This window comes from Haloimpatiens massiliensis (assembly GCF_900184255.1).
Classification (GTDB): domain Bacteria; phylum Bacillota; class Clostridia; order Clostridiales; family Clostridiaceae; genus Haloimpatiens; species Haloimpatiens massiliensis.
Genome location: NZ_LT854636.1, coordinates 372,421 through 430,091 on the forward strand (window position 1 = coordinate 372,421; position 57,671 = coordinate 430,091).

Annotated in this window: 71 protein-coding genes, 2 tRNA genes and 1 other annotated feature (1 of these 74 running past the window's edge); of the genes, 1 reads left to right on the top strand and 72 read right to left on the bottom strand. The window is 32.8% G+C overall.

Annotation, left to right across the window (positions count from 1 at the left end; genetic code table 11):
* Positions 1-61: 61 nt before the first annotated feature.
* From rplQ to C1715_RS03045, 58 genes are all read right to left on the bottom strand, one after another.
* On the bottom strand, positions 62-403 hold the full coding sequence (gene rplQ / locus C1715_RS02760; RefSeq protein ID WP_102399144.1) for a 50S ribosomal protein L17: 342 nt from the start codon (positions 401-403) through the stop codon (positions 62-64).
* A 12-nt stretch (positions 404-415) separates the two neighbouring features.
* Positions 416-1,363 (bottom strand): DNA-directed RNA polymerase subunit alpha, encoded by a 948-nt coding sequence (locus tag C1715_RS02765; RefSeq protein ID WP_102399145.1) that lies wholly within the window; start codon positions 1,361-1,363, stop codon positions 416-418.
* A gap of 75 nt (positions 1,364-1,438) precedes the next feature.
* Complete coding sequence (gene rpsD / locus C1715_RS02770; RefSeq protein ID WP_102399146.1) at positions 1,439-2,059, bottom strand: 30S ribosomal protein S4; 621 nt, start codon at positions 2,057-2,059, stop codon at positions 1,439-1,441.
* A 29-nt stretch (positions 2,060-2,088) separates the two neighbouring features.
* Complete coding sequence (rpsK, locus tag C1715_RS02775; protein WP_035292493.1) at positions 2,089-2,484, bottom strand: 30S ribosomal protein S11; 396 nt, start codon at positions 2,482-2,484, stop codon at positions 2,089-2,091.
* Between the two features lie 22 nt (positions 2,485-2,506).
* Complete coding sequence (gene rpsM / locus C1715_RS02780) at positions 2,507-2,875, bottom strand: 30S ribosomal protein S13 (protein WP_102399147.1); 369 nt, start codon at positions 2,873-2,875, stop codon at positions 2,507-2,509.
* A 77-nt stretch (positions 2,876-2,952) separates the two neighbouring features.
* Complete coding sequence (gene rpmJ, locus C1715_RS02785; protein WP_003373491.1) at positions 2,953-3,066, bottom strand: 50S ribosomal protein L36; 114 nt, start codon at positions 3,064-3,066, stop codon at positions 2,953-2,955.
* A 16-nt stretch (positions 3,067-3,082) separates the two neighbouring features.
* The gene (infA, locus tag C1715_RS02790) at positions 3,083-3,301 is read right to left on the bottom strand and encodes a translation initiation factor IF-1 (protein ID WP_035292496.1); all 219 of its coding nucleotides are present in this window, start codon (positions 3,299-3,301) and stop codon (positions 3,083-3,085) included.
* Positions 3,302-3,308: 7 nt separating this feature from the next.
* The gene (locus C1715_RS02795; protein WP_102399148.1) at positions 3,309-3,590 is read right to left on the bottom strand and encodes a KOW domain-containing RNA-binding protein; all 282 of its coding nucleotides are present in this window, start codon (positions 3,588-3,590) and stop codon (positions 3,309-3,311) included.
* Positions 3,591-3,604: 14 nt separating this feature from the next.
* Entirely contained in the window at positions 3,605-4,351 is a 747-nt protein-coding gene (map, locus tag C1715_RS02800) for a type I methionyl aminopeptidase (protein ID WP_102399149.1), read from the bottom strand.
* 4 nt (positions 4,352-4,355) lie between these two features.
* The gene (locus C1715_RS02805; RefSeq protein ID WP_102399150.1) at positions 4,356-5,003 is read right to left on the bottom strand and encodes an adenylate kinase; all 648 of its coding nucleotides are present in this window, start codon (positions 5,001-5,003) and stop codon (positions 4,356-4,358) included.
* A 30-nt stretch (positions 5,004-5,033) separates the two neighbouring features.
* Positions 5,034-6,308 (bottom strand): preprotein translocase subunit SecY, encoded by a 1,275-nt coding sequence (gene secY / locus C1715_RS02810; RefSeq protein ID WP_102399151.1) that lies wholly within the window; start codon positions 6,306-6,308, stop codon positions 5,034-5,036.
* Positions 6,309-6,749 carry a 50S ribosomal protein L15 gene (gene rplO, locus C1715_RS02815; RefSeq protein WP_102399152.1) on the bottom strand — a complete coding sequence of 147 codons (441 nt, stop codon included), beginning with the start codon at positions 6,747-6,749 and terminating at the stop codon, positions 6,309-6,311.
* Between the two features lie 17 nt (positions 6,750-6,766).
* On the bottom strand, positions 6,767-6,946 hold the full coding sequence (gene rpmD / locus C1715_RS02820) for a 50S ribosomal protein L30 (RefSeq protein ID WP_035292507.1): 180 nt from the start codon (positions 6,944-6,946) through the stop codon (positions 6,767-6,769).
* A gap of 11 nt (positions 6,947-6,957) precedes the next feature.
* On the bottom strand, positions 6,958-7,455 hold the full coding sequence (gene rpsE, locus C1715_RS02825; RefSeq protein WP_102399153.1) for a 30S ribosomal protein S5: 498 nt from the start codon (positions 7,453-7,455) through the stop codon (positions 6,958-6,960).
* Positions 7,456-7,472: 17 nt separating this feature from the next.
* Entirely contained in the window at positions 7,473-7,835 is a 363-nt protein-coding gene (gene rplR, locus C1715_RS02830) for a 50S ribosomal protein L18 (protein WP_102399154.1), read from the bottom strand.
* A gap of 29 nt (positions 7,836-7,864) precedes the next feature.
* A complete protein-coding gene (gene rplF / locus C1715_RS02835) occupies positions 7,865-8,404 on the bottom strand; it encodes a 50S ribosomal protein L6 (RefSeq protein WP_102399155.1) in 540 nt (179 codons plus the stop codon).
* Positions 8,405-8,427: 23 nt separating this feature from the next.
* Positions 8,428-8,826 carry a 30S ribosomal protein S8 gene (gene rpsH, locus C1715_RS02840; protein ID WP_102399156.1) on the bottom strand — a complete coding sequence of 133 codons (399 nt, stop codon included), beginning with the start codon at positions 8,824-8,826 and terminating at the stop codon, positions 8,428-8,430.
* 32 nt (positions 8,827-8,858) lie between these two features.
* Positions 8,859-9,044 carry a type Z 30S ribosomal protein S14 gene (locus tag C1715_RS02845; protein ID WP_035292517.1) on the bottom strand — a complete coding sequence of 62 codons (186 nt, stop codon included), beginning with the start codon at positions 9,042-9,044 and terminating at the stop codon, positions 8,859-8,861.
* A gap of 14 nt (positions 9,045-9,058) precedes the next feature.
* A complete protein-coding gene (rplE, locus tag C1715_RS02850) occupies positions 9,059-9,601 on the bottom strand; it encodes a 50S ribosomal protein L5 (RefSeq protein ID WP_102399157.1) in 543 nt (180 codons plus the stop codon).
* Positions 9,602-9,623: 22 nt separating this feature from the next.
* Positions 9,624-9,938 (bottom strand): 50S ribosomal protein L24, encoded by a 315-nt coding sequence (gene rplX / locus C1715_RS02855; RefSeq protein WP_102399158.1) that lies wholly within the window; start codon positions 9,936-9,938, stop codon positions 9,624-9,626.
* Between the two features lie 18 nt (positions 9,939-9,956).
* Positions 9,957-10,325, bottom strand: coding sequence for a 50S ribosomal protein L14 (gene rplN / locus C1715_RS02860; protein ID WP_102399159.1), 369 nt, complete (start codon positions 10,323-10,325; stop codon positions 9,957-9,959).
* Positions 10,326-10,351: 26 nt separating this feature from the next.
* Positions 10,352-10,606 carry a 30S ribosomal protein S17 gene (rpsQ, locus tag C1715_RS02865; protein WP_035292523.1) on the bottom strand — a complete coding sequence of 85 codons (255 nt, stop codon included), beginning with the start codon at positions 10,604-10,606 and terminating at the stop codon, positions 10,352-10,354.
* 24 nt (positions 10,607-10,630) lie between these two features.
* On the bottom strand, positions 10,631-10,843 hold the full coding sequence (rpmC, locus tag C1715_RS02870) for a 50S ribosomal protein L29 (RefSeq protein ID WP_102399160.1): 213 nt from the start codon (positions 10,841-10,843) through the stop codon (positions 10,631-10,633).
* Positions 10,833-11,276: a 50S ribosomal protein L16 gene (gene rplP / locus C1715_RS02875; protein ID WP_035292528.1), complete on the bottom strand. Its 444-nt coding sequence runs from the start codon at positions 11,274-11,276 to the stop codon at positions 10,833-10,835. Before rplP ends, rpmC begins: the two co-directional genes overlap by 11 nt.
* Before the next feature lie 33 nt (positions 11,277-11,309).
* Positions 11,310-11,975, bottom strand: a complete 666-nt coding sequence (gene rpsC, locus C1715_RS02880; RefSeq protein WP_102399161.1) for a 30S ribosomal protein S3 — start codon at positions 11,973-11,975, stop codon at positions 11,310-11,312.
* A 13-nt stretch (positions 11,976-11,988) separates the two neighbouring features.
* Positions 11,989-12,324 (bottom strand): 50S ribosomal protein L22, encoded by a 336-nt coding sequence (rplV, locus tag C1715_RS02885; protein WP_102399162.1) that lies wholly within the window; start codon positions 12,322-12,324, stop codon positions 11,989-11,991.
* 24 nt (positions 12,325-12,348) lie between these two features.
* Entirely contained in the window at positions 12,349-12,630 is a 282-nt protein-coding gene (gene rpsS / locus C1715_RS02890; protein WP_102399163.1) for a 30S ribosomal protein S19, read from the bottom strand.
* 64 nt (positions 12,631-12,694) lie between these two features.
* A complete protein-coding gene (gene rplB, locus C1715_RS02895) occupies positions 12,695-13,525 on the bottom strand; it encodes a 50S ribosomal protein L2 (protein WP_102399164.1) in 831 nt (276 codons plus the stop codon).
* Between the two features lie 65 nt (positions 13,526-13,590).
* Positions 13,591-13,884 (bottom strand): 50S ribosomal protein L23, encoded by a 294-nt coding sequence (rplW, locus tag C1715_RS02900; protein ID WP_102399165.1) that lies wholly within the window; start codon positions 13,882-13,884, stop codon positions 13,591-13,593.
* On the bottom strand, positions 13,884-14,504 hold the full coding sequence (gene rplD, locus C1715_RS02905; protein WP_102399166.1) for a 50S ribosomal protein L4: 621 nt from the start codon (positions 14,502-14,504) through the stop codon (positions 13,884-13,886). Before rplD ends, rplW begins: the two co-directional genes overlap by 1 nt.
* 28 nt (positions 14,505-14,532) lie before the next feature.
* Positions 14,533-15,165 (bottom strand): 50S ribosomal protein L3, encoded by a 633-nt coding sequence (gene rplC, locus C1715_RS02910; protein WP_102399167.1) that lies wholly within the window; start codon positions 15,163-15,165, stop codon positions 14,533-14,535.
* A 75-nt stretch (positions 15,166-15,240) separates the two neighbouring features.
* Entirely contained in the window at positions 15,241-15,549 is a 309-nt protein-coding gene (gene rpsJ / locus C1715_RS02915; protein WP_102399168.1) for a 30S ribosomal protein S10, read from the bottom strand.
* A 339-nt stretch (positions 15,550-15,888) separates the two neighbouring features.
* Complete coding sequence (tuf, locus tag C1715_RS02920) at positions 15,889-17,082, bottom strand: elongation factor Tu (protein ID WP_102399169.1); 1,194 nt, start codon at positions 17,080-17,082, stop codon at positions 15,889-15,891.
* Between the two features lie 65 nt (positions 17,083-17,147).
* Positions 17,148-19,214 (bottom strand): elongation factor G, encoded by a 2,067-nt coding sequence (gene fusA / locus C1715_RS02925; protein ID WP_102399170.1) that lies wholly within the window; start codon positions 19,212-19,214, stop codon positions 17,148-17,150.
* Positions 19,215-19,289: 75 nt separating this feature from the next.
* On the bottom strand, positions 19,290-19,760 hold the full coding sequence (rpsG, locus tag C1715_RS02930) for a 30S ribosomal protein S7 (protein ID WP_102399171.1): 471 nt from the start codon (positions 19,758-19,760) through the stop codon (positions 19,290-19,292).
* Positions 19,761-19,896: 136 nt separating this feature from the next.
* Positions 19,897-20,274 carry a 30S ribosomal protein S12 gene (gene rpsL / locus C1715_RS02935; protein WP_102399172.1) on the bottom strand — a complete coding sequence of 126 codons (378 nt, stop codon included), beginning with the start codon at positions 20,272-20,274 and terminating at the stop codon, positions 19,897-19,899.
* Positions 20,275-20,318: 44 nt separating this feature from the next.
* Positions 20,319-20,567, bottom strand: a complete 249-nt coding sequence (locus C1715_RS02940) for a ribosomal L7Ae/L30e/S12e/Gadd45 family protein (RefSeq protein WP_102399173.1) — start codon at positions 20,565-20,567, stop codon at positions 20,319-20,321.
* A gap of 117 nt (positions 20,568-20,684) precedes the next feature.
* A complete protein-coding gene (gene rpoC, locus C1715_RS02945; protein WP_102399174.1) occupies positions 20,685-24,221 on the bottom strand; it encodes a DNA-directed RNA polymerase subunit beta' in 3,537 nt (1,178 codons plus the stop codon).
* A gap of 35 nt (positions 24,222-24,256) precedes the next feature.
* Complete coding sequence (gene rpoB, locus C1715_RS02950) at positions 24,257-27,988, bottom strand: DNA-directed RNA polymerase subunit beta (RefSeq protein WP_102399175.1); 3,732 nt, start codon at positions 27,986-27,988, stop codon at positions 24,257-24,259.
* Between the two features lie 260 nt (positions 27,989-28,248).
* Positions 28,249-28,617, bottom strand: a complete 369-nt coding sequence (gene rplL, locus C1715_RS02955) for a 50S ribosomal protein L7/L12 (RefSeq protein ID WP_102399176.1) — start codon at positions 28,615-28,617, stop codon at positions 28,249-28,251.
* Between the two features lie 31 nt (positions 28,618-28,648).
* Positions 28,649-29,149, bottom strand: coding sequence for a 50S ribosomal protein L10 (gene rplJ / locus C1715_RS02960; protein ID WP_102399177.1), 501 nt, complete (start codon positions 29,147-29,149; stop codon positions 28,649-28,651).
* 29 nt (positions 29,150-29,178) lie between these two features.
* Positions 29,179-29,307, bottom strand: a sequence feature (ribosomal protein L10 leader region).
* Between the two features lie 46 nt (positions 29,308-29,353).
* Positions 29,354-30,052, bottom strand: a complete 699-nt coding sequence (gene rplA, locus C1715_RS02965; protein ID WP_102399178.1) for a 50S ribosomal protein L1 — start codon at positions 30,050-30,052, stop codon at positions 29,354-29,356.
* A 63-nt stretch (positions 30,053-30,115) separates the two neighbouring features.
* The gene (rplK, locus tag C1715_RS02970; protein WP_035292579.1) at positions 30,116-30,541 is read right to left on the bottom strand and encodes a 50S ribosomal protein L11; all 426 of its coding nucleotides are present in this window, start codon (positions 30,539-30,541) and stop codon (positions 30,116-30,118) included.
* A gap of 70 nt (positions 30,542-30,611) precedes the next feature.
* Positions 30,612-31,133 carry a transcription termination/antitermination protein NusG gene (gene nusG / locus C1715_RS02975; protein WP_102399179.1) on the bottom strand — a complete coding sequence of 174 codons (522 nt, stop codon included), beginning with the start codon at positions 31,131-31,133 and terminating at the stop codon, positions 30,612-30,614.
* Positions 31,134-31,175: 42 nt separating this feature from the next.
* Positions 31,176-31,406: a preprotein translocase subunit SecE gene (gene secE / locus C1715_RS02980; RefSeq protein ID WP_102399180.1), complete on the bottom strand. Its 231-nt coding sequence runs from the start codon at positions 31,404-31,406 to the stop codon at positions 31,176-31,178.
* A 26-nt stretch (positions 31,407-31,432) separates the two neighbouring features.
* A complete protein-coding gene (rpmG, locus tag C1715_RS02985; RefSeq protein WP_035292587.1) occupies positions 31,433-31,582 on the bottom strand; it encodes a 50S ribosomal protein L33 in 150 nt (49 codons plus the stop codon).
* 360 nt (positions 31,583-31,942) lie between these two features.
* Positions 31,943-33,136: an elongation factor Tu gene (gene tuf / locus C1715_RS02990; RefSeq protein WP_102399181.1), complete on the bottom strand. Its 1,194-nt coding sequence runs from the start codon at positions 33,134-33,136 to the stop codon at positions 31,943-31,945.
* A 60-nt stretch (positions 33,137-33,196) separates the two neighbouring features.
* Positions 33,197-33,272 (bottom strand) — tRNA-Thr (locus tag C1715_RS02995).
* Positions 33,273-33,285: 13 nt separating this feature from the next.
* A tRNA-Gly gene (locus C1715_RS03000) sits at positions 33,286-33,358 on the bottom strand.
* Between the two features lie 71 nt (positions 33,359-33,429).
* Positions 33,430-34,062, bottom strand: a complete 633-nt coding sequence (sigH, locus tag C1715_RS03005) for an RNA polymerase sporulation sigma factor SigH (protein WP_102399222.1) — start codon at positions 34,060-34,062, stop codon at positions 33,430-33,432.
* 83 nt (positions 34,063-34,145) lie between these two features.
* Entirely contained in the window at positions 34,146-34,655 is a 510-nt protein-coding gene (locus tag C1715_RS03010) for an NYN domain-containing protein (RefSeq protein WP_102399182.1), read from the bottom strand.
* Entirely contained in the window at positions 34,652-35,413 is a 762-nt protein-coding gene (rlmB, locus tag C1715_RS03015; protein WP_102399183.1) for a 23S rRNA (guanosine(2251)-2'-O)-methyltransferase RlmB, read from the bottom strand. The genes C1715_RS03010 and rlmB overlap by 4 nt, the downstream gene beginning before the upstream one ends.
* A gap of 36 nt (positions 35,414-35,449) precedes the next feature.
* Positions 35,450-36,202: an FAD-dependent thymidylate synthase gene (thyX, locus tag C1715_RS03020; protein ID WP_102399184.1), complete on the bottom strand. Its 753-nt coding sequence runs from the start codon at positions 36,200-36,202 to the stop codon at positions 35,450-35,452.
* 41 nt (positions 36,203-36,243) lie between these two features.
* Positions 36,244-36,657, bottom strand: coding sequence for a Mini-ribonuclease 3 (locus C1715_RS03025; RefSeq protein ID WP_102399185.1), 414 nt, complete (start codon positions 36,655-36,657; stop codon positions 36,244-36,246).
* A 109-nt stretch (positions 36,658-36,766) separates the two neighbouring features.
* Positions 36,767-38,164 (bottom strand): cysteine--tRNA ligase, encoded by a 1,398-nt coding sequence (gene cysS, locus C1715_RS03030; protein ID WP_102399186.1) that lies wholly within the window; start codon positions 38,162-38,164, stop codon positions 36,767-36,769.
* Positions 38,165-38,276: 112 nt separating this feature from the next.
* Positions 38,277-39,974 (bottom strand): proline--tRNA ligase, encoded by a 1,698-nt coding sequence (locus tag C1715_RS03035; protein ID WP_102399187.1) that lies wholly within the window; start codon positions 39,972-39,974, stop codon positions 38,277-38,279.
* Positions 39,975-40,272: 298 nt separating this feature from the next.
* A complete protein-coding gene (ispD, locus tag C1715_RS03040; protein ID WP_102399188.1) occupies positions 40,273-40,953 on the bottom strand; it encodes a 2-C-methyl-D-erythritol 4-phosphate cytidylyltransferase in 681 nt (226 codons plus the stop codon).
* Between the two features lie 29 nt (positions 40,954-40,982).
* Positions 40,983-42,074 (bottom strand): PIN/TRAM domain-containing protein, encoded by a 1,092-nt coding sequence (locus tag C1715_RS03045; RefSeq protein WP_102399189.1) that lies wholly within the window; start codon positions 42,072-42,074, stop codon positions 40,983-40,985.
* A 288-nt stretch (positions 42,075-42,362) separates the two neighbouring features.
* Between C1715_RS03045 and C1715_RS03050 the strand changes: the two genes are divergently transcribed.
* On the top strand, positions 42,363-42,761 hold the full coding sequence (locus C1715_RS03050) for a nucleoside triphosphate pyrophosphohydrolase family protein (RefSeq protein WP_102399190.1): 399 nt from the start codon (positions 42,363-42,365) through the stop codon (positions 42,759-42,761).
* A gap of 31 nt (positions 42,762-42,792) precedes the next feature.
* On the opposite strand, the gene disA is transcribed toward C1715_RS03050, so the two are convergent.
* The 14 genes from disA to C1715_RS03115 all read right to left on the bottom strand — a co-directional run.
* A complete protein-coding gene (gene disA, locus C1715_RS03055) occupies positions 42,793-43,857 on the bottom strand; it encodes a DNA integrity scanning diadenylate cyclase DisA (protein ID WP_102399191.1) in 1,065 nt (354 codons plus the stop codon).
* A 15-nt stretch (positions 43,858-43,872) separates the two neighbouring features.
* Positions 43,873-45,231 carry a DNA repair protein RadA gene (gene radA, locus C1715_RS03060; RefSeq protein ID WP_102399192.1) on the bottom strand — a complete coding sequence of 453 codons (1,359 nt, stop codon included), beginning with the start codon at positions 45,229-45,231 and terminating at the stop codon, positions 43,873-43,875.
* Positions 45,232-45,855: 624 nt separating this feature from the next.
* Positions 45,856-48,288, bottom strand: coding sequence for an ATP-dependent Clp protease ATP-binding subunit (locus C1715_RS03065; RefSeq protein ID WP_102399193.1), 2,433 nt, complete (start codon positions 48,286-48,288; stop codon positions 45,856-45,858).
* An 18-nt stretch (positions 48,289-48,306) separates the two neighbouring features.
* Positions 48,307-49,323, bottom strand: a complete 1,017-nt coding sequence (locus C1715_RS03070; protein WP_102399194.1) for a protein arginine kinase — start codon at positions 49,321-49,323, stop codon at positions 48,307-48,309.
* Positions 49,324-49,340: 17 nt separating this feature from the next.
* Positions 49,341-49,868 carry a UvrB/UvrC motif-containing protein gene (locus C1715_RS03075; protein ID WP_102399195.1) on the bottom strand — a complete coding sequence of 176 codons (528 nt, stop codon included), beginning with the start codon at positions 49,866-49,868 and terminating at the stop codon, positions 49,341-49,343.
* Positions 49,869-49,955: 87 nt separating this feature from the next.
* Positions 49,956-50,414 (bottom strand): CtsR family transcriptional regulator, encoded by a 459-nt coding sequence (locus tag C1715_RS03080; protein ID WP_102399196.1) that lies wholly within the window; start codon positions 50,412-50,414, stop codon positions 49,956-49,958.
* 223 nt (positions 50,415-50,637) lie between these two features.
* Positions 50,638-50,814, bottom strand: a complete 177-nt coding sequence (locus tag C1715_RS19250) for a hypothetical protein (RefSeq protein WP_180963972.1) — start codon at positions 50,812-50,814, stop codon at positions 50,638-50,640.
* Between the two features lie 13 nt (positions 50,815-50,827).
* The gene (locus C1715_RS03085) at positions 50,828-51,802 is read right to left on the bottom strand and encodes an ABC transporter ATP-binding protein (RefSeq protein ID WP_102399197.1); all 975 of its coding nucleotides are present in this window, start codon (positions 51,800-51,802) and stop codon (positions 50,828-50,830) included.
* Complete coding sequence (locus C1715_RS03090; protein ID WP_102399198.1) at positions 51,803-52,786, bottom strand: ABC transporter ATP-binding protein; 984 nt, start codon at positions 52,784-52,786, stop codon at positions 51,803-51,805.
* Positions 52,787-52,797: 11 nt separating this feature from the next.
* Entirely contained in the window at positions 52,798-53,682 is an 885-nt protein-coding gene (opp4C, locus tag C1715_RS03095; RefSeq protein ID WP_278320079.1) for an oligopeptide ABC transporter permease, read from the bottom strand.
* A gap of 12 nt (positions 53,683-53,694) precedes the next feature.
* Positions 53,695-54,657, bottom strand: a complete 963-nt coding sequence (locus tag C1715_RS03100) for an ABC transporter permease (protein ID WP_102399199.1) — start codon at positions 54,655-54,657, stop codon at positions 53,695-53,697.
* A 67-nt stretch (positions 54,658-54,724) separates the two neighbouring features.
* Positions 54,725-56,452, bottom strand: a complete 1,728-nt coding sequence (locus tag C1715_RS03105) for an ABC transporter substrate-binding protein (protein ID WP_102399200.1) — start codon at positions 56,450-56,452, stop codon at positions 54,725-54,727.
* Between the two features lie 161 nt (positions 56,453-56,613).
* Positions 56,614-57,102: a hypothetical protein gene (locus C1715_RS03110; RefSeq protein ID WP_102399201.1), complete on the bottom strand. Its 489-nt coding sequence runs from the start codon at positions 57,100-57,102 to the stop codon at positions 56,614-56,616.
* Between the two features lie 158 nt (positions 57,103-57,260).
* Positions 57,261-57,671, bottom strand: partial view of an ABC transporter ATP-binding protein gene (locus C1715_RS03115; RefSeq protein ID WP_102399202.1) — the 3' portion only. It continues 1,323 nt past the right edge of the window; only the last 411 of its 1,734 coding nucleotides appear in the window; its start codon lies off the right edge, out of view; its stop codon occupies positions 57,261-57,263.

A 57,671-nucleotide genomic window follows, 5' to 3' on the forward strand; every position in this document is an offset into this window, starting at 1 on the left:
TTATTCCTTTATATAGCAAAAGAGGGACTAAGCATTAAGAAACTTAATCCCTTATTTTATATTAAACTAGCTCTAGAATTACTACTTCTGCAGCGTCTCCTCTTCTTGGTCCTACTTTGTATATTCTTGTGTATCCACCATTTCTTTCAGTATACTTTGGTGCAATATCACTGAATAACTTTTCAACTACTTCTTTTTCTTGTACGAAAGCAGCTACTTGTCTTCTAGCATGTAGATCTCCTCTTTTAGCTAGAGTTATCATTTTTTCTGCTAGTTTTTTAGTTTCTTTAGCTCTTGTTTCAGTTGTTTCTATTTTTTCATTCTTTAAAAAGCTAGTAACTAAGTTTCTTAGCATTGCTCTTCTATGATCAGTTGGACGTCCCAACTTACGATATCCTGCCATGTCTTTACCTCCTTACTCTTCGCTCTGTTTTAACTTCAAGCCTAAATCGTCTAATTTCTTCTGAACTTCTTCTAATGACTTCTTACCTAGATTTCTAACTTTCATCATATCATCCATGGTTCTTTCAGTTAGCTCTTGCACTGTATTTATACCAGCTCTCTTCAAGCAGTTATAACTTCTTACAGATAAATCAAGCTCTTCTATAGTCATTTCAAGAACTTTTTCTTTTTTATCTTCTTCTTTTTCAACCATTATCTCCATGTCATCAGCATGATCTGTTAATGACATAAATAATTTAAAATGTTCTATAAGTATTTTGGCTGAAAGACTTATTGCTTCTTCTGGTCTTATAGTACCATTAGTCCACAATTCTATAGTCAACTTATCATAGTCAGTGATTTGGCCTACTCTTGTATTTTCTACAGTGTAATTAACTCTCTTTACAGGAGTGTATATTGAATCAACAGGAATAGTTGCTATAGGCAAATCTAATGATTTGTTTTTATTTTGAGACACATAGCCTCTTCCCCTATCAACATTAATCTCCATATGCAATCTTCCATTTTCATCTAAAGTTGCAATATATAGATCCTTATTAACTACTTCTACTGAACCATCAGTAATAATATCATCACCAGTAACCACACCTGGTCCTTTAGCATCAATATAAACTGTTTTTGGTCCATCTCCTGTCATCTTGAAAGCTAATCCTTTTATATTTAAGATTAGCTCTGTAACATCTTCCTTTACTCCTTTTACTGTTGAAAACTCATGTAGAACCTCATCGATTTTAACTGAGGTAGCAGCAACTCCTGGTAAGGAAGATAAAAGTATTCTCCTAAAGGAATTGCCAAGTGTAATACCATAACCTCTTTCTAATGGCTCTACAACAAATTTACCATAGACATTATCTTCAGAAATTTCCACGCACTCTATTTTTGGCTTTTCTATCTCTAACACTAGATAAACCCTCCTTTTTCTTTTAATAACGACCTTATATTGAGGGCAACTGATTTTACACGCATTTACAACCTATTATTTGCTGTATAACTCAACGATTAATGTTTCATTTACTGGTACATCAATATCTTCTCTTGATGGAATAGCAACAACTTTTCCTTCTAGTTTTTCAGCATTAGCTTCTAACCATTTTGGTAAAGTTTTTGGGTTTTCAGCAAAAGTTTTGAATTTCTCAGTTCCTTTGCTCTTCTCACGTACAGATATAACATCATTTGCTGATACTATGTATGATGGAATATCTACTTTCTTACCATTAACTAAGAAATGTCCATGAGTAACTAAAAGTCTAGCTTCTTTTCTTGAGCCAGCAAAACCTAATCTAAATACTACGTTGTCTAATCTGCTTTCAAGGATTACTAGTAAGTTTTCACCAGTGATTCCTCTCATTTTTTCAGCCTTTTCATATGTAATTCTGAATTGGCTTTCTAAAACACCATAGATTCTCTTTGCCTTTTGTTTCTCTCTTAATTGAACTCCATAGTTAGATAATTTCTTTCTACTTTGTCCATGCTGTCCTGGCGCATAGCTTCTTTTAGTGAATGGACACTTATCTGTATAACATTTATCTGATTTTAAGAATAACTTCATTCCTTCTCTTCTGCAAAGTTTGCAAGAAGCTCCAGTATATCTTGCCATTTAAATTACACCTCCTATTACTGCTATAATTACACTCTTCTTCTTTTTGGTGGTCTACATCCGTTATGTGGTATTGGAGTAACATCTTTTATTAAAGATATCTCTAAACCAGCTGCTTGAAGTGATCTTATTGCAGCTTCTCTTCCTGAACCTGGTCCTTTTACGTATACTTCAATACTCTTTAATCCGTGTTCCATTGCTACTTTAGCTGCAGTTTCTGCTGCCATTTGAGCTGCAAATGGTGTACTCTTTCTTGATCCTCTAAATCCTAATCCACCTGCACTTGACCATGAAAGTGCATTTCCAACTGCATCTGTTATTGTAACAATTGAGTTGTTGAAAGTTGATTTTATATGTGCACAACCGTGCTCAATGTTTTTTCTTTCTTTTTTTCTTCTACTTCTTTTAACTTTTTGAGCTGCCATCCGTTTTGTCCCTCCTTACTTATTATTTTCTCTTACTACCTGCTCCCTTTTTTGGGCCTTTTCTTGTTCTAGCATTTGTCTTAGTTTTTTGTCCTCTTACTGGAAGACCTTTTCTATGTCTTATTCCTCTGTAACTTCCGATTTCCATTAATCTCTTAATGTTTAAAGCTACCTCTCTTCTTAAGTCACCTTCAACAATTATATTCTTATTTATATAATCTCTTAAAGCATTTACTTCTTCTTCACTTAAATCCTTAACTCTTGTGTCAGAATTTACACCTGTTGATGCAAGTATTTTTTGTGAAGTTGAAAGACCTATTCCGTAAATGTATGTTAGACCTATTTCAACTCTTTTATCTCTTGGTAGGTCAATTCCTGCTATTCTTGCCATCTAATTTTACACCTCCTAAGATTAATGACTTTATATTACTTGTTAATACCTATTATATATTTATTGTAAAGTTATTACTAACCTTGTTTTTGCTTATGTTTTGGATTTTCACAAATAACCATTACTCTACCTTTTCTCTTTATAACCTTGCATTTTTCACAAATTGGTTTAACAGATGGTCTTACTTTCATTACTAACCCTCCTTACTTACTTTGCCCTCCAAGTAATTCTCCCACGAGTTAAATCGTATGGAGAAAGCTCCACTGTAACTTTATCACCTGGCAATATTCTTATAAAATTCATTCTTAGTTTACCTGATATATGAGCCAATATTTTGTGACCACTTTCAAGTTCAACTTCAAACATAGCATTAGGTAAAGCTTCTAAAACTGTACCTTGCATTTCTATAACATCTTGTTTTGACATAAGGTAATCAAACCTCCTCATTATCATCAATGGACTGTAGAAACTTCTTTATTTTTGAATTACTAACCTTATCACCATTTGCTAATAACTGAGTTATCTCTTCTGCAAAAGTGTTCGTTAAATTCAGATGTTTTATTTTCTTTTTTTTAGGACTTTCGATTTTTCTCAAATCTCCATCACATATGTTTACATATTGATGATTTATTACATCAACTATTATAAACTTTCTATCTGCATCTCTACCGGCTTTGGAAATAACCACTCGACCAATAAAACTTTTACTATCCAAATTTTTCACCTCTATTAACTTAATGTTAATATTTCAGGACCTTCATCTAAAATAGCAACTGTATTTTCATAATGGGCAGATAGTTTTCCATCTACAGTTACTACTGTCCAGCCATTTGGCTTAGTCACCACATGATATTCACCTAAGTTTATCATAGGTTCTATGGCTAACATCATGCCATGTGTAAGTTTTGGTCCTCTTCCTTCCCGTCCATAATTAGGAACTTCAGGATCTTCATGCATTTCACGACCTATACCATGACCTACATATTCTCTAACAACAGAATATCCAAAGCTTTCTGCATATAACTGAATAGAATGGGATATATCTGTTAATCTATTCCCAACCTTTGCATATTCCACTCCTTTGAAAAAGCATTCCCTAGTTACCTGTATTAATTTCTTGGCATCGTCTGAGATATTTCCTACAGCAAATGTTCTAGCTGCATCACCATGATAATTATTTAAAATAGCACCACAATCCACACTTATTATGTCTCCCTCCTGAAGAACTCTATCAGAAGGAATACCATGAACTACTTCTTCATTAATAGAAGTACATAATGAGGCTGGAAAACCGTAATAACCCTTAAAAGATGGTTTAGCTCCTTGCTTATTCATATAGTCTTCTGCTATTCTATCCAATTCTTTAGTAGTTATTCCAGGTTTTACTACGTCTTCAAGCATTGCAAGTGTATCTCCTACAACTTTACCTGCCCGTCTCATATATTCAATTTCTGAATTGTTTTTAATTATAATCATTTACTTATCGCTCTCCCAATACTGAACATATGTCTTCGAATACTTTATCTATGGCTAAAGTACCATCAACAACGGACAATACGTTTTGGGATTTATAATATGCTATCAATGGTTGAGTTTGCTTATCATATACATCTAATCTGTCTTTTACAGTCTCTTCATTGTCATCTTTTCTCTGTATTAAATCTGCTCCACAAATACCACATTTACCTTCATTTTTAGGAGGGTTGAACTTAATGTGATAACTTGCTCCGCATGATGGACAAACTCTTCTACCAGTCATTCTTTCTAAAATAAGTTCTCGTGGCACTTCAATTAACAATGCAGTGTCTATTTTTTCACCTTTACCATTAATGAATTCATCTAAGGCTTCTGCTTGTTTAACTGTCCTTGGAAAACCATCAAGAAGAAATCCGTTTTTACAATCCTCTTGTGATAATCTATCTTTAACTAAATCTATAGTTAACTCGTCAGGTACTAGCAAACCTTTATCCATATATTCTTTAGCCTTAACACCTAAAGGTGTTTTTTCAGAAATATTTTTTCTGAAAATATCTCCTGTTGATATATGTGGTATGGAATACTTCTGACTTATTGACTTAGCCTGTGTTCCCTTACCAGCTCCAGGAGGACCTAATAAAATAATCTTCACTAAAAATCATCTCCATATTAAGTTATATACCTATTTTAAGAATCCTTTATAATGACGCATTACTAGTTGAGACTCAAGTTGTCTCATAGTATCTAGTGCAACGCCTACTTCGATTAATAAAGCAGTTCCACCAAAAGATATTCCTTTAAAACTTGTATATCCATCAATTATTATAGGTAATACAGCTATTATAGAGGCAAAAACACCTCCAATTATTGATACCCTTAATAGTACCTTTTCTAAAAATTCCTGTGTTGGTTTACCTGGTCTAATTCCTGGTATAAATCCTGATGATTTATGCATATTCTCTGCCATTTCATCTGGTTTAAAAGTAATTTCAGTATAAAACCAACTAAAGAATATTATTAGTATGGCATACATTGCAGCATATTGCCAAGAGTTTGGCTTAAATAAACTGTATGGGCCATGTATAATTTTTGCGAATTTAGAATTTGGTATAAACTGAGCTATCGTTGCTGGAAACTGCATAACTGACATTGCAAATATTATTGCAATTACCCCTGAAGAACTCATGCTTATAGGAATATGGGATGAACCACCCTTCATCATTTTTCTTCCAGTAGTCTTTCCAGCATATTGTACAGGAACTCTTCTTTCTCCCTTATTGGTAATAACAACACCTACTAAAAGTAGTAATGCTACTACTACAAATACTATTATTTGTACCATATTTACTGAACCAGTACTTTCTAATTCTGAAAGTTTAAACACGGTCTGTGGTAACCTTGATATGATGTTAACAAAAATTAATATTGAAACACCGTTTCCCAAACCCTTAACTGTGATCTGCTCACCTAACCACATTAAAAAAGTAGAAGCTGCAGTTAAAGTTAACATTATAACAAATATATTAAAGGCTGACATTGGTTTTAACGCACCATATCCTGTTATTATTGCGTACGTACCGAAAGCTTGAAGAAAACCTAATACAATACTGAATACTTTTGTATAATTTTGTATCTTTTTTCTACCTTCTTCACCTTCCTTAGAAAGAGATTCTAATGAAGGTACCGCAAATGTCAATAGCTGCATTATGATTGATGCATTAATGTATGGAGTTACCCCCATTGCAAAAATACTAAATCTACTAAATGCACCTCCAGATAGTAGATCATAAAAGCCAAATAACGTTCCAGACTTCGCCAAAGTAGTCAACTTACTAGTATCAATTCCAGGAACAGGAATAAAGTTTCCCATCCTGAAAATTGCTATCATTAGTAAAGTAAATATCATCCTTTGTTTCAACTCTTTTACCTTCCAGGCATTACGTAGGGTTGATAGCACCTATATCACCTCAACTTTTCCTCCAACTGCTTCAATTTTTTCTACCGCAGATTTTGAAAATTTTGTAGCCTTAACATTTAGCTTCTTTTCTATATTTCCGCTTCCTAATACTTTTACTCCATCATATAATTTTTTAACTATTCCTTTTTCTAATAAAACTTCTGGAGTAACTTCAGTACCATCTTCAAATTCATTTAATCTATCTAAATTAATAACAGCAAATTTCTTTGCAAATATATTTGTAAAACCTCTCTTTGGAAGTCTTCTGTATAGTGGCATTTGACCACCTTCAAAACCAAGTCTTACGCCGCCACCAGATCTACTCTTTTGTCCGTCTTGACCTTTTCCAGATGTCTTACCTAGACCTGAACCATATCCTCTTCCAACTCTTTTAGGTGTTTTTGTTGAACCTGCTGCCGGTTTTAATTCATGAAGTTTCATTTTCACACCTCCTTATATTATACTTCTTCAACTTTTAATAAGTATTCAACTTTTTTTATCATACCTCTTATTTGAGGAGTGTCTTCATGTTCTACAGTTTTTCCTATTTTTCTTAAACCTAAAGCATCTACTGTAGCTATATGATCTTTTTTTCTTCCTATAAGACTTCTATTTAATGTAATCTTAAGCTTAGCCAAGGTTATCCCTCCTAACCTAAAATCTCTTCTACGGTTTTGCCTCTAAGCTTAGCAACTTGCTCAACAGTTTTTAAATTTGCTAATCCATTTAGTGTAGCATTAACCATATTTTTTGGGTTGTTAGATCCTAATGATTTAGCTCTAACATCTTTAATTCCTGCAAGCTCAAGTACCGCCCTAACAGGTCCACCAGCTATAACTCCTGTACCTTCTGAAGCTGGCATTAAAAGAACATTTCCTCTTCCAAATTCACCATATATTTCGTGTGGAATAGTTGTTCCTACCATTTGTACTTCTACTAAATTCTTTTTAGCATCTTCGATGCCTTTTCTTATTGCCTCAGGTATTTCAATAGATTTTCCCATTCCAACGCCAACATGACCATTTTCGTCTCCAACTACAACTAAAGCGCTGAATCTAAAGTGTCTACCGCCTTTAACAACCTTAGCAACTCTATTTATGAATACAACTTTTTCCTTTAAGTTTAATTTGCCAGGCTCTATTCTCATTACTTTCCCTCCTTCTCTTAGAATTCTAATCCTGCCTCTCTCGCACCTTCAGCAAGTTCTTTAACTCTTCCGTGGTATATATATCCGCCTCTATCAAATACTACATTTTTTATTCCTTTTTCTAAAGCTTTCTTAGCTATCATTTCACCAACTGTTTTTGCAGCTTCTTTATTTCCGCCATTTTTAACTTGGAAATCTTTTTCTAAACTTGAAGCAGCTACTAACGTTGTTGCATTGATATCATCCACTATTTGAGCATATATGTTCTTTTCACTTCTATATACACATAGTCTTGGTATTTCTGGAGTACCAAAAACTTTTTTACGAACTCTAAGATGACTTCTTTTTCTTACTGCTTTTTTGTCAATTTTCTTAAACATTCGTTTCACTCCTTTCTAGATATTATTTACTATTTACCAGTTTTACCTTCTTTACGTCTGATTACTTCGCCTTGGTATTTTATTCCTTTTCCTTTGTAAGGCTCTGGTTTTCTATGAGATCTTATTACCGCAGCAACTTCTCCTACTAATTCTTTATCTATGCCCTTTACAACTATTTTTGTTGTTTCTGGAACTTCAAATTGAATTCCATCAATAGCATCTATTTCAACTGGATGTGAGAATCCAAGGTTAAGAACTAGTCCTTTTCCTTTAACTTGTGCTCTGTAACCAACACCTATTAATTCTAATGTTTTTTGATATCCTTCTGTTACACCAGTAACCATGTTGTTTATTAGAGCTCTTGTCAATCCATGAAGGGCTCTATGCTCCTTTTGTTCACTTGGTCTTTTCACAATAACAGAATTATCTTCTATATTAATTAGCATATCAGCATGCATCTTTCTTGTTAATTCACCTTTTGGACCTTTAACAGTAACAACGTTGTCTGGTGTTACATTAACAGTTACACCATTTGGAATAGCTACTGGAAGTTTTCCTATTCTTGACATAATCGCACCTCCTCTTCATTACACTACCATATGTAGCAAATTACTTCTCCACCTACTGCTAAATTTCTAGCTTCTTTATCAGTTACAATTCCTTTTGAAGTAGATATTATAGCGGTTCCTAAACCATTTAGAACTCTTGGTATTTCTTCGTGTCTGCAATATACTCTTAAACCTGGTTTTGATATTCTTTTCAAACCAGTTATAACTCTTTCCTTACTTGGTCCATATTTCATTGTTAATCTTAACATTGGAACAGAACCGTCAGTGTATTCCTCAACATTTTTTATATAACCTTCTTGAAGCAATATATTAACTATAGCTTTCTTTATATTTGATGAAGGTATTTCAACAACTTCATGTTTAACTATATTTGCATTTCTTATACGTGTTAGCAAATCTGCGATAGGATCTGTCATTATCATTTATTTTGCCTCCTTTCGTGAACAGTTTTATATTACCAGCTTGCTTTCTTACAGCCAGGGATTTGTCCTTTATATGCTAATTCTCTAAAACAAATACGGCAGATTCCATATTTTTTTAGTACAGCATGTGGTCTACCACATATTCTACATCTTGTATACGCTCTAGATGAAAATTTTGGTTCTTTTTTCCACTTTTCAATCATCGCTTTACGTGCCACTAGTTTTCCCTCCTTTATTGAGCAAATGGCATTCCTAAGAATCTTAATAATTCTCTAGCTTCTTCGTCAGTTTTTGCATCAGTAACGAATACTACATCCATTCCTCTAACTTTATCTATCTTATCATATTCAACTTCTGGGAATATTAATTGCTCCTTTATTCCAAGAGCGTAGTTTCCTCTTCCGTCAAATGACTTTGATGAAACTCCTCTAAAGTCTCTAACTCTTGGTAACGCTACATTTATTAGCTTATCAGCAAACTCATACATTTTGTTTTTTCTTAATGTAACTTTACATCCTATAGGCATGTTTTGTCTTATTTTAAAGTTAGCAACTGAGTTTCTAGCTTTTGTAATTATTGGCTGTTGTCCTGATATAAGTTTTAAATCACCAACTGCAGCTTCCAAAACCTTTGGATTATCTTTTGCTTCTCCGATTCCCATGTTTATTATTATTTTTTCTAATCTTGGTACTTCCATTACATTTTTATATCCGAACTTTTCCATTAATGCTGGAACTACTTCTTTTATATATTTTTCTTGTAGTCTTGGATTCATTAATTAGACCTCCTTTCGAATTCTAGAATGTTTCTCCACACTTTTTGCATATTCTAACCTTAGTTCCATCTTCTAATACTTTTTTGCTTATTCTTGTAACAGTATTACATTTTGTGCAATATAGCATTACTTTTGAACTATATATTGGAGCTTCTTGTTGTATTATTCCACCTTGCATATTTTGTCTGTTTGGCTTTTGATGTTTTGTAACTATATTAACGCCCTTAACTAAAACTTTTCCAGTTTTAGGATAAACTTTTATAACTTCGCCTGTTTTTCCCTTGTCTTTACCTGAAATAACCATTACTGTGTCATTTCTTCTAACGTGTACCTTCATCCGTAGCCACCTCCTTAATTATAGAACTTCTGGTGCTAGTGATAATATTTTATTAAATTCTTTATCTCTTAGCTCCCTTGCTACTGGTCCAAATATACGAGTACCTTTTGGCATCTTATCATCTTTTATTATAACTGCTGCATTTTCATCAAATTTTATATATGTTCCATCGGCTCTTCTTACACCTTTTCTAGATCTAACTATAACGGCTTTAATAACGTCACCTTTTTTAACAACACCGCCTGGTGTTGCACTTTTAACGCTAGCAACTATTATATCACCGATGTTTCCCCATTTTCTCTTAGATCCACCTAATACTCTGATACACATTATTTCTTTTGCTCCAGTGTTATCAGCTACCTTTAATAATGTTTGCTGTTGTATCATAGTAAGTACCTCCTTTCGTTAATACACTATTTAGCTTTTTCAACTATTTGAACTAATCTCCATCTCTTGTCTTTAGATAATGGTCTAGTCTCCATTATTTCTACTCTATCATTTATATTAGCTTCGTTATTTTCATCATGAGCTTTAAATTTAGTAGTTCTGTTTATTGTTTTTCCATATAGTGGATGACGCACCTTTGTTTCTACAGCAACTACAATAGTCTTATCCATTTTATCAGATACGACTCTTCCTATTCTAGTCTTTCTGTTTCCTCTTTCCATTTAGGCTAAACCTCCCTTCACAGTTTACTGTCTTACAGCCTTTAACTCTTCTTCTCTAAGGATGGTCTTGATTTGGGCTATTGACTTTTTGACTTGTCTTATTCTCATTGGATTTTCTAACTGCCCAGTAGCTAATTGGAATCTCAAGTTGAATAACTCAGCCTTTAAGTCCCCAACTTTGGCATTTAACTCTTGAGGAGTACTTTGTCTTAGCTCTTGTAATTCCTTAGCCTTCATTTACTTCACCACCCATTTCTTCAAAATCTCTTCTTGTAACAAACTTGCTCTTCACTGGTAACTTATGTGAAGCAAGTCTCATAGCTTCTCTTGCTACTTCTTCTGGAACTCCAGATATTTCAAATAGCACTCTACCTGGTTTTACTACTGCTACCCAATGTTCTGGTGAACCTTTACCTGAACCCATACGAGTTTCTGCTGGTTTTTCTGTTACAGGCTTATCTGGGAATATTTTAATCCAAACTTTTCCGCCTCTTTTAACGTATCTATTTATTGCTATTCTGGCAGCTTCTATTTGATTGTTTGTTATCCAACCACATTCAGTTGCTTGTATACCGAAATCACCATATGCTATGAAATTACCTCTTGTTGCCTTACCTTTCATTCTACCGCGTTGTACCTTACGGTGTTTAACTTTTTTAGGCATTAACATAACTTATTCCTCCTTCCTTGAACACAAAATTTTCTATGCTTCAGTTTCTTCCTTATTTACTTTTTTTGTTGGAAGAATTTCTCCTTTATATGTCCAAACTTTCACACCTATTTTTCCATATATCGTATTTGCTTCTGCAAATCCATAATCAATGTCTGCTCTTAATGTTTGTAGTGGAATTGTTCCTTCATGATATTGTTCATTTCTTGCTATTTCAGCACCGCCAAGTCTTCCTGAACAAGATGTTTTAATTCCTTTTATTCCAGACTTCATAGCTCTTTGTATTGATTGTTTCATAGCTCTTCTGAAAGATATTCTTTTTTCCAATTGTAAAGCTATGTTTTCAGCAACTAATTGAGCATTGCCTTCTGGCTTTTTAACTTCTATTATATTTATTAATATGTTTTTGTTGCCAACTATTGATTTCAACTCACCTTTAAGAGTTTCGATTCCTTGGCCGCCTTTTCCTATAACCATTCCTGGTTTAGCAGTTTGTATGTTGAGTTTAACTCTTTTAGCTGCTCTTTCAATCTCTATTTTTGAAATACCAGCTGTGTAAAGTTTTTGTTTAACAAATTCTCTTATTTGGTTATCTTCTATTAGGTTATCAGCGAAGTCTCTATCATTAGCATACCATTTTGCATCCCAATCTTTAATAACTCCAACTCTTAAACCATGTGGATTTACCTTCTGACCCAATCTACGTCCCTCCTTACGCTCTTTCTTTAACCACTAATGTTACATGGCTAGTTCTTTTTAATATTCTATATGCTCTACCTTGAGCACGTGGTCTAAATCTCTTTAAAGTTGGTCCTTGATTAGCATAGGCTTCTGCTACATATAATCTATTTTTATCTAAATCAAAGTTATTTTCTGCATTAGCAACAGCTGATTTTAAAACCTTGCTTATAACATCTGCTCCTCTTTTTGGAGTGTATTTTAATATTGCAAAAGCTTCATTAACATCTTTACCTCTTATTAAGTCAAGTACAACTGCTACTTTTGTTGAAGACATTCTCACGTAACAAGCTTTAGCTCTAGCTTCCATTACTATTACCTCCTTCCCCAGTCACTATCTTACAGCTGATTTTTTCTCAGTGTTTTTATGACCTTTAAATGTTCTAGTTAAAACGAACTCTCCTAATTTATGTCCAACCATATCTTCTGTTAAGTATACAGGCACGTGTTTTCTTCCATCGTGTACTGCTATTGTATGGCCTACCATTTGAGGGAATATTGTTGAACTTCTTGACCAAGTTTTAATAACCTTTTTCTCTCCGTTTTTGTTCATTTCATTAATTCTTTTTAAAAGTATCTCTTCAATGTAAGGTCCCTTTTTTATTGATCTACTCACTTGTATTGGCCTCCTTTCATACAGTTCATTGGCAAACTAGGAAGAGAATTTTAAATTCTCTCCACTATTTTCTTTTCTTTATTATTAATCTTTCAGAATATTTCTTAGTCTTTCTTGTCTTATATCCAAGTGCTGGTTTACCCCAAGGAGTAAGTGGACTTGCATGACCTATAGGTGCCTTACCTTCTCCACCACCATGTGGGTGATCGTTAGGGTTCATTACAGAACCTCTTACTGTTGGTCTGAATCCTAAATGTCTTGTTCTACCAGCTTTTCCTATGTTAACTAGTTCGTGTGATAAGTTAGAAACTGTTCCTATTGTAGCTCTACATTCTATTCTAACATATCTCATTTCACCACTTGGTAATCTCAATGTAGCATAACCGCCTTCTTTAGCCATTAACTGTGCAGAAGAACCTGCAGCTCTTACTAATTGAGCACCTTTTCCTTTTGCTAATTCAACATTGTGAATTACAGTACCTACTGGAATGTTCTTTAAAGGAAGAGCATTTCCAACTTTAATATCAGCTTCTGCGCCAGACATAATTACATCTCCAACTTTTAATCCTACTGGAGCAATTATGTATCTTTTTTCACCATCAGCATATACAACTAAAGCAATGTATGCTGATCTGTTTGGATCATATTCTATTGTAGCAACAGTTGCTGGTATATTATCTTTAGTTCTTTTAAAATCTATTATTCTATATTTTCTTTTAGCTCCGCCGCCTCTGTGACGAACTGTTATTTTTCCTTGACCATTTCTACCCGCATTTTTCTTTCCTAGAGAAACAAGAAGTGACTTTTCTGGCTTATCTGTTGTTACTTCTTCAAAAGTAGCCATAGTCATTTGTCTTCTAGAAGGAGTAGTAGGCCTAAAACCCTTAACTGGCATTTAATTTCCCTCCTTGCATTAGCTTTTCTGGCTATCGCCAATAATTGCTTTATTATAGTTTAAAACTACATTCCTTCAAAGAATTCTATTGCTTTGCTATCCTCTGTTAACTTAACAACAGCTTTCTTGTAATCTGGTCTTTTCCCAAAGTGAACTCCAACTCTCTTTGGTTTTCCCATTACATTTGCAGTTTTAATTTCTAGCACTTTAACACCAAAAACTTCTTCTATTGCTGTTTTTATTTGGTATTTGTTTGCAGTTTTTTCTACTATAAAGGTGTATTTCTTATCAGCCATTTCAGCCATACTTTTTTCAGTTACAACTGGTCTTCTTATTATATCATGGCTTGTTAATTTCATTATGCATACACCTCCTCAATTTTAGCAACCGCATCTTTAGTTACTAATAATCTCTCATATCTTAACAAATCATAAACATTTAAGTTATTTACAGGGATTACTGATACCCCTTCAATATTTCTAGCTGATTTATATACATTTACATCTTTTTCAGCTACAACTATTAATGTTTTTTTAGCTTCGAATGCATTTAGCACTTTTACCATTTCTTTAGTTTTAGGAGCTTCCATTTGTAAACTTTCTAAAACTAATATGTTTTCATCTGCAACTTTTGATGAAAGAGCAGATTTAAGAGCTAATCTCTTAACTTTCTTTGGAACATCCTTACTGTAATCTCTTGGCTTTGGTGCAAAAACAACACCACCATGAATCCATTGTGGAGCTCTTATTGAACCTTGTCTTGCTCTACCTGTTCCCTTTTGTCTCCATGGTTTTATTCCACCACCTGAAACTTCAGCTCTTGTTTTAGCTGATTGAGTTCCTTGTCTTTTATTAGCAAGTTGTGCTACTACAACTTGATGCATAACTTCTTTATTTACTTCGATACCAAACACGTTAGCTGCTAACTCAATGTCACCAACCTTTTGTCCTTCTCTATTAAATAATCCTACTGTAGGCATTCTAATTCCTCCTTTCCTTTAGAACTGCTTATTTAACTTTTATTGTATCTCTTAATAATACTAATCCTTTGTTTGGTCCTGGTATTCCGCCTTTTATCAATATTACATTGTTTTCTGGCATTACTTTTACTACTTCAAGATTTAACACTGTAACATTTTCGTTTCCCATATGACCTGGCATTTTCTTGTTTTTGAATGTTCTTGATGGATCAGAAGATGCTCCCATTGAACCAACTGCTCTATGGTATTTAGAACCGTGACTCATTGGTCCTCTTTGGAAATTCCATCTCTTAATTGTACCTTGGAATCCCTTACCTTTAGAAACTCCTGATACATCTATTTTATCTCCAACATTGAATATGTCTGCTTTTATTTCTGCTCCAATTTCATATGCAGCTGTGTCTTCCAATTTAAATTCTTTAATAAATCTTTTTAAAGAAACATTAGCTTTTGCAAATTGTCCTTTAACAGGTTTATTAACTAATTTTTCTCTTATATCTTCAAATCCAACTTGAATTGCTTCATAACCATCTTTTTCTACAGTTTTCTTTTGAAGAACAACACAAGGTCCTGCTTGAACCACTGTTACTGGTATTACAGCACCATTTTCTGCAAATATTTGAGTCATACCTAACTTTCTACCTAATATTGCTTTTTTCATTAATTACACCTCCTCAACTAATTAGCGGATCACATAAGTGATCATAACAGTTCGTAATAGACCTCTATTACCAAATTATAGTTTTATCTCGATATCAACACCTGCTGGTAAATCCAATTTCATTAAAGAATCTACAGTTTTTGGTGAAGGACTTATTATGTCTATTAATCTTTTATGAGTTCTTATTTCAAACTGCTCTCTTGAATCTTTATACTTATGTGGAGCTCTTAATATTGTTACCACATCTTTTTCTGTTGGTAGAGGTACTGGACCTGCCACTCTAGCTCCTGTAGCTTTTGCAGTTTCTACTATTTTTTCTGCTGATTGATCTAAAATATTGTGATCAAAAGCTTTAAGTCTGATTCTTATTTTTTGTTTTGCCATTTTTCTTTCCCTCCTTTTCATCGCACGCTTTACTTCTTTACGTACAACAGCGGATACTCTGTAAACTGTTCCGGGTGTTTCATGATGTACCGAAAACAAATAAACAGGCTTTCCGTCGCCCGATTCTTGATCGAACTTATATGATAAGAATTCCCCGGAAGTTCGGCAACCTCTTATCACACTACTGTTACACATTACAACTCTTTTAGTATACACTAATTTTTTTTGTTTGACAAGTATTTTTTTGTTTGTATTTTAAATTATAGGGGAGAAGATATAAACTCTCCTCCCCTATAAAACTCTTAATTAAAAGTCAATTGAGTTAACTTAAAATATTAATTATTCAACTATAGTAGTAACAACTCCTGAACCTACAGTTCTTCCGCCTTCTCTTATAGCGAATCTTAATCCTTCTTCCATAGCTACTTGAGTTATTAATTCAACATTCATGTCGATGTGGTCTCCTGGCATAACCATTTCTGTTCCTTCTGGTAATGCGATTGAACCTGTTACGTCTGTTGTTCTGAAGTAGAATTGTGGTCTGTATCCATTAAAGAATGGTGTATGTCTTCCACCTTCTTCTTTCTTTAATACGTACACTTGACCTACAAATTTCTTGTGTGGGTGTACTGTATTTGGTTTTGCTAATACTTGACCTCTTTCGATGTCTGCTCTTTGGATACCTCTTAATAATGCTCCTATGTTATCTCCAGCCATTGCTTCGTCTAGTAACTTTCTGAACATTTCTACTCCTGTTACTACTACTTTTCTCTTTTCTTCACTTAGTCCAACGATTTCTACTTCGTCTCCTACGTGTAATATTCCTCTTTCTACTCTTCCTGTTGCAACTGTTCCTCTTCCTGTGATTGTGAATACATCTTCTACTGGCATTAAGAACTCTTTGTCTGTTGCTCTTTCTGGTGTTGGTATATATTCATCTACTGCTGCCATTAATTCATAGATGCATGCTGTTTTTCCTTCATCGTCTGAGTTTTGTAATGCTTCTAATGCTGATCCTGTTATTACTGGACATCCGTCTCCGTCAAATCCATATTCACTTAGTAATTCTCTTACTTCCATTTCTACTAGTTCTAATAATTCTGGATCGTCTACCATGTCTGCTTTGTTTAAGAATACTACTATGTGGTTAACTCCAACTCTTGATGCTAGTAGTATATGTTCTCTTGTTTGTGGCATTGGACCATCTGCTGCACTTACTACTAGGATTGCTCCATCCATTTGTGCTGCTCCTGTTATCATGTTCTTTACATAGTCAGCGTGGCCTGGGCAGTCTACGTGTGCGTAGTGTCTGTTGTCTGTTTCATATTCTACGTGTGATGTATTGATTGTGATTCCTCTTTCTTTTTCTTCTGGTGCCTTATCTATTTCGTCATATTTTGTTGCTGCTGCTTTTCCTGTTTTTGATAATACTGTTGTAATTGCTGCTGTTAATGTTGTCTTACCGTGGTCTACGTGACCTATTGTTCCTATATTTACGTGTGGTTTACTTCTTTCAAATTTTGACTTTGACATTATTCTTCCTCCTTACAATAAATGTATTAATCATTTATCTTTAAGCTTTTTTAAACCTACTAATATTATTTTCTTTCACTAATTACTTTTTCTTGTATACTCTTTGGTACTTCTTCATTGTGATCAAATTCCATTGAGTAGTTTCCTCTACCTTGAGTTTTTGATCTTAATGATGTTGCATAACCAAACATTTCTGATAGTGGAACGAATGCTCTAATAACTTGAGCTCCTGCTCTTTGTTCCATTCCTTCTATTCTACCTCTTCTAGAGTTAACATCTCCCATAACGTCTCCCATGTATTCTTCTGGGATAACAATTTCAACTTTCATAACTGGCTCAAGTAATACTGGTTCTGCTTTACTCATAGCATTTTTAAATGCCATAGAACCAGCTATCTTGAAGGCCATTTCTGAAGAGTCAACATCATGGTATGATCCATCAAACAATCTAACTTTAAAGTTTGTTGCAGGATATCCAGCAACGACACCTGTTCTAGCTGCTTCTTTTATACCATTTTCTATTGGTGCAATGTATTCTTTTGGTATAGACCCTCCAACGATAGCATCTTCAAATTTAAATACTTCTTCACATGGTTCCATTTCAATCCAACAGTGACCGTATTGTCCACGTCCACCTGATTGTCTAACGAATTTACCTTCAGCTTTAACAGCTTTTCTGATAGTTTCTTTGTAAGCAACTTGTGGTTGACCTACGTTACATTCAACTTTGAACTCTCTTTGAAGTCTGTCAACAATTATTTCAAGGTGAAGTTCTCCCATACCTTCTATAATTGTTTGACCAGTTTCTTGATTAGTAAATGTTCTGAAAGTTGGATCTTCTTCTGCTAACTTTTGAAGAGCAATACCCATTTTTTCTTGACCAGCTTTTGTCTTAGGCTCAATAGCAACAGATATAACTGGTTCTGGGAATTCCATACTTTCTAATATTACTGGACTTTCTTCACTACATAAAGTATCTCCAGTTGTTGTGTTCTTAAGACCTATTACAGCTCCTAAATCACCAGCTCTTAATTCATCTACATCTTTTCTGTGATTTGAGTGCATTTTAACAAGTCTTCCTATTCTTTCTCTTTTACCTTTATTAGAATTCAATACGTAAGTACCACTTTCCATTACTCCAGAATAAACTCTTGTGAAAGCTAGTTTTCCTATGAATGGATCTGTAGCAATCTTAAATGCTAAAGCTGCAAGTGGCTCATTATCGTCACTGTGTCTTTCTACTTCTTCTTTAGTTTCTACATCCATACCTTTTATTGATGGTACGTCTAATGGTGATGGTAAGTATTTAACTGCAGCATCAATCATCATTTGTACACCTTTGTTCTTATATGACGATCCACATATTACTGGAACTATTTCGTTATTACATACACCTTTTCTTATAACAGCGTCAATTTCTTCTACTGTCAATTCTTCTCCATCAAGGTATTTCATCATTAATTCTTCATCTAATTCAGCAACTGATTCTAGCATCTGTGATCTGTAATCTTCTGCTATTTCCTTCATATCCTCAGGAATTTCAGTTGTTTCAAATTCTTTTCCTAAGTCATCTTTATATATTCTAGCATTATTTTCTATTAAATCTATTATTCCTACAAAGTTCTCTTCTTTACCTATTGGTAACTGTATAGGAACTGCATTAGCATGTAATCTTTCTCTCATCATGCTTACTGCTCTGTAGAAATCTGCTCCTAGTATATCCATTTTATTTATGTATGCTATTCTTGGAACATTATACTTATCTGCCTGTCTCCATACTGTTTCAGATTGAGGCTCAACTCCGCCTTTAGCACAGAATACACCAACAGCACCGTCAAGTACTCTTAATGATCTTTCAACTTCAACAGTGAAATCTACGTGTCCTGGTGTGTCAATTATATTGATTATATGATCTTTCCATTGACATGTTGTTGCAGCAGAAGTTATAGTTATTCCTCTTTCCTGCTCTTGTTCCATCCAGTCCATTGTAGCACTACCATCATGAGTTTCTCCAATTTTATGATTTATTCCTGTGTAGAATAATATACGTTCTGTAGTTGTTGTTTTTCCCGCATCTATATGAGCCATGATTCCTATATTACGGAATTTCTCTAAGGAATATTCTCTTGCCATGTACTTTCCTCCTTCTATCCTATGAACGATTCAAATTTTAGAAAACTGTTTTGGCAAGGCCAAAACAGTTTTCTACTAATATCTGTAATGTGCGAAAGCTTTGTTTGCTTCTGCCATCTTATGAGTGTCTTCTCTTTTCTTAACAGCTGCTCCAGTGTTATTAGATGCGTCTAATAATTCTGCTGCAAGTCTATCTTTCATATATTTTTCGTTTCTTTTTCTAGTAGCGTCAACCAACCATCTTAGACCTAATGTCTGTCTTCTCTCCGGTCTTACTTCTATTGGAACTTGATAGTTAGCTCCACCTATTCTTCTTGCTTTTACTTCTAAAAGTGGCATGATGTTGTTCATAGCTGTTTCAAATACTTCTATAGCCTCTTTACCTGATTTTTCAGCCATTATATCGAATGCACCGTAAACAATTTTTTGAGCAACACCTTTTTTACCATCTAACATTATTTGGTTTACTAATTTAGTAACAACCTTACTATTGTACAATGGATCTGGTAATACATCTCTTTTTGCTATATGTCCTTTTCTTGGCACTTTTCTTCCCTCCTTAACATAAAATATTTAAGTTCATCGGTACTCGGCTATTGCCGCAAAGCGCTCTGCCAACCGCACAAAATACAATCTATAATCTATATAAATGCTGATGACATTGCACCATCAATAAATGAACCTATTTTTTCTTAGGTTTTTTAGCTCCATACTTAGATCTGCTTTGCATTCTATCTGCAACACCAGCAGCATCTAGAGTACCTCTTACAATGTGGTATCTTACACCAGGAAGGTCTTTCACTCTACCTCCTCTTATAAGAACAACACTGTGCTCTTGTAAGTTATGTCCTATACCTGGTATGTAAGCTGAAACTTCATATCCATTTGTTAATCTAACTCTGGCAACTTTTCTTAACGCTGAGTTAGGTTTTTTAGGAGTTGATGTTTTAACTACTGTACATACTCCTCTTTTTTGTGGACACTCTTTTAAAGCTGGTGAACCAGATTTAGTAACTACTGTCTGTCTGCCTTTTCTCACTAATTGGTTAATAGTTGGCATTTTTACACCTCCTTTTGATGTTTAGCTATATATAAATTATAGTTTTAGCAATTTTCCTTTAATGTACATGCTACTGCCGCACCTACATCAATTCCACAAAGTCGTCCTAATTCCTTCATAGTGTCTATATATACTATTTCAAGGGATTTATCTTTGGCTAAATTAATTAATGGCTGTATAAGCTTAGATTCAGCATCTTTTGCTACATATAATCTTTCACATTGATTTCCCTTTACAGCTTTCAATGTTTGTTTTATACCTACTGATTTTTTCCCTATAAGCCTACTGGCCATAGTGAAACCCCCTTTATATACTGTATTACAAGAATAAAGTTTAAAACTTTATTCTTGTAACAAAACTACACAAAGTGTATTTTAACATTTTAAAATATGGATGTCAACAAATTAAACTTAAGCTTCTATATTATTTTCTTCATCTTCTTCCAAATCTTCTCGATTTAGGTTCATTTTTATTCCTCTGTACTTATTCATTCCTGTACCCGCTGGAATTAACTTACCAATTATAACATTCTCTTTTAACCCTACTAAAGGATCTATCTTTCCTTTAATAGCTGCATCAGTAAGTACTCTAGTAGTTTCTTGGAATGAAGCTGCAGATAAGAATGAGTCTGTAGCTAAAGCAGCTTTTGTAATTCCTAGTAAAGTCACCTTACCATCAGCTGGCCTATTTCCTTCATCTAAAGCCTTGCTATTTTGCTCTTGAAAGTCAAATATATCTATCATAGTACCTGGTAATAATTCTGTATCTCCAGAATCTTCTATTTTAACTTTTCTAGTCATTTGTCTTACAACTACCTCAAGATGCTTATCATTTATATCAACACCTTGAAGTCTATATACCTTCTGCACTTCTGAAAGAAGATAATTTTTAACTGCTTTTATACCTTTAATTCTTAAAATATCATGAGGGTTTATTGAACCTTCTGTTATTTCATCTCCAGCTTCAATTTGTTGCCCATTAGCTACTCTTAATCTTGAACCAAATGGTATATCATAGCTAGTTTCTTCTCCTGCTTCATTCTTAACATATACTACTCTCTTCTTTTTAGTTTCTTCCACTCTTACAGTACCTGGCATTTCACTTATTATAGCAAGCCCTTTTGGTTTTCTTGCTTCAAATAATTCCTCAACTCTTGGAAGACCTTGGGTTATATCCGCTCCAGCAACTCCACCAGTGTGGAATGTTCTCATGGTAAGCTGAGTTCCCGGCTCACCTATTGATTGAGCTGCTATTATACCAACTGCTTCTCCAATATTTATCTTGTTAGCTGTAGCCATGTTCATCCCATAACATTTAGCACAAACTCCAAACTTAGATTTACATGTAAATACTGATCTTATATTAACTTTTTTAACACCGGCTTTTACTACCTTAGAAGCCGTATTAGCATCTATATAAGAATTTTTACTTACAATCACTTCTCCTGATTCAGGATCTAGTATATCCTCAGCACTATATCTTCCAGTAAGTCTTTCTTCTAGAGTTTCTATTACTTCATTTCCTTCTTTTATTTCTGAAACCTCAAGGCCTTCTTCTGCACCACAGTCTTCAGTTCTAACTATTACATCTTGACTTACATCAACAAGTCTTCTTGTTAGATATCCAGAGTCTGCTGTTTTTAACGCAGTATCGGCATTACCTTTTCTAGCTCCATGTGTTGAAATAAAGTACTCTAATACATCTAGACCTTCTCTGAAGGAAGATCTTATAGGTAATTCTAGTATCTTACCTGATGGACTAGCCATTAATCCTCTCATACCTGCAAGCTGTTTAATCTGACTCTTAGAACCTCTGGCTCCAGAATCTGCCATCATATATATAGGATTAAACTTATCAAAGTTATCCATCAATGCATTCGCAACATCCTCTGTAGTCTTAGTCCATTTATCGATTACTCTTTCATATCTTTCTTGTTCTGATATGAAACCTCTTCTGTACATTTTTTCAATCTTTTCAACTGCTTTATCAGTTTCTCCCAATAATGTTTTCTTAGCTTCAGGTACTGTCATATCAGATGTAGAAATTGTAATAGCACCTATAGTTGAATAATGATATCCTGTAGCTTTTATCTTATCTAACATTACTGATGTTCCTGTTGGTCCGTATTTAGCATAACATTTATCAATTATTTTTCCTAAATTCTTTTTACTAACTAGGAAATCAATTTCTAATTTAAATTCATTTTCCGGTATACTTCTATCAACAAATCCCAAATCTTGTGGTATACATTCATTAAATATTAATTTACCAGGTGTAGTTGCTATAATACGAGAAAATTCTTCTCCATTTATTTCTTTTGTTAGTCTAACTTTAATTTTAGCATGTATATCAATTTGACCTAATTGATATGCCATTAAGACTTCTTCAAAATTTGAAAATACTCTACCTTCTCCTTCTGCTCCATCTTTATCTAATGTTAAGTAGTAAGAACCTAATACCATATCCTGAGTAGGAACACAAACTGGCTTACCATCAGAAGGCTTAAGTATATTATGAGCTGCTAACATTAAGAATCTAGCTTCTGTTTGTGCTTCAACAGATAAAGGTACGTGTATAGCCATCTGGTCTCCATCAAAGTCAGCATTGTATGCTGTACATACTAATGGATGTAGTTTTATAGCTCTACCTTCTACAAGCACTGGTTGGAAAGCTTGAATTCCTAATCTGTGAAGAGTCGGAGCACGGTTTAATAACACCGGATGATCTGTAATAACTTCTTCTAAAACATCCCAAACCTCCGTCATTACTCTTTCTACCATTCTCTTAGCACTCTTTATGTTATGAGCTACACCTTTTTCAACTAACTTTTTCATTACAAAAGGTTTAAACAATTCTAAAGCCATTTCTTTTGGAAGACCACATTGATACATTTTAAGTTCTGGTCCTACAACTATAACGGAACGTCCTGAATAGTCAACACGTTTACCAAGTAGGTTCTGTCTGAATCTTCCCTGTTTACCTTTCAACATATCAGATAGAGATTTTAATGGTCTATTTCCTGGACCTGTAACAGGTCTTCCTCTTCTACCATTGTCTATAAGTGAATCCACTGCCTCTTGAAGCATTCTTTTTTCATTTCTTACTATAATATCTGGTGCTCCTAAATCTAACAGCTTTTTCAATCTATTATTTCTATTTATAACTCTTCTATATAAGTCATTTAAATCTGAAGTTGCAAATCTTCCACCATCTAACTGAACCATAGGTCTTAAATCTGGCGGTATTACTGGAATCACATCTATTATCATCCATTCTGGATTATTATTAGATTTTCTAAATGATTCTACTACTTCAAGTCTTCTTATAATTCTAACTCTCTTTTGTCCTGTACTTGTTTCTAACTCTTCCTTAAGATCTATAGACAAATTCTCTAAGTCTAATTCTCCAAGTAAAACCTTTATTGCTTCTGCACCCATTCCTGCAACAAAGCTCTCTTCACCATATTTATCCACAGCTTCTCTATATTCTTTTTCATTTAATAGCTGTTTCTTTAGAAGAGGTGTTTCTTTAGGATCTAAAACTATATATGATGCAAAGTATAACACCTTCTCCAAAGATCTTGGGGATACATCCAGTATAAGTCCCATACGTGATGGTATGCCTTTAAAATACCATATGTGGGAAACAGGGGCTGCAAGTTCTATATGCCCCATTCTTTCACGTCTAACTTTTGCCTTAGTTACTTCTACTCCACATCTATCACAAACAATACCTTTGTATCTTACCCTTTTGTACTTTCCACAATGACATTCCCAGTCCTTTATAGGTCCAAATATTCTTTCGCAGAACAATCCATCTCTTTCAGGTTTTAAAGTTCTATAGTTTATAGTTTCAGGTTTCTTAACTTCTCCCCTTGACCACGCTCTGATTTGTTCTGGTGAAGCTAAGCCTATTTGTATAGCATCAAAATTATTTAATTCAAACAAGGGTACATCCTCCCTTCATAGTATGGAATTATAGATTAATGTTCATCATTAAAATCGTTAAGTTCTAATTCGCTAAAGTCTTCTCCAAAAGATAAGTCATATTCTTCTTCATTTATGTCTAACTCATCTTCTTCTAAATCTTTTTCGTCTACTTCAATCTCTTCTTCACTAGCTTCTGATTTTTCAATACCTACAGGCATCGAATCTTCATTTCCCTCTATATTTATATCCAAATCTTCATCAGATTTTTCATCTACGGATTCTTTTATCTCTATTTCTTGCTGTTCATCATTTAGAACTTTTACATTTAAGCACAATGCTTGAAGTTCTTTTATAAGAACCTTAAATGATTCTGGTACACCTGGTTCAGGTATATTTTCTCCCTTAACAATAGCTTCATAAGTCTTAACTCTACCCACTACATCGTCAGACTTAACTGTTAGTATTTCTTGTAGAGTATATGCTGCACCGTAAGCTTCAAGTGCCCAAACTTCCATCTCCCCAAATCTTTGACCTCCAAATTGTGCTTTACCACCTAGAGGTTGTTGAGTTACTAGAGAGTATGGTCCTGTAGATCTAGCATGTATCTTATCATCAACCAAGTGGTGAAGTTTTAGTATATACATGTAACCTACTGTTACTCTACTATCAAATGGTTCTCCAGTTCTTCCATCATATAAATAAGTTTTTCCATCTTCAGCATATCCTGCTTGTTTTAAACAATCTACTATATCTTCTTCCATAGCACCATCAAATACAGGAGTCGCTACATGCCATCCTAATTTACTAGCTGCCCATCCTAAATGAACCTCAAGTACCTGACCGATATTCATACGTGAAGGAACGCCTAGTGGATTTAAGCATATCTGAAGTGGTCTTCCATCTGGTAAGAAAGGCATATCTTCCTCTGGTAAAATTCTAGAAATAACACCCTTATTACCGTGTCTTCCTGCCATTTTATCTCCTATAGATATCTTTCTCTTTTGAGCTATATAACATCTTACAAGCTCATTAACTCCTGGTGGAAGCTCATCTCCATTTTCTCTAGTAAATACTTTTACATCTACTATTATACCAGCTTCTCCATGTGGCACTCTAAGTGAAGTATCTCTAACCTCTCTAGCCTTTTCACCAAATATAGCTCTTAAAAGTCGTTCCTCAGCAGTTAATTCAGTTTCTCCTTTTGGAGTAACCTTTCCTACTAAGATATCTCCAGACCTTACCTCTGCACCTATTCTTATTATTCCTCTTTCATCTATATCTTTAAGCGCATCGTCTCCTACATTTGGTATATCTCTTGTAATTTCTTCTGGTCCTAGTTTAGTGTCTCTAGCTTCTGCTTCATATTCCTCTATATGAATAGATGTAAACACATCATCACGAACTAATTGCTCTGAAACTAGCATAGCATCCTCGTAATTATATCCTTCCCAAGTAATAAAGCCCATACGTATATTTTTACCTAAAGCTATTTCACCTAAGTCAGTAGATGGTCCATCTGCTAAAACAGAGCCAATATCTAGTTTATCTCCTTTATCGACTATAGGTCTTTGATTTATACACGTTCCTTGGTTAGATCTTTTGAATTTAAGTAATTTATATTTATCGATACCGCCATCTTTATCTCTTTTAACTCTTACCTCTTCAGCATCCACATAAACTACTGTTCCAGCATTTTTAGCTTTTGGTAAAACTCCTGAGTCTACGGCAGCTTTAAATTCTATTCCAGTTCCTACTATAGGTGCCTGTGGCTTTAATAGTGGTACTGCCTGACGTTGCATGTTTGATCCCATAAGAGCACGGCTGGCGTCATCATTTTCTAGGAATGGAATCATAGCAGTAGCAACAGAAACTATTTGTCTTGGTGATATATCTATTACATCAACCTCTTCTCTAGGCACTATTAAAACTTCTTCTTTATATCTAACTGTTATTTTGTCGTCAACAAAATGCCCACTTTCATCAATAGGTTCATTAGCTTGAGCTACTAAGAATCCATCTTCTTCATCAGCAGTAAAATATCTAATTTCATCAGTTATTCTTCCTGCTTTCTTATCTATAATTCTATATGGTGTTTCTATAAATCCATATTCATTTACTCTAGCATAAGCAGCAAGGGAGTTTATAAGACCTATGTTTGGTCCTTCTGGAGTTTCTATTGGACACATTCTACCATAATGAGAATAGTGAACGTCTCTTACTTCAAATCCCGCTCTTTCCCTTGAAAGACCTCCTGGTCCTAATGCTGACAACCTTCTCTTGTGTGTCAACTCTGATAGTGGATTAGTCTGATCCATGAACTGTGAAAGCTGAGAACTTCCAAAGAACTCTTTAATAGCCGCAGCTACTGGTCTTATGTTGATAAGCGCTTGAGGAGTTATTCCTTCTTGGTCTTGAATAGTCATTCTTTCTTTAACTACTCTTTCCATTCTAGATAAACCAATTCTAAATTGATTTTGTAATAATTCTCCTACAGCCCTTAATCTTCTATTTCCCAAATGATCTATATCATCTGTATCTCCTATTCCATAAGGCAATCCTAATTGATAACTTATGGTTGCGAATATATCATCTTTAGTTATATGCTTTGGAATAAGTTTAGATATATTTTTTCGTATTTCTGCTTTTATAGTTTCCTCATCACTATAACTTTCTAGTATTTCCTTTAAAGTTGGATAGTGTACAAGTTCTCTTATATTCAAGTCATCAATATTAAAGTTTATATGTTCATGTATATCTACAAAGTTATTTCCTATAACTCTTATAATTCTGTCTTCTACTTTTATGTCTACTACATTAATACCTAGGTTCTGTATTTTCTTAGCAGCTTCTCTATCTATTTTTTCTCCGCTCTCTACAATGATTTCTCCAGTAGAAGGATTAACTATATCATTAGCTGCTAGCGCATTAGCTATTCTTAAGTTTAATGCAAGTTTTTTATTAAACTTGTATCTTCCAACCTTAGACAAATCATATCTTTTAGCATCAAAAAATAACGAATCAATAAGAGATATTGCACTCTCTACTGTTGGTGGTTCTCCTGGTCTTAATCTCTTATATATTTCTAATAAAGCTTCCTCGGTATTTTTTGTATTGTCCTTTTCTATAGTTGCTTTTAATCTTTCTTCTTCTCCAAAGAAATCAGTTAATTGTATATCTGATCCGCAACCCATTGCTCTTGCAAGAATTGATATAGGTAATTTTCTAGTTTTGTCAATTCTTACATATATTACATCGTTAGAGTCAGTTTCATACTCTAACCATGCACCTCTGTTTGGTATAACTGTTGAAGAAAATAATTTTTTTCCAGTCTTATCCAACGATAGAGCATAATATACCCCTGGAGATCTAACTAATTGGCTTACAATTACTCTTTCGGCACCATTTATTACAAAAGTACCCTGTTCCGTCATTAAAGGGAAGTCTCCCATGAAAACTTCCTGCTCTTTTATCTCTCCTGTTTCCTTGTTAAGTAATCTTATCTTAACTTTTAACGGTGCTGAATATGTGGTATCTCTTTCTTTACATTCTTCCACGTAATACTTGATGTTATCAATGTCTAGCTTATAACCTACGAATTCTAGAACAAGATTTCCTGTGTAGTCCTGAATAGGATTTATATCGTCAAATACCTCTTGAAGTCCTTCTTCTAAGAACCAATTGTAGGAATCTAACTGAATTTCAATTAGATTTGGCATTTTTGCCGTTTCCTTAACTTTTGAAAAGCTCATTCTTGTTCTCTTACCAACCTGGATAGGATGTACCATCAAATTTCACCCCTTGTATATACTAAAATAACCATAAACACCAACATTATTAGTAATTAGTGTAAATGGATTAAAACATTACCATCTAGTTATTATAACCATTTTGTATAAAAAAATACAATTTTTCATTTTTCGATAATTATCAATGCATTTAGTTATATTATCACAAATGGACCTTCATGTCAATATATTTTTTTGAAAAGAATGGAATATTGAGAATAAAAAAAGGCACTCATAAAAGTGCCTTTTTTATAGAAATATTATTTTATTTCAACTGATGCTCCAACTTCTTCTAATTTAGCTTTCATAGCTTCTGCATCTTCTTTAGATACGCCTTCTTTTAATGTCTTAGGAGCTCCGTCTACTATTTCTTTAGCTTCTTTTAATCCAAGACCAGTTATTTCTCTAACAGCTTTGATAACTTTGATCTTTTGTCCACCAGCACTAGCTAATACAACTTCGAATTCAGTTTTTTCTTCAGCTGCTCCAGCTGCTGCTCCAGCTGCTCCAGCAACTGCTACAGGTGCTGCTGCACTTACTCCGAATTCTTCTTCACATGCTTTTACTAATTCATTTAATTCTAAAACAGACATTTCTTTTATAGCTTGAATTATATCTTCTCTTGTCATTTAAAATGCACCTCCAAATTTTCTTAATTTATTATTCTTGTTCAGATTCTTGTTTTTCCTTTACAGCATTTAGTAAGTAAACAAGATTTGATAATGGAGCTTTGAAGCTTCCAAGAAGTTTTGCAAGTAAAACTTCTTTTGGTGGTATTGATGCAAGCTCTTTAACTTTAGCTTCATCAAATATTTCACCTTGAACTATTCCTGCTTTAAGTTCCAATTTTTTATGGTCCTTAGCAAAATCATTCAATACTCTTGCTGGAGCAGTTGGATCTTCATATCCAAAAGCTATTGAAAGTGGTCCATTTAGGTATTCAACTATTCCTTCATGTCCTAATTCTTTCGCAGCCAAAGTTACTAATGTGTTTTTATAAACTTTATATTCAACACCAGCTTCTCTTAATCTTTTTCTTAGTTCAGTATCTTCCTCAACTGTCAAACCTTGATATTTAGCAAGGATTATTCCTTGAGCTTTTTCTAATTTTCCCTTAATTTCCTGAACTTTTTCTTCTTTTAATTGTCTATTCTTGCTCACAGAGTCCACCTCCTTACAGTATAGAACTGTGTATAAAAATTAAAGCCTCTCCGCAGACGCGAAGAGACCATATATTTCATATATTGGAATCCTCGGTAGGTTGTTAACCGTTATGCGTTCGTTGCACCTACTGTCTACGGAATTATTACTTATTCACTTTTAAGACTTTATGATTATATCATCAATTTAAATTTATGTCAATAATTAATCTAGTGCTTTAGCTGGATTAATTTTTACTCCTGGTCCCATTGTGCTTGATACAGAAATTGACTTAATATATTGTCCTTTAAGAGCTGCTGGTTTAGCTTTTATTATAGCTTCCATTAAAGCACGTAAGTTTTCTGATAATTTTTCAACACCAAATGAAGACTTTCCTACTGGAACGTGGATTATAGCAGTTTTATCAACTCTATACTCAACTTTACCAGCTTTTATTTCGTTTATAGCTTTAGCTACATCAAATGTTACTGTGCCTGATTTTGGGTTTGGCATTAATCCCTTAGGTCCAAGAATTCTACCTAATCTACCAACAACACCCATCATATCTGGAGTTGCAACAACTACATCAAAATCAAACCAGTTTTCGCTTTGTATTTTTTGAGCTAATTCCTCAGCTCCTACATATTCTGCTCCAGCTGCTTCTGCTTCTTTAGCTTTGTCACCTTTTGCAAAAACTAAAACCTTAACAGTTTTACCTGTTCCGTGTGGAAGCACTACTGCTCCTCTAACTTGTTGATCTGCATGTCTTGGGTCTACTCCAAGTCTTACAGCTAACTCTACTGTTTCATCAAATTTAGCTTTTGAAGTTTTAACAGTTAAATCCAATGCTTCTCCAGCAGTGTATAGAGTATTTCTATCCACTAGTTTTGAACTTTCTTGGTATTTCTTACCTACTTTTGCCATCTTTATTCCTCCTTTGTGGTTTTAACGGTTTTACCTCCCACCTTAATTAGAAAAATAATTAAATTACTCTTCTATTGTTATGCCCATACTTCTTGCAGTACCTTCAACCATTCTCATAGCTGCTTCAACTGATCCTGCATTTAAGTCTGGCATTTTAACTTCAGCAATTTCTCTTACTTGAGCCTTAGTTACTTTAGCAACTTTCTTTTTGTTAGGCTCTCCAGAACCGCTTTCTACTCCTGCAGCTTTCTTTAATAATACTGCTGCTGGTGGAGTTTTAAGAATAAAACTGAAAGATCTGTCTTGATATACAGTTATAACAACTGGTATTATCATTCCTGCTTGATTTGCAGTTTTAGCGTTAAATTCTTTACAGAATCCCATTATATTAACACCGTGTTGTCCTAGTGCTGGTCCAACTGGTGGTGCTGGGCTCGCCTTACCTGCAGGAAGTTGAAGTTTTATTAATCCCATTACTTTTTTAGCCATGAATTGACACCTCCTATAATGTGGTGATACGGATAAAATCCTCCCACTTATTCAACTTCATCTGTAAGTGTTAATCAATTTTTTTTATTTGATTAAATTCAAGTTCAGCAAGTATTTCCCTGCCAAACATATTAACTAATCCTTTTACTGTACCTTTTTCTATATTTATTTCTTGGATTGAAGCTACAAACTCTTCCAGTGGTCCTGATACAACTTTTACGCTCTCGCCAATTTCTAAGTCAATATCCACCGGCTTATCTTTTATTCCCATTGTTCGTATCTCTTCTTCAGTAAGAGGCACCGGCTTTGATCCTGGGCCTACAAACCCTGTAACTCCTCTAGTATTTCTTACAACATACCAAGATTCGTCACTCATTATCATTTTAATCAATACATATCCTGGGAATATTTTCTTTAAAGTAACTTTTTTCTTTCCATCTTTTTCTTCAACTTGTTCCTCCATAGGAACTTGTATATCAAGTATTAAATTTTCTAAATTTCTATTTCCTATTGTTTTTTCTAAATTCACTTTTACTTTATTTTCATATCCTGAATATGTATGAACTACATACCATTTAGCTTCTTCTGGCATAATTCAAGGGTTCGGTGTAACCTAACCCCTACCTCCTTTTTTTTACTTATTTAAAAACACCAAATTAAAGAGGCTGGCAAAACCTTTATCCATTAAGCCTGTAATTGCTACAAATATAGCACAAAATACTAATACTGCTATAGTTGACTTCTTAATATCTTCTTTTGTTGGCCAAGTAAATCTTTTAAATTCAGCTTTCAAACCTTTAAAAAAGCCTATTATCCCTCTGTCAGTTATATGAGATTTATCTTTCATTTCTACATTACTAGCCATTAATTTCACATCCTTTTTGCAATACACTATTTTGTTTCTTTATGAAGTGTATGCTTATGGCAGAATTTACAATATTTTTGCATTTCAACTCTGTCAGGGTTGTTTTTCTTGTTTTTCATTGTATTATAATTTCTTTGTTTGCACTCTGTGCAAGCTAAAGTTACTTTAACTCTCATTATTTCCACCTCCCGATTTACGTATATAGCTAAACGTAAAACGCTTAATCTTAGTTGTAAAACAATAACATATCAAGCATTAGAGTTAACACAATACTTTAAATAATGTACTTTTAATGTACTTTAAAAACATATTATTTCTAGCATACATAAACGTATTTTACTATAAAATTAAGGTACTTAGTTAATTTATCACAACTTAGCCTTTATGTCAACATAAGTTATGTTTTAAAGTATTTGCATTTTTAACAATTTTATAATACATTAACTAAATTTGATAATTTTATACTAAACTATAATAATTATATCATTATAAAGGACTAGGTCTAGAAACCTAGTCCCAATGTTGACTCTTTAGTATTATTCAACTATAGTAGTAACAACTCCTGAACCTACAGTTCTTCCGCCTTCTCTTATAGCGAATCTTAATCCTTCTTCCATAGCTACTTGAGTTATTAATTCAACATTCATGTCGATGTGGTCTCCTGGCATAACCATTTCTGTTCCTTCTGGTAATGCGATTGAACCTGTTACGTCTGTTGTTCTGAAGTAGAATTGTGGTCTGTATCCATTAAAGAATGGTGTATGTCTTCCACCTTCTTCTTTCTTTAATACGTACACTTGACCTACAAATTTCTTGTGTGGGTGTACTGTATTTGGTTTTGCTAATACTTGACCTCTTTCGATGTCTGCTCTTTGGATACCTCTTAATAATGCTCCTATGTTATCTCCAGCCATTGCTTCGTCTAGTAACTTTCTGAACATTTCTACTCCTGTTACTACTACTTTTCTCTTTTCTTCACTTAGTCCAACGATTTCTACTTCGTCTCCTACGTGTAATACTCCTCTTTCTACTCTTCCTGTTGCAACTGTTCCTCTTCCTGTTATTGTGAATACATCTTCTACTGGCATTAAGAACTCTTTGTCTGTTGCTCTTTCTGGTGTTGGTATATATTCATCTACTGCTGCCATTAATTCATAGATGCATGCTGTTTTTCCTTCATCGTCTGAGTTTTGTAATGCTTCTAATGCTGATCCTGTTATTACTGGACATCCGTCTCCGTCAAATCCATATTCACTTAGTAATTCTCTTACTTCCATTTCTACTAGTTCTAATAATTCTGGATCGTCTACCATGTCTGCTTTGTTTAAGAATACTACTATGTGGTTAACTCCAACTCTTGATGCTAGTAGTATATGTTCTCTTGTTTGTGGCATTGGACCATCTGCTGCACTTACTACTAGGATTGCTCCATCCATTTGTGCTGCTCCTGTTATCATGTTCTTTACATAGTCAGCGTGGCCTGGGCAGTCTACGTGTGCGTAGTGTCTGTTGTCTGTTTCATATTCTACGTGTGATGTATTGATTGTGATTCCTCTTTCTTTTTCTTCTGGTGCCTTGTCTATTTCGTCATATTTTGTTGCTGCTGCTTTTCCTGTTTTTGATAATACTGTTGTAATTGCTGCTGTTAATGTTGTCTTACCGTGGTCTACGTGACCTATTGTTCCTATATTTACGTGTGGTTTACTTCTTTCAAATTTTGACTTTGACATTGTTCTTCCTCCTTACCTTATAAATAAACTTGCCCTGGTGTGTTGTATAGTTTTGTAACCTGGAGCCCATAACCGGGATTGAACCGGTGACCTCTACCTTACCAAGGTAGCACTCTACCTACTGAGCTATATGGGCAATTTATATTAAGAGCGGGAAACGGGGCTCGAACCCGCGGCCACTAGCTTGGGAAGCTAGTGCTCTACCAACTGAGCTACTCCCGCTAGTTTTTAAAATATTATTTATACCAATTATTAATTTTACTATTGGAAATTTTCTTTGTCAATATTTAATTTTACCTTTTACTAAGACATTTTTCTAATTTTCTTTTCACCCTTTGAAGAGCATTATCTATAGATTTAGCATGCCTATCTAAATCACAAGCTATTTCTTGATAAGATTTACCATCTAAATAGGACATTAAAACTTCCATTTCAAGATCTGAAAGTATTTGACCTATCTCGGTTTCAATATGATTAACCTCTTCTTTACTTATAACTAACTCTTCAGGATCTGTAACTTTTATTCCAGATAATATATCTAATAGCGTTCTATCAGATTCCTCATCATATATTGGCTTATTTAAAGATATATACGTATTTAAAGGTATATGTTTTTGTCTTGTGGCTGTCTTAATAGCTGTGATTATTTGTCTAGTTACACATAATTCTGCAAAAGCTTTAAAAGAAGAAAGCTTATCTGGCTTAAAATCTCTAATAGCTTTGTAAAATCCAATCATTCCCTCTTGATAAATATCTTCTTTATCTGCACCAATGAGAAAATATGATTTAGATTTAGCTTTAACAAAATTTTTATATTTATTTATTAAATATTCTTGAGCCATACTATCCCCTTGTTTAGCTTCCATAACAATCTCTTCATCTAACTTATTTTCAAATGAAGAATTAGATTGCTGAATCTCTGGCATTTTATTCACCCAAATCCCCTCCAAGCCAAATATACACCACACTCATCATTATACATTAAGGCTTTTTCTATAGTCAAGTAATTTCAATTATTTCTGCGGATTTTTTCAAGTTTTTCCAATGTTTCCTTGTCAACTACATCTTCTAACCAAGTTCTGTTTCTAGAATAATCTTTTTGAGTTCTTAGATTAATTTTACTTCTTATATTATTTATTTCACACCTAAATTCTATAGACGACATTCTTGTAGCACCTCTTTGAAATGCTAATTGTTGTTCTAGTGAATCAGAAGTAACTACTAAAACGTCTTTTTTTCTTCCTATATTATTTACACTTTTTTCAATAAAGCTATCTGCTGTCTCTCCCTCTTTAGTAAAAACAACCATGACATCACCTATTTTTTCTCTCTTTTCAATACTACCTAATACCATATGAGCATCAAAAACTATAAAAACCTTATGTCCCCTATAAACAGCGTATTCTTGTATGGTATCTATTAGTTGATTTCTTGCTCCTTCTAAACTATGGTCTTTAATTTTTCTCAGCTCTGGCCAGCTATTTATTACATTATAGCCATCTATATAAACGTACCTCATTTTATCCTTTGTTTCAATATTTCATACATTATTATTCCACCAGCCACTGATGCATTTAATGAATTTATTTGTCCTGTCATAGGTATTTTTACTAATATATCACATTTCTTTCTAGTAAGCTTTGAAACTCCATGTCCTTCACTTCCTATAACCAATGCCACTGCACCGGAGAAGTCTACATTAAAACAATAATCCTTTCCTGACATATCAGCTCCATAAACCCAAACTCCATGTTCTTTAAGTTCATCAATTGCATTATTCACATTAGTTACTTTAGCAATTTTAACGTGTTCAATAGCACCTGCTGAAGACTTATATACTGTTGGAGTTACCCCCACATTTCTTCTTTTAGGTATTATTATTCCATGTACTCCACAAACCTCTGCCGTTCTTATAATTGAACCAAAATTATGAGGGTCTTCTATTTCATCCAAAATAATTATAAAAGGTTTTTCCCCTTTTTCTTTTGCGTAGTCTAATATATCTTTTAAATCACAATATTTATACGGAGTAATTACTGCGATAACCCCCTGATGAGCTCCTGTTTGACTTATACTATCTAATTTTTTCTTATCCACTTCTTTTATTACTATCCTTTTATCTCTTGCAACCCTTATAAGTTCTCTTATACTTCCTGTTTTTTCTCCCTTTGAAACCATTATATATTCTATAGTCCTTCTGCTCTTTATGGCTTCCATCACAGGATTTCTTCCCTCAATCAAATCCTCTCTTATAGGTGCATTATTTCCACTTTCCATATATACACTCCTTCAAATTTTTACATTTGTATAACTTTACATTGATTCATTATTTGATAAATACTTTTCTCTCATTTTTTCAAATTCTCCGCAAGTCATCTTTCCTTCTGGGCAAGTACTTTTCAAACAACTTGGTCCGGCATATTTAAATAGTACCGGTGCAACTTCTTTTACCTGCTTTAACATCTCATTAGCTAAAGCTCTTATTTCCCATTGTGCTCTGTTACAACATCTATGATTAAAGAAATTCATAAGACTCCTAGCATTCATAGTAAAAACTATTTTAGTTTCACATGCATTAGGAAATACATATCTAGCATCTTCTATTGCTTTTTTTTCTGCAGCTAAAGGTTTTATACCTTGTTTTATATATTTATCTTTTAATCTATCTGCAAGGATATCATAAGACTTTTGGCATTGCTCCATGGTTTCTATAAAAACCTTTCGCGCTTCTGAATCCTTTTCTATTGCTTCCGGTATAATATACTCAAATTGTTCTAATCTCACATATCTTTGGCTTTGCTGAGAAAAGGATGCAATTCTATGTCTCACCAATTGATGAGTTAAGCTTCTAGAAACTCCTTCTGCTGCAAAAGTAAAAGAAACATGTTCTATAGGAGAATAATGTCCATAAGAAACCAATATATTTAAAAATTTCTCTGTGTTTTCTTTTGTTAAGTTTTCCTGTATTTCATCTATACCCACTGGGCTATAACAAAGTTTTGCCGCAGAAGCTATTACCCCTTCAGGATTAGGAGTATACTCTATTAATTTAACCTTTAAAGCCATATAAAATTCTCCTTTACACATTATTTAATGTATCTTTTAAATTAATTTGAATGCTTAAATATAAAACTCATTATTTCATTCAATCTGTTTTTTCTCTCCATAAGGTACAAATAACCTATTAATGCTTCAAATCCAGTAGCCATTCTATAGTCCTGCACATTTGCATTTTTAGGAACTGTAGCTGATTTTGAGTTTCTTCCTCTTTTAAAAATAGCCATTTCTTCTTCTGTAACGCTATCCATTATTTGTTTCATTATCTGGCTCTGAGCATTAGCCTTTACAAAAGATACAGTTTTCACATGAAGCTTATGTGCAGACATATCTTTATTTTCTTCAATTAAATGAGTTCTTACAAACACTTCATATACTGCATCTCCTATAAATGCCAAAACTAATGGATTTAACGCTCTAATGTCATTTTCATTCAATTTATTGTTCAATATATCAAATTCCATTTTTATCTCCTAAGTCGCCATTTACAATATGACTATTTATTTTCTTATAAGCAATTTACATCTGCTTAATATTTATTGTTTACAATTTATGTCTTATCTATTGACTTCTTTATTTCAAATGCCATCTCACTCCCTGTGGAGTGTCTTCTAAAATAATTCCTCTTTTGCTTAAATTATCTCTTATTTCATCTGCTAACGCCCAATTTTTTTCTTTTCTAGCCTTCTGTCTATCTTCTATAAGTTTTTCAATCTCATTTTCCAATTTAGTTTTTGTGCTCTTTTGGAATATCCCTAAAGGTGACCCTAATTCTCTTATTAAATCCAAAGATTTTTTCACCAATTCCTTTGATGAATTTACGTTAACATTTAAATTAATTTCTTTAACTAAATCAAATATTACCGTTATTCCATCGGCTGTGTTAAAATCATCGTCCATTTTTTCAATATATCTATTTTTAAGTTCCTTTAATGTATCTTCAAATTTCTTTTCCTCAGATAAAATATTTTCAACTTTAACTTCTTCTAATAAACTTTCTAAGTTACTTACAGTATTATATATTCTTTCAACGGAAGATTTTGCTGAATCCAATAGCTCTTTACTAAAATTAAGCTGATTTCTATAATGAGCTGATAGCATAAAAAATCTTATTACATCAACATCATATTGCTTCAATATATCCCTAGTGGTAAAAAAGTTTTTTAGAGATTTAGACATCTTTTTATTATCTATATTCAAATAAGCAGCATGCATCCAATACTTAACAAATTTTTTTCCTGTTCTTGCTTCGCTTTGGGCTATTTCATTCTCATGATGAGGGAATATTAAATCCATTCCGCCACCGTGTATATCTATAGTTTCTCCCAATAAATCATACGACATGCAAGAACACTCTATATGCCACCCAGGTCTTCCCATACCCCAAGGACTTTCCCAAGCAGGTTCTCCTGGCTTTTGACTTTTCCATATAGCAAAATCCATAGGATCTTTTTTTCTCTCATCTACATTTATTCTAGCTCCAGCTTGTAAATCATCTAAGTTTTGTCCTGAAAGCTTTCCATATTCATCAAACTTTTTAGTATGGAAATAAACATCTCCATTCACTTCATAAGCATATCCTTTATCCATTAATTCTTTAACAAAATCCACTATTTGCTCCATATACTCAGTGGCTCTAGGATTAACAGTAGCTCTTTCTATGTTTAATCCATCTGCATCTTTATAATATTCCTCTATAAATTTATCTCCTAGCATCTTTACTGTTACATTTTCTTCATTGGCTCTTCTTATCATTTTATCATCTATGTCTGTAAAGTTTTGTACAAATTTCACTTTATATCCTCTATATTCTAAATATCTTCTTATAGTATCAAATATAACAAAAGTTCTAGCATTTCCTATATGAAAAAAGTCGTATACCGTAGGACCACAAACATACATCCTTACCTCTCCAGGTTTTACTGGTATAAATTCTTCCTTTTTTCTAGTCATGGAATTAAAAATTTTCATACTAATGCCCTCCTTTTTTAGCAAATACGTATATACCACATAACTTAATTATATAGTATATACGCTTGTTTTTCTAATATATAATTATACTAAAAAGACATTATTTTAGAATTTACTTTTTTACTGTTTCTTTTACTTTGCATAGAACCTCTTCAATTTTTATAACCTCAAGATCAGCATTTTTTCTTAACTTAAATTCCACTTCTCCATCTTTTATTTTCTTTCCTACAGTTATTCTAACTGGAATTCCTATTAAATCTGCGTCCTTAAACTTAACTCCAGCTCGCTCTTTTCTGTCGTCTAATATAACCTCTATACCCTCTGATTTTAATTTATTATATATATCCTCTGCAATTCTCATTTGCTCTTCATCTTTATGAACTGCTGGTATAACAACTACACTATATGGCGCCACACTCAAAGGCCATATTATACCATTTTCATCATTATTTTGTTCAATTACAGCAGCCATAGTCCTGTTTATTCCTATACCATAGCATCCCATAACCAATGGCTTAGCTTCTCCATCTTCATCAATAAATGTAGCTCCCATAGATTCTGAGTATTTTGTTCCTAATTTAAATATGTGTCCAACTTCTATACCTCTTGCTATAGTAAGTGCCGCCCCACATTTTGGACATTTGTCTCCCTCTATAACATTTCTGAAGTCTCCAACTTTTCCTTTAAAGTCTCTATCGTAATTTACATTCTCATAATGGTATCCTGTTTCATTTCCACCAACTATAAAATTATACATATTCTTGACTTCTTCATCCACTAAAAGCACATCGGCTCTTAAATCTATAGGTCCAGCAAATCCAACTTCAGCATTGGTAGCCTTTCTTACAATTGTTTCACTAGCCATATCAAAGTTCACAGCTCCACCTATAGCATTTTTAACCTTAACTTCATTTACTTCTCTATCGCCTCTTACCATAACTGCTACTACTCTTCCGTCAGCTTCATATATTATAGTTTTAGCAAATTTTTTAGGAGTAGTTTTAAAGAAACTAACTAAATCATCAATAGTTTTAACATCTGGTGTAGCTATTTTATTTAAATCCTTCATATCCTCTTTATCACTTATTTCTGCAGTAGAAGGTGCTTTTTCCATATTAGCTGCATAATCGCAACAAGAACAAAATACTATTTCATCTTCTCCAAACTCTGACTTAACCATAAATTCTGCTGAACCTGCTCCACCCATAGCTCCTGAATCCGCTTCTACGCAGCTGTATTCAAGTCCACATCTATTAAATATATTTTCATATGCCTTATGCATTTTATTATATGCCACATCTAACTCTTCATAATTTTTATCAAAGCTATAAGCATCCTTCATCACAAATTCTCTAGAACGCATAACTCCAAATCTTGGTCTTCTTTCATCCCTATATTTAGTCTGAATTTGATATAGGTTTAATGGAAGCTGCTTATATGTATTTATTTCATTTCTAGCTATATCTGTAAACACTTCTTCATGAGTAGGTCCTAAACAAAATTCTCTTTCATTTCTATCTTTAAGTTTAAACATTTCTGGGCCAAAAACTTCCCATCTACCTGATTCCTTCCAAAGTTCTGCTGGAATAATAGCTGATGCTAAAAATTCTTGCGCCCCTGCATTATCCATTTCTTCTCTTACTATATTCTCTATTTTCTTTAACACTCTAAGTCCTAATGGCATAAAATTATATATGCCTGATGCCATTTTTTTCATCATTCCAGCTCTTAGCATTAGTTGATGACTTGGAAGTTCTGCTTCCTTTGGCACTTCTCTTAAAGTATTTATAAGCATATTTGACATTTTCATAATTTTTTCCTCCTTATTCATCTTCTATATAATGTGTTAAATTTATAATTTTATATAAAAATAAAAACTCACCCTATTATTAGGGCGAGTTTTTCGCGGTACCACCTAAATTTATACTTAATTAAATAACGGCTCACACCGGTAGTTTTTATCTACAGCTCCAAAGTAGGTTCAAAACATTTGAAAATCTTTCAGCCCAGGATTCTCTCTCTGTATGTGCGTTTCTACTAGTCTTCATCATAGCTTAATATTTTATTTTACTTATTAATATACTTATAGTTTTTGCTTATGTCAATAGTTAATCTAATAATCCCTTGCATATTATTAAATCCTCTGGAGTAGTTATCTTTATATTATTATAATCACCTTGGTAAAGATACACTTTATGTCCATATCTCTCTACTACCATAGTATCATCAGTAACCCTTATATCATCTTTCTTTAATTTTCTATGGCAATTCAATATTAATTCGTATTGAAAAGTTTGTGGTGTTTGAACACAAAACAATTCATCTCTCTTTAAAGTTTCCTTAGAAAATCCATTCTGACACTTTATTTTTATAGTATCTTTAGGGGTAACTCCACAAGCTGCCGCTCCATATTTTTCAGCATATTTTATACCATCTTCCACAATTCTCTTATTAACAAAAGGTCTTGCACCATCATGTATCAGCACTATGCCACATTCCTCTACTTCTTCTAATCCATTAATTACCGAGTCTTGCCTTTCTTTTCCACCTTCTACTATTTTAGAAACTTTCCCTATCTTATATTTTTCAACTACTTCTTTTCTACAATACTCTATTTCATCCTTAGCTGCAACAATGATTATATCATCAATAATATCACTGTGTTCAAAGACTTTTAATGTATAATAAATGACTGGCTTATCACCTAATTCTATATATTGTTTGTTTATGTCAGCCTTCATTCTTACACCCTTACCTGCAGCTAAAATAATTGCACAGTTCTTGCTCATATCAAATTCCTTTCATAATACCTAAACCATTAATCTTTAGGCTTAGCAAATATCATTCTTCCAGCAGCTGTCTGTAGAACAGATGTAACTGTTACATACTTTGTTTCACCCATGTATTTTCTTCCACCTTCAACTACTATCATAGTACCATCGTCTAGATATCCAATACCTTGACCTGACTCTTTTCCATCCTTAACTATTGGTATCAACATTTCTTCTCCTGGTAATACCATAGGTTTAACTGCATTAGCTAGTTCATTTATATTTAATACATCCACCCCTTGAAATTGTGCTACCTTATTTAGATTGTAGTCGTTAGTTATTACCTTTCCTTCTAATACTTGAGCCAATTTTAATAATTTACTATCTACCTCTGCTATATCCGGAAAATCTTTTTCATATATTTGAACATCAATCTTTAGTTCTTTTTGTATCTTATTTAGTATATCTAAGCCTCTTCTACCCCTATTTCTTTTTAAAGAATCAGAGGAATCAGCTATATGTCTTAATTCTTCTAAAACAAATGTTGGTATAACTAATGTTCCCTCTATAAATCCCGTTTGACATATGTCTAATATACGTCCATCAATAATAACAGATGTATCTAAAACTTTTGGAGTAACCTTATGTGAAGTCTTAGACTTTTTATCCTTACCTGCATTTACTTTTTTAAAGTTAGAGAAAAAATTAGTTATCTCTTCCTTTTTCCTTATAGAAATATTAACTCCTAAAGCAGCCATTATAACAGCTATAAGTATACTTAATATAGTACCTAATGCTCCAAAATTAGAAAAAGTTGAAGTTATAAGTACCGCTATTATAAGCCCAAGAATAGCTCCTACAGTTCCAAACAAAATATCATTAGCCGGCACTCTTTGAAAATTGCTTTCAACGTACTCCATTACTTTCATAATAGCAGAGTTAATTATAGGAGAAATTAAAAACATAATGAATCCAAATAACAAAACACAAAAAACAACAAACACTATAGATAATACTGGATTAGTTTTAAAATACTCCACTTTACCTATATAATCCGTTTTAAGTAACCCCTTACCCAAAATAAATCCCAATACAAGTCCAATAATTGTAAATAAAATTCTTAATATCTTTTTTAACACTTGTTCACCTCCTAGAATATAAGAAATTAAACACCTTTTGTTTTTTATATTTTTATATAAATAATATATATTAATTAACTTTTTATTTCAATGTACATTTTAACATTTTTATTCTACAAATCCCCCTATATTTTTTAGCGTTTTTATTCTATTATATAAATATACTTAATAATAAAATAATCTATTATGATACAAAATCCTTCTATAGTATTATTGACAAAATTGTGTGAATAAAACTATAATTACATTAATAATGGATTTTGAATTTTTTGTAAGGAGCTGAGTTTCATGAAAGATGTTATATTCGATGATTTCCAAAATTCCGTATCTGAGTCCCTTCTAAGGCATAAAAGTATTTTAGATATAATGACCAAACTTCAAGAGTCACAGTCTAGGATAAATAGAGCAATTGCTAAATCTGCCACTACTTGTGGTTGCATAAAAATAAATGTAGAAAAGCAAAAAATCCCCGACTCTTATGAAAATATTAATGATCTTCAATCTCTGCTAGAAACACATTTAAAAGGTAAAATGTGTGAAAACTGCAGAGATGTGATAGAAAAAGAAATTGGAAATAATCTATTTTACATTGCATCACTTTGTGATGTACTGGATTTAAACCTTTATGATGTATTGCTAAAGGAATACAATCGAATAAATACTCTAGGTAAATATTCTCTTAAATAATTACATGTTATAGCACAAATTTAATTTTGTGCTATAATTGCTTATCAAGCATAAACTGTTCTCTCAATCTCCTAAGGCCATTTTTTATAGCTTTAGCCCTAGCCTCACCTATACCCTCTACATTATCTAATTGTTCATAACTTGCTTCTATAACAGATTTTAACTCTTTAAAATTATTAACTAAGTTTTCTATTACATTTACTGGAAGTCTAGGAATCTTGTTTAACATCCTATACCCCCTAGGTGATATCAATGTATCTACTAGTGGCACTCCAGTATATCCTAATAATTTTGAAATACCATCTAAATCTATTAATTCTTCTGAAGACATGTCTTGAATTTGCTTATATATTTCATTATAATCCATATCGCTTTCACAATAATCTCTTATAAGAAGTATTCCATCTTCCTCAATATTTTTTATAAGTTCACTAAGTTGCATAGATATAAGTCTTCCTTCATTCCCTAGTTCACATATATACATCTCTATTTCACTAACAATTCTCATTACCATTTCAGTTCTTTGGATAGCAGTTATAACATCAAACAAAGTAGCTAAATCTTGAAATTCAAGTAAATTTAAATTGCTTACTACTCTATCTAATACAGATACGTATTTTTCCAAAGTCTGAAGAGCCTGATTAGCTCTAGCAAGTATAGCACTACTGTCCCTAAGTACATACTTTATAGTATCCTTATATATGGTTATTACGTTTCTTCTTTGAGAAATAGCCACTACTATAGCTCCTGTTTGCCTTGCTATTCTATGTGCCGTTCTATGCCTAGTTCCAGTTTCAAAAGTAGGTGTAGAGGATTCAGGTATAAGTTGTGCATTAGCTACCAATATTCTCTTAAGATCACTACTTACTATTATTGCCCCATCCATTTTAGCTAATTCATATATATATGAAGGACTATATTCTGAATTAATATTAAATCCACCATCTACTAACTGTAATACCTCTTCTTTGTCACTTAATACTACAAGTCCCCCAGTCTTCGCTCTTAATATGTTTTCTAAACCTTCTCTGAGTTGCGTTCCTGGAGCCATTATTTTTAAAATTTCCATTAATTCTTTATCTTTTTTAAGTCTCACTTTACTCACCCTTATCTAAAAAACTTTAGTTATAGCTTCTTTTAGAGAAGATACTCCTATTATATTTATTTCTTCATTTCTTATCTTTTCCAAATTTCTGTAAGGTATAACAACATTTTTAAATCCCATCTTGCCACCTTCATTTACAAGCTTCTCACAATGTGAAATTGGCCTAACTTCTGAAGTAAGTCCCACTTCTCCTACTACTATCATTCTATCTAGTTTAAAAGGTCTTCCTGTGGCACTTGACACTAAGGCTAAAGCTAACCCTAAATCACCAAAAGTTCCATCAATATTCAGTCCTCCAACTACATTAATGTATACATCATATTTATAGAAAGGTATTCTAAGTTTTTTTTCTAACACTGCAAGGATTAAACTTAACCGGGAATTTTCAATTCCTACAGCAGTTCTTCTAGGCATTGGAGCCTTAGTTTCACTGACAAGCGCTTGAATTTCCACTAAAAGAGGCCTAGTACCTTCCATTATCCCTATAACCGCTGAACCTTCTTGATTAAAATTTGTCTCTTCAAGAAATACTTCGGACGGATTATATATTTCCTTTAGACCCACATCTCTCATTTCAAAAACTCCTATTTCACTAGTAGTTCCAAAACGATTTTTCATGGTACGTAATATTCTAAATTCTTGAGTTCTCTCTCCTTCAAAATATAAAACCGTGTCTACCATATGCTCCAGCACTCTAGGGCCTGCTAATTCCCCTTGTTTAGTTACATGAGCTACTATAAAAAAAGGTATATTTTTGCCTTTGGCAGTCCTCATAAGTTCATTAGAACATGCTCTTACTTGTGAAACACTACCTGGCGCAGAACTAATTTCAGTATTATAAAGAGTTTGAATGGAATCTATTATAACAAATGAGGGTTCTATATCTTCTATGTGTACCTTAATTGATTCTATGTCTGTTTCTGATACCACATATAAATTGGGGGAAGTAGTTTTTAGTCTATCACCCCTCATCTTTATTTGCTCTTCGGATTCCTCTCCAGATACATATAGCACCTTTCCGTACTTTTCTCCAATATTACTAGCTGTTTGAAGTAAAAGAGTTGATTTACCTATACCTGGATCTCCCGAAATAAGTACTAAAGATCCTTTAACCAATCCTCCTCCTAATACTCTATTCAGCTCTCTTATACCTGTATCATATCTTTCATATTCACTAGATTTTATACTGGTTATACTTTTAGGTGTACTTGAATTAGCTTTAGTAGTTAGCTTAGCAGCTCTAGAAGTGTCCTTTACTTCCTCTACAAAACTATTCCATGCTCCGCAATCAGGACATCTTCCTAACCACTTTGCACTTTCATATCCACATTTTTCACATTGGAAATAGTTTTTTAACTTCGCCAATTTATACACCTCCTAGCTTTAAGAATACTATTTTGTTAAAAACTTTACTGTTTTTTATAACAAAAAACATATTATAATAAAAAAGCCACATTAAAAAACGTGGCTACATAGCTATCTAAATATATATTATATACCTAATGCTTTACAATTTCTACAATTTAATTATTAATTTAATATAAACTATATCTGTTATTATTTACATGTTTTTAACATATTAAACATAGTTTTTTATATTTTATTACTATTTTGTATAATTTCCACGTTTTATTATAATCTGAAATTTTATTTTTTATCTTTTTTGACTACCTGACACACTATTACGGTTTTATAAAAAAATAGTATATAATTATATATAAATTTCTCTATAACAATTTCTAAACTCCATTTACAGTAAAAACTTCATTTTAAACTAAAAATTTGCTTATGCCTATAATTAATAATATCATTAATTATATTATTAATATATAAATTTCTTTATTAATTCATCATTAATTCACAAAACCTTCATAAAAAAGGGGCTGTTGCATTAAGGAATTCACATGCAATATATTGTTTTGCAAGTTTAAAGTTAACACAATATATTGTAGGATTTATTCTTAGTGCTACAGCTCCTTTTTGTATATTTTATTTTTTCATAAATACTAGTTCCCCTTGATTTTCAATAACCTGCACGCTATCACCCTTTAAAATATTTCCTTTCAACATTTCTTCTGATAACTTATCTTCTACTACTTTAGTTATCTCTCGTCTTAGAGGTCTAGCCCCATAAGTAGAATCAAATCCCTTTTTAGCAAGTATATTTTCGGCATTTTCATCAAAACATATTTTTATATTTTGTTCATTAAGTCTCTTAGAAACTTCAGTAAGCATCAATCCAACTATTTTTCTTAAATGTATCTCTTCAAGTTGATGGAATACAATTATGTCATCTATTCTATTTAGGAATTCTGGTCTAAAAGTCCTTTTTAATTCTTGCATAATGTTTTCTTTCATATTTTCGTACTCTGTTTCTCTTTCATCTTCTAAAACACTAAATCCCAAAGACTTCTGTCTTTTAATAGTAGATGCTCCTGCATTTGATGTCATTATAATTATAGTATTTCTAAAGTTTACAGTTTTTCCTTTACCATCTGTAAGCCTTCCATCCTCCAATATTTGAAGCATTATATTAAACACATCCGGATGTGCTTTTTCTATTTCATCAAACAACACCACTGAATATGGATGTCTTCTAACTTTATCTGTTAGCTGTCCTCCCTCTTCGTATCCTACATATCCTGGAGGAGATCCTATAAGTCTAGACACTGCATGCTTTTCCATGTACTCAGACATATCTATCCTTATAATATTTCTTTCATCTCCAAACATAGCCTCTGCTAATGCCTTAGATAGTTCTGTTTTTCCCACTCCTGTAGGACCTAAAAATATAAATGAACCTATTGGTCTTTTCGGATCTTTAAGTCCAACTCTTGCTCTTCTTACAGCTCTAGCTACAGACTTTACTGCTTCCTCTTGACCAATAACCCTCTTATGAAGTATGTCCTCCAATTTAAGTAGCCTATCTGATTCTGTTTCTGTAAGTTTTTCTACTGGTACATTAGTCCATTTAGCTACCACTGCGGCAATTTGTTTTGAAGAAACTATTCCTTCACCAACTTCGCTCTTAGTTTTCCAATTTCTTTTTAAATTTTCTAATTCATCTCTTAAATTTTTCTCCTCATCCCTTAAGTTTGCTGCCTTTTCAAAATTTTGAACATTTATTGCATCTGATTTTTCCTTGCATATTTTTTCAAGCTTTTCTTCCATAGTCTTTAAATCCGGTGGTGCAGTTAGATTTTGTATTCTAACTTTTGCTCCTGCCTCATCAACTAAATCTATAGCTTTATCTGGTAAATATCTATCTGTAATATACCTATCTGATAGCTTTACAGCAGCTTCTATAGCATCATCTGTTATTTTTACCCTGTGATGTGCTTCATATTTATCTCGTAATCCTCTTAATATTAGTATAGTTTCTTCCTTAGTAGGCTCTCCTACCATTACTGGCTGAAATCTTCTTTCAAGAGCTGCATCTTTTTCTATATGCTTTCTGTATTCATCTATAGTTGTAGCTCCTATACACTGAATTTCTCCTCTTGCTAGAGCAGGCTTAAGTATATTTGATGCATCTATAGCACCTTCCGCTCCTCCTGCTCCTATTATGGTATGAATCTCATCTATAAATAATATAACATTTTTTGAATTTTTTATATCAATCATTACATTTTTTAATCTTTCTTCAAATTCACCTCTATACTTAGAACCAGCTATGAGAGATGATAAATCTAAGGTAACCACTCTTTTATCTTTTAAAATTTCAGGTATATTACCTTGAACAATCCTTTGAGCTAACCCCTCTGCTATAGCAGTTTTACCAACTCCTGGATCTCCAATTAAACATGGATTATTCTTAGTCCTTCTACATAAAATTTCCAGAACTCTTTCTGTTTCCTTATCTCTTCCTATTACCGGATCTAATTCACCTTCTCTAGCCATATTTGTTAAGTCTATTCCATACTGATCTAAAGTAGGTGTACTCTCACCTGCATTTTGAGATGTATTATTATTTTGAGATACCTGTTCCCCAGATAATTTCTGAACTATTTCCTTTATAAGTCTATTAAAGTCTACATTCAAATTTACAAGTATGGTAAATGCTACTCCTTCTCCTTCTTTTATTAATGCAATGAGCATATGTTCTGGACTTATATAATTATGATTTAAATTTCTAGCTTCCATTAAACTTATTTCTAAAAGTCTCTTGGTTCTTGGAGTTAATGGAATTTCATTTTGAACAAAATCCATATCTCCTTGTCCTTCGTATCTATTAACTAAGGTCCTGACATTTTCAACTGTAACACCTTGATCATTAAGGCACTTTCTAGCAACACCTTCTTCTCTTAATATACCCAAAAGTATATGTTCTGTCCCTACATATCCGTGCCTAAAATTTTTTGCTTCTTCTTGTGCATACATAAAAACTCTTTGGGAACGTTCCGAAAATCTACCAAACATCATATTTATCACTCCTTAACACTATAACTTAGATCTTACTAAAATCGCTCTCTGTATATCCCTCTCTTTTCTAGATAAACTTCCTTGAAAATTCTTTTGTAAACTAGCTGGCTGCAATGATATTAATAAATCATTAAGAGTATTTTTTCCTATATCCTTTATTATTCCAGTTTCTACTCCCATTCTCACAAATGATAAAAGTTTTAAACATTCACTATTTTCTAGAATTACCGCCGAGCGTAGTATTCCTAAAGCTCTATATATTTTATCCTGAATTTCATAATTATACTTTTTTAATAACTTTTCTCTAGCTAAATTCTCTTGGTTTATTATTTGTTTTACCACGGCAATTAAGTTGGTCATTATTTCTTGTTCACTTACACCTAGTGTTATTTGATTAGACACTTGAAACAAGTTCCCCTCTGATTTAGATCCTTCTCCATACAATCCCCTTATAGTCATACCTAAGTGAGAAATAGCTGTAAATACTTGTTCAATTTCATTTTTCATAACTAATGCAGGTAAATGTATCATAACAGAAGCCCTTAAACCAGTTCCTAAATTTGTAGGGCATGCTGTTAAATACCCCAATTTTTCATCAAAAGCAAATTCCATATTTTCTTCTAATTTATTATCTAACATATTAGCCGTTTCATAGGTTTCTTTAAGATTCAATCCTCCAGTTATACATTGTATCCTTAAATGATCTTCTTCATTCATCATAATACTTACTGTTTCATCATTAGATACTATAAAAGCTCCTTTATTCTCATTGTTTAAAAGTTTAGGACTTATTAAATGTTTTTCTAGATATACACTGTTAGCTACTCTGTCACCATTCCACAAATATATAGTTTTATATTCTTTTTCACCATATATGCTATAAAAATTATCTTCTATTTTATTTACTACATCTTTGCCATCTGCTTCTTCTAGTTTATCCGGAAATGGAATTCCTTCTAAATTTCTAGCTAATCTTATTCTGCTACTTAAAACAATATCATCTATTTTATTGTTAGCTTTAACCCAGTTTTCCATGTAACCACTCCCCAAATTTATTTCTCTACTTCTCTTATTCTATCCCTAAGTTCAGCAGCTTTTTCATACTCTTCTGCAGCTACTGCTTTTTGTAATTTTTCCTTTAAATCTAAAATTACTTTCTTTTTTAATATGTCCTTACCAGCTGTTTTAGGTATTTTTCCTATATGCTCAACATTTCCTTGAACTCTTCTTATCACTGAATTTAATGTGTTACCAAAATTCTTATAACAATAACTACATCCAAGCAACCCCTTTTCTTTAAATTCACTATAAGTAGTACCACAATGCTCACATCTATATTCCTTTGGCTGCTCTAAACTACTATTACTATTTTTGTTCATGTAATCCATTATGCCACTCAATATACTTTGAAAAGTAAAAGGAGATGCTAAATTAAATTCCGGCTCTAATTCTAAATTTATATTTAGTCCTTCTGTATTTTTAGCACAATCCTCACATAAATATAATTCTTCCTTATGTCCGTTTATTATCCTTGAAATGTGCACTGTTGCTTCTTTCTTATTACATACACTACATAACACTTTTCATCCCTCCAAACTAGAAACTATATTAGTATAACTGTAGCACATTAGCCCTAAAATTAACTTCGGTACTCACGTAAATACAAACTATAATAATATAACTGTTATCATAGATTTTAATATATCTGCCCTTAAAGTATTTCTATCCTGTGTATTATTTGATAAGGCCCTTTCATTTATAGCAGCCTTCATTATATTACTTTCCTTTTCAGTTATATATCCAGCTTCATATAAGCCTTCTATTATTTTTACCCCAGTATCATAAGTAATATTATTTCCAATTTTTTCATTTATGATACTAAACAAAGGCTTATAATTTTGAACTTGAATCCTTCTAATTCTAATACATCCTCCTCCACCTCTTCTACTTTCTATATAGTAGCCTTTATCCGTGGTAAATCTTGTAGTTAAAACATAATTTATTTGAGAAGGTGCACAACTAAAGTAATTAGCTAATTCATTTCTTACTATTTCTAATTCTTCCTCTTGATTTTCTTTCATCATATCTTTTATAAATTCCTCTATAATATCGGATAGTCTTGCCATTTTTATCTCTCCTGACTTTATCTTTCTTTGACCTTTATTTTATCATATTATTTTTACATCTTTTATGCAATACATATTGCAAATATTTTATTTAATATATATATGCATATATTAGTTTTTCTCTCTTATTCTCAATATTATTCAAATTTACTAACATAAATAAAGTTCTAAATTTCAAATAGAGTTTTTTACTCAAACTGAAACTTAGAACTTATCAAAATAACTATTTTATCCAAAACTTAGTCATTATTATTAATACTAACGTTAAACAACCCACCAATATAAGTACAAAGGGCAAAATCACCTCTATACCTGCAATTGTAAGTGCCAATAAATCTTTAAATTGAAGCTTTTCACATACTTTTTCTTCTTTATACAGTTCATTTTTCATATCTCCCATTTTATCTCTCCTCTTATACTAAGTGACAAGCCACAAAATGCTCTTTGTCAACTTCTCTATATTCTGGCATTTCTTCTGAACATCTTTTAATAGCATAGGGACATCTAGTATGAAACTTACACCCTGAAGGTGGATTTGCAGGACTTGGTATATCTCCCTTTAATATTATTCTATCTCTTCTCAAAGTAGGATCTGGTATTGGAACTGCTGATAATAAAGCCTTAGTATATGGATGTAATGGATTTTTGTATAACTCCTCTTTTGTAGCCATTTCTACTAAAGTTCCCAAATACATAACTCCCACTCTATGGGATATATGCTTAACTACACTTAAATCATGAGAAATAAATAAATATGAAAATCCCAAAGTTTCTTGAAGCTCTTGCATTAAATTTATAATTTGCGCTTGTATTGACACGTCTAATGCGGAAACTGGTTCATCTGCCACTATAAAATCTGGATTCAAAATAAGTGCTCTAGCTATACCTATTCTCTGTCTTTGTCCTCCAGAAAATTCATGAGGATATCTTTTTATATGATATGAAGCAAGTCCACAAATTTTTAAAGTTTCAGATACTCTATGAATAACCTCTTCTTTAGAACATATTCCATGATCCCTTAAAGCCTCTCCAACTATCTCACCAACAGTTAATCTAGGATTTAATGAACTATATGGATCTTGGAATATAAGCTGCATCTTAAGTCTTAACTTTCTCAATTGATGTTTATTGCATTTATATACATCCACATCCTTAAAATGTACCTTTCCATCTGTTTTATCCCACAGTCTCAATATGGTTCTACCTATAGTAGATTTACCACAGCCTGACTCTCCTACCAAACCTAAAGTTTCACCTTTCTTTATACTAAAACTAACATCATCTACAGCTTTTACATATCCTACAGTTCTTTGAAAAAACCCCCCGCTTATAGGAAAATATTTTTTTAAGTTTTCAACCTTTATCAATGTATCATTGCTTTGTTCCACTTACTCCACCTCCTTTTCATAAAGCCAACAAGCTACTTCATGTCTATTCCCTTTATCTATTAAAGAAGGTATTCCTTTTTTACAATCCTCACAAGCTTTATTACATCTCTCATAAAAATAACAATACTCAGGCATACCTATAGGATTAGGCACTTGCCCTGGAATAGAATAAAGTTTGTCCTGTTCTTTATTTAATGCAGGTTTTGAGTTTAAAAGTCCTATGGTATACGGATGCTTAGGATTCTTAAATAATTCCACTACTGGTGCCTTTTCCACTACTTTCCCAGCATACATAACTACAACATAATCTGCCATTTCAGCAATGACACCTAAATCATGAGTTATAAGCATTATAGATGCTCCTATTTTATCTTTTAAATCCTTCATTAATTGCAAAATTTGAGCTTGAATAGTAACATCCAATGCAGTAGTTGGTTCATCTGCAATTAGAAGTTTAGGATTACAGGAAAGTGCCATAGCTATCATCGCTCTTTGCCTCATTCCTCCACTTAATTCATGAGGGTAGCACTGAAACACCTCTTCTGCTCTAGGTATTCCTACTAATTTCAACATTTCAATAGATCGCTTTTTAGCCTTTTCCTTATCTAATTTTTGGTGAAGTATTATAGTCTCATTTATTTGATATCCTATAGTGAGTACAGGATTTAAAGAGGTCATAGGTTCTTGAAAAATTACAGCGATATCATTTCCCCTTATATTTCTCATATCTTCATCGTTTAACTCTAAAATATTTTTATCTTCAAAATGCATTTCTCCACCCATAATTTTCCCCGGAGGATTAGGTATAAGTCTCATAAGAGACATAGCTGCAACACTTTTTCCGCATCCCGATTCACCTACCAATCCTAAAGTTTCTCCTTTTTTAATTTTAAAACTTACGTCATCCACTGCTTTCACAATTCCATCTTCTGTTTTAAAATATGTTTTTAAATTTTTTATTTCCACTAAATCAGTATTATCCACATCCACACCCCCTATACCTTTAGTTTAGGATCTAGTGCATCTCTCAAGCCATCACCAAATAAATTTATAGCCATAACTGTTAAAAATATACACAAACCTGGTGGAGCCCAAACCCACATTCTATTTTTTAAGGTAAACATATCATTTACTTTTTGAACCATTTGTCCCCAGGAAGGTGTAGGTGGGGTCACTCCTAGTCCTAAAAAACTTAAAGTAGACTCTGTAAGTATAGCTCCTCCTATTCCTAATGTTGCAGAAACTATTATAGATGCAAAAGTATTAGGTAATAAATGCACAAACATCTTTCTTTTATCACTTAATCCTAAACACTCTGCTGCCTGCATGAATTCCTGTTCCCTCAAAGAAAGTATTTGTCCCCTTACTATACGACAAAGTGAAGGCCATCCTAAAAAACCTATTATAAACATAATCACATACATTCTATTTTCAGGCTTTATTTTCAAATCAGACATAACCGCAGCAAGCATTATAAGTATAGGAAGACCTGGTAAACACATAAACATATCCACTATTCTCATAATTACTGCATCTACTTTTCCACCGTAATACCCCGCAATAGCTCCCAGTATACTTCCTATTACAACCTCAATTATTACCGCCAATATTCCTACCAATAAAGAAACTCTTCCTCCATACATGAGTCTAGTCAAAACATCTCTTCCAACTTCATCTGTTCCCAAAATATGTGCACTTGTTGGTGCTTTGTACTTATCAATTAAACTCATAGTGTCTGAGCCATAAGAAGAAAATAATGGCCCAACAAAAGAGAATAATATCATGAATATAAGTATAAACATACCTACCATAGCTAATTTATTTTTTCTCAACCTTCTCATAACTATTTTAAAAGGACTTACTATTTCATTTTCTTTCAACTTTTTCACCTCCTATTTATACCTTATTCTTGGATCTACTGCTGCATAAATTATATCCGCTAACAGATTTCCTAATAGAACTAGTAACGCTAGCAGCATATTTATACCCATTAATAATGGATAGTCTCTTCCACTTACTGCATTTAATTCCACTGGTCCTATACCTGGCCATCCGAATATTGACTCAGTTACTATTGCTCCACTGAATAAAGCTGGAAGCCAAAATCCAAGTAATGTAATAACAGGAATCATTGCATTTCTAAGTGCATGTCTATATATTACAACCTTTTCTTTAAGGCCTTTTGCCCTAGCCGTTCTTATATAGTCTTGTCTTATAACTTCTAGCATACTTGATCTGGTATATCTCATAAACCCTGCCAAGCTTCCTAGGGTTAATACTATAAGAGGTAACGCCATATGCCTCATTCCATCTAAAAATTTTGCCATACCAACCGCATCATTTCCTGCAGTATACATACCAGCTACTGGAAAAATATGAATATCCACTGCCAGCCACTTCATTAATAATTCGCCAAAGAAAAATGAAGGCATTGATATCCCAAACAGTGCAAATATAGTGAAAAAATAGTCAAAACCCGAATATTGTTTTGTAGCAGAGATTACCCCTATAGGAATAGAAATGATTATGGCAAGAATAAACGATACTATAGAAAGTTTAAATGAATTCCATATATATGTATTCATTACTTTCCCTACTGGTTGTTTATAATAAAAAGATTTTCCCCAATCACCTTTAAGTGCTTTTTTAAGCCAAACTCCATATTGTACTATAGTTGGCTTATCTAGGCCCTCCTGTCTTCTTAATTCTTGCTTTGCCTTCAAACTCATTCGAGGATCTATTTTACCTGTTAATGGGTCCCCAGGTGCTAGATGAATAAGTAAAAATATAAGCAAAGAAGCCCCCAAAAGAATAGGTATCATCTGAAGAACTCTCCTTAAAACATAATTTTTCATTTTATACCCCCTATCTCTATTCATATGTGCCTAGTAACCTATACTAGGCACATATTTAAAGATACCCTTATTTAATTTCTGCTTTATATATATCTATTGTAAAATCAATATAAGGTGATAAATCAAGACCTTTAACCTTTGAACTTACTGCCCACATTTCTTTACTCATATCCAAGAATATATATGGCAAATCATCGTTAGCTATTTGTAACCATTTTTTATATATTTCTTTTCTTTCTTCCAATTTAGTTGTCTTTAATCCTTCTTGTAGTAACTTTTCTCCATCTTCATTTCTCCATCCACCTGAATTAAATCCACCTTTTACATCTTGAGAAAAACCAAATATGCCAAGTGAATCTGGATCTATGCTTAAGTCCCAAGACATATTAAACATTTCAAAATTTTGTTCATCGTAAACTTTAGTGCATAAAGTTGCAAATTCCATTATCTCTGGAACTACATCTATCCCTAGCTTTTTCCAGTTTTCTTTTACTATTGGTATTAAGGTTTCAACATATTTGCTCCCGCTATAGGTATACCAAGATATAGTGAATTTCTTGCCATCTTTATATCTAAAACCATCATCCTTTTTAACCCATCCAGCTTCATCCAATAATTTATTAGCTTTATCTGCATCATATTCATATTTATTTAAATCATCTGTATATGCCCAAGAAACTGGTGACACTGGCCCATTACATACATCTGCGTATTCACCAAAGTATGCATTAGCAAATCCTTTTCTGTCTAAACCATATGCTAAAGCCTGACGAACTCTCTTATCTTTAAATTTTTCATTTCTTAAATTCAGTCCCATATATCCATATCCATTGCCTGGATAAAGCTGCATATTTAAGAATCCTGCATCCTTCAATTCTTGAACATTCTCTGGTTTTGTCGCAACTCTACAAACATCCACTTCTCCAGCTTTTATCTGCTGCATCATGTTTTCTGCAGTAACTGCCTTTAATATAACTTTCTTTATCTTAGGTTCACCCTTCCAATATTTAGGGTTCTTTTCTAGAACAACTTCTTGACCTGGTTTATATTCTTTAAACACATAAGGTCCTGAACCCATTGGCTTTAAGAATTTATCCTCTAACTCTTTAATTTTACCTTTTTCAAAACTATAGTATTTTTTAGGCATTATTCCATATGCAAAATCATATATAGCTGGTGCCTTAGGCTCTGTTAATGTAAATGAAATAGTATATGGATCTACAACCTTTATTCCTTCAACCTCTTTTGCATCACCCTTATGGTATTTTTCATACCCTAATAATTTTTCTACAGCATCAAATCTTGAGCCCTTATAGTTTGGATCACATATAGCAGTATAAGTAAATGCTACGTCTTCAGCCGTAAGCTCATCTCCACTTGAAAACTTAATTCCCTTCTTCAATTTAAATGTGTATGTTTTTCCATCCTCTGATATTTCCCATTTTTCTGCTACATTAGCTGTTGGGTTTCCTTCTGCATCATTAGAAACCAATCCATCATAAATAAGACTACATACATAAGAATCATCTACTGTACCAGAATATATAGAATTAAACTTTCCTTCTGGTGCATTAAATCCTATAATTATCATGTCCTTTCTATTTTTGGACACATCTGGTAGTCCATTAGGATTTGATGCTTTTATGATCTCTGTGTGTTTTGAAGCTGGCTTTATTTCCCCCTCCTCCACCTTAGGTTTCTTAGCATCTGGTTTTGGCTTATCTTTACAAGCCGTAAATACAAATGCAAAAGCCATGGTCAATGATAAAAGTGCTAAAAGTTTTCTTTTTTTCATTTATATATTGCATCTCCCTTTTCTTATCACTTTAATATTATATATAAGGTTTCATTATAATTTTTAGAACAATAAAAAGGATTCTAGAGAAATTATTTCATCTAGAATCCTTTACCTTCTATAATTATCAACAATATTTTATTTTTTTCTATTTGTCACCATCAATAAATAATATTTTTAAAGCAACCTTTATTCTCAACCTTACTATATTTTGATAACTTGCATATGAAAGTCCTTTGATCCTTAATACACATGTTTTTCTTAACTATTGACACATAGCTTTTATCATAATTTAAAATCAATAATATCTTGTCCTCCATATTTATGACCTTTTTAATATCTTCCGCATTTATAACTGTTTTATCACACAACATTCTAGGATATATGGTAATTTCCTTTCCGATAAACCTCACATATATTCTAGTCATTAAATTCATTTTATCCATGGAAAACACTAAAAAAACCACTGCAGTTATTATTACTAATATATTTAAATATTTTAAGTTATTATTTATACTACCTTTTATGTTTATATACATTAAAAAAATAATGCATAAAAGAAAAGCTATAAAACATACAATACCTTCTACATCAGCATTAGGTTTTGTCTTTATTTCAATAGGACTTTCTTCAATATCTTTACTTAACAAAGTTCCAACACTCCTCTTTATTATTCTAATTATAATAGTATCACTTCAACTGTACCTAGTGTTTACAAATTTATTACAGTTTTGTTATAGAGATAAATCACATTTTCATAAAAAAAGAGCCATAATTAAATATAGCTCTTTTTCTTCCATGTTAATTTTTATACTTGATCTGGAATGTATCCCTTAAACTGTGCGTTATAAAGATGAGCATATATAGAACCTTTCTTCATTAGTTGGTCATGATCTCCTCTTTCTTCTATTCCCTTATCCGTAAGTACTATTATTTCATCAGCATTTTTTATAGTAGAAAGCCTATGTGCAACTACTAATGTAGTTCTTCCCTTAGAAAGACCCTCTAAAGCTTTTTGTATGATAAGCTCAGTTTCATTATCCAAAGCAGAGGTAGCTTCATCTAATATAAGTATTGGAGGATTTTTCAAAAATACTCTTGCTATAGATATTCTTTGCTTTTGCCCTCCAGATAATTTTATACCTCTTTCTCCCACATAAGTATCATATCCATTTGGTAATTCTGAAATAAACTCATGTATATTTGCATTTTTGGCAGC

What these genes read in the sequence shown, in the direction of transcription:
- rplQ (WP_102399144.1), bottom strand. Translation starts at nt 403, where the DNA reads ATGGCAGGATATCGTAAGTTGGGACGTCCAACTGATCATAGAAGAGCA.
- rpsD (WP_102399146.1), bottom strand. Translation starts at nt 2,059, where the DNA reads ATGGCAAGATATACTGGAGCTTCTTGCAAACTTTGCAGAAGAGAAGGA.
- rpsK (WP_035292493.1), bottom strand. Translation starts at nt 2,484, where the DNA reads ATGGCAGCTCAAAAAGTTAAAAGAAGTAGAAGAAAAAAAGAAAGAAAA.
- rpsM (WP_102399147.1), bottom strand. Translation starts at nt 2,875, where the DNA reads ATGGCAAGAATAGCAGGAATTGACCTACCAAGAGATAAAAGAGTTGAA.
- rpmJ (WP_003373491.1), bottom strand. Translation starts at nt 3,066, where the DNA reads ATGAAAGTAAGACCATCTGTTAAACCAATTTGTGAAAAATGCAAGGTT.
- infA (WP_035292496.1), bottom strand. Translation starts at nt 3,301, where the DNA reads ATGTCAAAACAAGATGTTATAGAAATGCAAGGTACAGTTTTAGAAGCT.
- map (WP_102399149.1), bottom strand. Translation starts at nt 4,351, where the DNA reads ATGATTATAATTAAAAACAATTCAGAAATTGAATATATGAGACGGGCA.
- rplO (WP_102399152.1), bottom strand. Translation starts at nt 6,749, where the DNA reads ATGAAACTTCATGAATTAAAACCGGCAGCAGGTTCAACAAAAACACCT.
- rpsE (WP_102399153.1), bottom strand. Translation starts at nt 7,455, where the DNA reads ATGAGAATAGAGCCTGGCAAATTAAACTTAAAGGAAAAAGTTGTATTC.
- rplR (WP_102399154.1), bottom strand. Translation starts at nt 7,835, where the DNA reads ATGTTTAAGAAAATTGACAAAAAAGCAGTAAGAAAAAGAAGTCATCTT.
- rplF (WP_102399155.1), bottom strand. Translation starts at nt 8,404, where the DNA reads ATGTCAAGAATAGGAAAACTTCCAGTAGCTATTCCAAATGGTGTAACT.
- rpsH (WP_102399156.1), bottom strand. Translation starts at nt 8,826, where the DNA reads ATGATAATGACAGATCCTATCGCAGATTTGCTAACACGTATAAGAAAT.
- rplE (WP_102399157.1), bottom strand. Translation starts at nt 9,601, where the DNA reads ATGAATCCAAGACTACAAGAAAAATATATAAAAGAAGTAGTTCCAGCA.
- rplX (WP_102399158.1), bottom strand. Translation starts at nt 9,938, where the DNA reads ATGAAGGTACACGTTAGAAGAAATGACACAGTAATGGTTATTTCAGGT.
- rplN (WP_102399159.1), bottom strand. Translation starts at nt 10,325, where the DNA reads ATGATACAACAGCAAACATTATTAAAGGTAGCTGATAACACTGGAGCA.
- rpsQ (WP_035292523.1), bottom strand. Translation starts at nt 10,606, where the DNA reads ATGGAAAGAGGAAACAGAAAGACTAGAATAGGAAGAGTCGTATCTGAT.
- rpmC (WP_102399160.1), bottom strand. Translation starts at nt 10,843, where the DNA reads ATGAAGGCTAAGGAATTACAAGAGCTAAGACAAAGTACTCCTCAAGAG.
- rplP (WP_035292528.1), bottom strand. Translation starts at nt 11,276, where the DNA reads ATGTTAATGCCTAAAAAAGTTAAACACCGTAAGGTACAACGCGGTAGA.
- rplV (WP_102399162.1), bottom strand. Translation starts at nt 12,324, where the DNA reads ATGGAAGCTAGAGCTAAAGCTTGTTACGTGAGAATGTCTTCAACAAAA.
- rplB (WP_102399164.1), bottom strand. Translation starts at nt 13,525, where the DNA reads ATGCCAGTTAAGGGTTTTAGGCCTACTACTCCTTCTAGAAGACAAATG.
- rplW (WP_102399165.1), bottom strand. Translation starts at nt 13,884, where the DNA reads ATGAAATTAACAAGCCATGATATAATAAGAAGACCAGTTGTAACTGAA.
- rplD (WP_102399166.1), bottom strand. Translation starts at nt 14,504, where the DNA reads ATGCCTACAGTAGGATTATTTAATAGAGAAGGACAAAAGGTTGGTGAC.
- rplC (WP_102399167.1), bottom strand. Translation starts at nt 15,165, where the DNA reads ATGAAAAAAGCAATATTAGGTAGAAAGTTAGGTATGACTCAAATATTT.
- rpsJ (WP_102399168.1), bottom strand. Translation starts at nt 15,549, where the DNA reads ATGGCAAAACAAAAAATAAGAATCAGACTTAAAGCTTTTGATCACAAT.
- tuf (WP_102399169.1), bottom strand. Translation starts at nt 17,082, where the DNA reads ATGTCAAAGTCAAAATTTGAAAGAAGTAAACCACACGTAAATATAGGA.
- fusA (WP_102399170.1), bottom strand. Translation starts at nt 19,214, where the DNA reads ATGGCAAGAGAATATTCCTTAGAGAAATTCCGTAATATAGGAATCATG.
- rpsL (WP_102399172.1), bottom strand. Translation starts at nt 20,274, where the DNA reads ATGCCAACTATTAACCAATTAGTGAGAAAAGGCAGACAGACAGTAGTT.
- C1715_RS02940 (WP_102399173.1), bottom strand. Translation starts at nt 20,567, where the DNA reads ATGGCCAGTAGGCTTATAGGGAAAAAATCAGTAGGTATAAAACAAACA.
- rpoB (WP_102399175.1), bottom strand. Translation starts at nt 27,988, where the DNA reads ATGGTACATCCTATCCAGGTTGGTAAGAGAACAAGAATGAGCTTTTCA.
- rplL (WP_102399176.1), bottom strand. Translation starts at nt 28,617, where the DNA reads ATGACAAGAGAAGATATAATTCAAGCTATAAAAGAAATGTCTGTTTTA.
- rplA (WP_102399178.1), bottom strand. Translation starts at nt 30,052, where the DNA reads ATGGCAAAAGTAGGTAAGAAATACCAAGAAAGTTCAAAACTAGTGGAT.
- rplK (WP_035292579.1), bottom strand. Translation starts at nt 30,541, where the DNA reads ATGGCTAAAAAAGTAATGGGATTAATAAAACTTCAACTTCCTGCAGGT.
- nusG (WP_102399179.1), bottom strand. Translation starts at nt 31,133, where the DNA reads ATGCCAGAAGAAGCTAAATGGTATGTAGTTCATACATATTCAGGATAT.
- secE (WP_102399180.1), bottom strand. Translation starts at nt 31,406, where the DNA reads ATGGCTAGTAATGTAGAAATGAAAGATAAATCTCATATAACTGACAGA.
- rpmG (WP_035292587.1), bottom strand. Translation starts at nt 31,582, where the DNA reads ATGAGAGTTAAAGTAACTTTAGCTTGCACAGAGTGCAAACAAAGAAAT.
- tuf (WP_102399181.1), bottom strand. Translation starts at nt 33,136, where the DNA reads ATGTCAAAGTCAAAATTTGAAAGAAGTAAACCACACGTAAATATAGGA.
- sigH (WP_102399222.1), bottom strand. Translation starts at nt 34,062, where the DNA reads ATGCCAGAGATTCAGCAATCTAATTCTTCATTTGAAAATAAGTTAGAT.
- C1715_RS03010 (WP_102399182.1), bottom strand. Translation starts at nt 34,655, where the DNA reads ATGAGGTACGTTTATATAGATGGCTATAATGTAATAAATAGCTGGCCA.
- rlmB (WP_102399183.1), bottom strand. Translation starts at nt 35,413, where the DNA reads ATGGAAAGTGGAAATAATGCACCTATAAGAGAGGATTTGATTGAGGGA.
- thyX (WP_102399184.1), bottom strand. Translation starts at nt 36,202, where the DNA reads ATGGCTTTAAAGGTTAAATTAATAGAGTATACTCCTAATCCTGAAGGG.
- C1715_RS03025 (WP_102399185.1), bottom strand. Translation starts at nt 36,657, where the DNA reads ATGGAATTTGATATATTGAACAATAAATTGAATGAAAATGACATTAGA.
- cysS (WP_102399186.1), bottom strand. Translation starts at nt 38,164, where the DNA reads ATGAAAATTTTTAATTCCATGACTAGAAAAAAGGAAGAATTTATACCA.
- C1715_RS03035 (WP_102399187.1), bottom strand. Translation starts at nt 39,974, where the DNA reads ATGAAAATGTCAAATATGCTTATAAATACTTTAAGAGAAGTGCCAAAG.
- ispD (WP_102399188.1), bottom strand. Translation starts at nt 40,953, where the DNA reads ATGAGCAAGAACTGTGCAATTATTTTAGCTGCAGGTAAGGGTGTAAGA.
- C1715_RS03050 (WP_102399190.1), top strand. Translation starts at nt 42,363, where the DNA reads ATGAAAGATGTTATATTCGATGATTTCCAAAATTCCGTATCTGAGTCC.
- C1715_RS03065 (WP_102399193.1), bottom strand. Translation starts at nt 48,288, where the DNA reads ATGATGTTTGGTAGATTTTCGGAACGTTCCCAAAGAGTTTTTATGTAT.
- C1715_RS03070 (WP_102399194.1), bottom strand. Translation starts at nt 49,323, where the DNA reads ATGGAAAACTGGGTTAAAGCTAACAATAAAATAGATGATATTGTTTTA.
- C1715_RS03080 (WP_102399196.1), bottom strand. Translation starts at nt 50,414, where the DNA reads ATGGCAAGACTATCCGATATTATAGAGGAATTTATAAAAGATATGATG.
- C1715_RS19250 (WP_180963972.1), bottom strand. Translation starts at nt 50,814, where the DNA reads ATGGGAGATATGAAAAATGAACTGTATAAAGAAGAAAAAGTATGTGAA.
- C1715_RS03100 (WP_102399199.1), bottom strand. Translation starts at nt 54,657, where the DNA reads ATGAAAAATTATGTTTTAAGGAGAGTTCTTCAGATGATACCTATTCTT.
- C1715_RS03105 (WP_102399200.1), bottom strand. Translation starts at nt 56,452, where the DNA reads ATGAAAAAAAGAAAACTTTTAGCACTTTTATCATTGACCATGGCTTTT.